At 48.8% G+C, this 57,671-nt stretch carries 44 protein-coding genes, 3 tRNA genes and 1 pseudogene (1 of these 48 running past the window's edge); 37 read left to right on the top strand and 11 right to left on the bottom strand.

What is annotated here, in order from left to right; all coding sequences use genetic code 11:
- The first annotated feature begins 215 nt into the window (after positions 1-215).
- Complete coding sequence (gene tnpA / locus BLQ12_RS20475) at positions 216-647, top strand: IS200/IS605 family transposase (protein WP_092213607.1); 432 nt, start codon at positions 216-218, stop codon at positions 645-647.
- 402 nt (positions 648-1,049) lie between these two features.
- Here tnpA and BLQ12_RS28405 read toward each other — a convergent pair whose 3' ends face one another.
- A complete protein-coding gene (locus BLQ12_RS28405; protein ID WP_092213609.1) occupies positions 1,050-1,574 on the bottom strand; it encodes a DDE-type integrase/transposase/recombinase in 525 nt (174 codons plus the stop codon).
- Positions 1,575-1,668: 94 nt separating this feature from the next.
- Here BLQ12_RS28405 and cysC point away from each other — a divergent pair, with 94 nt between their 5' ends.
- The 7 genes and pseudogenes from cysC to BLQ12_RS27125 all read left to right on the top strand — a co-directional run bounded on the left by cysC (position 1,669) and on the right by BLQ12_RS27125 (position 7,907).
- Entirely contained in the window at positions 1,669-2,289 is a 621-nt protein-coding gene (cysC, locus tag BLQ12_RS20485; RefSeq protein WP_092213611.1) for an adenylyl-sulfate kinase, read from the top strand.
- 256 nt (positions 2,290-2,545) lie between these two features.
- Positions 2,546-2,749: a hypothetical protein gene (locus BLQ12_RS28410; RefSeq protein ID WP_367888794.1), complete on the top strand. Its 204-nt coding sequence runs from the start codon at positions 2,546-2,548 to the stop codon at positions 2,747-2,749.
- Entirely contained in the window at positions 2,667-3,068 is a 402-nt protein-coding gene (locus tag BLQ12_RS20495; protein WP_217640371.1) for a hypothetical protein, read from the top strand. Before BLQ12_RS28410 ends, BLQ12_RS20495 begins: the two co-directional genes overlap by 83 nt.
- Positions 3,069-3,542: 474 nt before the next feature.
- A pseudogene (locus BLQ12_RS27115) lies at positions 3,543-3,830 on the top strand (helix-turn-helix domain-containing protein); the annotation flags it as partial.
- A 623-nt stretch (positions 3,831-4,453) separates the two neighbouring features.
- Complete coding sequence (locus BLQ12_RS27120) at positions 4,454-5,884, top strand: oligosaccharide flippase family protein (RefSeq protein ID WP_139164054.1); 1,431 nt, start codon at positions 4,454-4,456, stop codon at positions 5,882-5,884.
- Positions 5,885-5,892: 8 nt separating this feature from the next.
- Complete coding sequence (locus BLQ12_RS20515) at positions 5,893-6,588, top strand: sulfotransferase family 2 domain-containing protein (RefSeq protein WP_092213623.1); 696 nt, start codon at positions 5,893-5,895, stop codon at positions 6,586-6,588.
- Between the two features lie 128 nt (positions 6,589-6,716).
- Positions 6,717-7,907: an O-antigen ligase family protein gene (locus tag BLQ12_RS27125; RefSeq protein ID WP_139164055.1), complete on the top strand. Its 1,191-nt coding sequence runs from the start codon at positions 6,717-6,719 to the stop codon at positions 7,905-7,907.
- Positions 7,908-8,472: 565 nt separating this feature from the next.
- Here the strand turns inward: BLQ12_RS27125 and BLQ12_RS20525 are convergent.
- A complete protein-coding gene (locus BLQ12_RS20525; RefSeq protein WP_092213627.1) occupies positions 8,473-8,820 on the bottom strand; it encodes a hypothetical protein in 348 nt (115 codons plus the stop codon).
- 750 nt (positions 8,821-9,570) lie between these two features.
- Here BLQ12_RS20525 and BLQ12_RS20530 point away from each other — a divergent pair.
- The 22 genes from BLQ12_RS20530 (at position 9,571) to BLQ12_RS20640 (ending at position 38,137) form a co-directional block, all read left to right on the top strand.
- Entirely contained in the window at positions 9,571-10,644 is a 1,074-nt protein-coding gene (locus tag BLQ12_RS20530) for a hypothetical protein (RefSeq protein WP_092213629.1), read from the top strand.
- A gap of 3 nt (positions 10,645-10,647) precedes the next feature.
- Entirely contained in the window at positions 10,648-11,325 is a 678-nt protein-coding gene (locus BLQ12_RS20535; protein WP_092213631.1) for a GNAT family N-acetyltransferase, read from the top strand.
- Positions 11,322-12,440 (top strand): glycosyltransferase family 4 protein, encoded by a 1,119-nt coding sequence (locus BLQ12_RS20540; RefSeq protein ID WP_092213633.1) that lies wholly within the window; start codon positions 11,322-11,324, stop codon positions 12,438-12,440. The genes BLQ12_RS20535 and BLQ12_RS20540 overlap by 4 nt, the downstream gene beginning before the upstream one ends.
- 144 nt (positions 12,441-12,584) lie before the next feature.
- Positions 12,585-13,595, top strand: a complete 1,011-nt coding sequence (locus tag BLQ12_RS20545; protein ID WP_092213635.1) for a polysaccharide deacetylase family protein — start codon at positions 12,585-12,587, stop codon at positions 13,593-13,595.
- A gap of 67 nt (positions 13,596-13,662) precedes the next feature.
- Complete coding sequence (locus BLQ12_RS20550; protein WP_092213637.1) at positions 13,663-14,811, top strand: hypothetical protein; 1,149 nt, start codon at positions 13,663-13,665, stop codon at positions 14,809-14,811.
- A gap of 37 nt (positions 14,812-14,848) precedes the next feature.
- Positions 14,849-15,604, top strand: coding sequence for a WecB/TagA/CpsF family glycosyltransferase (locus BLQ12_RS20555; protein ID WP_092213639.1), 756 nt, complete (start codon positions 14,849-14,851; stop codon positions 15,602-15,604).
- Between the two features lie 170 nt (positions 15,605-15,774).
- Positions 15,775-16,884, top strand: a complete 1,110-nt coding sequence (gene wecB / locus BLQ12_RS20560; RefSeq protein WP_092213641.1) for a non-hydrolyzing UDP-N-acetylglucosamine 2-epimerase — start codon at positions 15,775-15,777, stop codon at positions 16,882-16,884.
- Complete coding sequence (locus BLQ12_RS20565; RefSeq protein WP_092213643.1) at positions 16,865-19,255, top strand: O-antigen ligase family protein; 2,391 nt, start codon at positions 16,865-16,867, stop codon at positions 19,253-19,255. The genes wecB and BLQ12_RS20565 overlap by 20 nt, the downstream gene beginning before the upstream one ends.
- Before the next feature lie 112 nt (positions 19,256-19,367).
- Positions 19,368-20,810: a sugar transferase gene (locus BLQ12_RS20570; RefSeq protein ID WP_092213645.1), complete on the top strand. Its 1,443-nt coding sequence runs from the start codon at positions 19,368-19,370 to the stop codon at positions 20,808-20,810.
- 527 nt (positions 20,811-21,337) lie between these two features.
- The gene (locus BLQ12_RS20575; protein WP_092213647.1) at positions 21,338-21,724 is read left to right on the top strand and encodes a hypothetical protein; all 387 of its coding nucleotides are present in this window, start codon (positions 21,338-21,340) and stop codon (positions 21,722-21,724) included.
- A gap of 434 nt (positions 21,725-22,158) precedes the next feature.
- Positions 22,159-23,112, top strand: coding sequence for a hypothetical protein (locus BLQ12_RS20580; RefSeq protein ID WP_092213649.1), 954 nt, complete (start codon positions 22,159-22,161; stop codon positions 23,110-23,112).
- Positions 23,113-23,300: 188 nt separating this feature from the next.
- A complete protein-coding gene (locus tag BLQ12_RS20585; protein WP_139164056.1) occupies positions 23,301-24,539 on the top strand; it encodes an outer membrane beta-barrel protein in 1,239 nt (412 codons plus the stop codon).
- A 138-nt stretch (positions 24,540-24,677) separates the two neighbouring features.
- Positions 24,678-25,214: a polysaccharide biosynthesis/export family protein gene (locus BLQ12_RS20590; RefSeq protein ID WP_092213653.1), complete on the top strand. Its 537-nt coding sequence runs from the start codon at positions 24,678-24,680 to the stop codon at positions 25,212-25,214.
- Position 25,215: 1 nt separating this feature from the next.
- Entirely contained in the window at positions 25,216-27,408 is a 2,193-nt protein-coding gene (locus BLQ12_RS20595) for a GumC family protein (RefSeq protein ID WP_092213655.1), read from the top strand.
- 449 nt (positions 27,409-27,857) lie between these two features.
- A tRNA-Leu gene (locus tag BLQ12_RS20600) sits at positions 27,858-27,942 on the top strand.
- A gap of 645 nt (positions 27,943-28,587) precedes the next feature.
- Complete coding sequence (locus BLQ12_RS20605; protein ID WP_092213657.1) at positions 28,588-28,824, top strand: hypothetical protein; 237 nt, start codon at positions 28,588-28,590, stop codon at positions 28,822-28,824.
- A 248-nt stretch (positions 28,825-29,072) separates the two neighbouring features.
- A complete protein-coding gene (locus BLQ12_RS20610) occupies positions 29,073-31,703 on the top strand; it encodes a molybdopterin-dependent oxidoreductase (RefSeq protein WP_367888795.1) in 2,631 nt (876 codons plus the stop codon).
- Positions 31,704-32,341: 638 nt separating this feature from the next.
- The gene (locus BLQ12_RS20620) at positions 32,342-32,833 is read left to right on the top strand and encodes an NADH-quinone oxidoreductase subunit NuoE family protein (protein ID WP_092213663.1); all 492 of its coding nucleotides are present in this window, start codon (positions 32,342-32,344) and stop codon (positions 32,831-32,833) included.
- A 1-nt stretch (position 32,834) separates the two neighbouring features.
- Positions 32,835-35,960, top strand: a complete 3,126-nt coding sequence (locus tag BLQ12_RS20625; protein ID WP_092213665.1) for an FAD-dependent oxidoreductase — start codon at positions 32,835-32,837, stop codon at positions 35,958-35,960.
- Position 35,961: 1 nt separating this feature from the next.
- The gene (locus tag BLQ12_RS20630) at positions 35,962-36,621 is read left to right on the top strand and encodes a methylenetetrahydrofolate reductase C-terminal domain-containing protein (protein ID WP_092213667.1); all 660 of its coding nucleotides are present in this window, start codon (positions 35,962-35,964) and stop codon (positions 36,619-36,621) included.
- Positions 36,622-36,739: 118 nt separating this feature from the next.
- Positions 36,740-37,627: a methylenetetrahydrofolate reductase gene (locus BLQ12_RS20635; RefSeq protein ID WP_092213669.1), complete on the top strand. Its 888-nt coding sequence runs from the start codon at positions 36,740-36,742 to the stop codon at positions 37,625-37,627.
- Between the two features lie 228 nt (positions 37,628-37,855).
- Positions 37,856-38,137, top strand: coding sequence for a PilZ domain-containing protein (locus BLQ12_RS20640; protein ID WP_092213671.1), 282 nt, complete (start codon positions 37,856-37,858; stop codon positions 38,135-38,137).
- 492 nt (positions 38,138-38,629) lie between these two features.
- On the opposite strand, the gene BLQ12_RS20645 is transcribed toward BLQ12_RS20640, so the two are convergent.
- The gene (locus BLQ12_RS20645) at positions 38,630-40,231 is read right to left on the bottom strand and encodes a sigma-54-dependent Fis family transcriptional regulator (protein ID WP_175469977.1); all 1,602 of its coding nucleotides are present in this window, start codon (positions 40,229-40,231) and stop codon (positions 38,630-38,632) included.
- Positions 40,232-40,895: 664 nt separating this feature from the next.
- Between BLQ12_RS20645 and BLQ12_RS20650 the strand changes: the two genes are divergently transcribed.
- The 3 genes from BLQ12_RS20650 to BLQ12_RS20660 all read left to right on the top strand — a co-directional run bounded on the left by BLQ12_RS20650 (position 40,896) and on the right by BLQ12_RS20660 (position 44,444).
- Positions 40,896-42,266 (top strand): aldehyde dehydrogenase, encoded by a 1,371-nt coding sequence (locus tag BLQ12_RS20650; RefSeq protein WP_092213675.1) that lies wholly within the window; start codon positions 40,896-40,898, stop codon positions 42,264-42,266.
- Between the two features lie 129 nt (positions 42,267-42,395).
- Complete coding sequence (locus BLQ12_RS20655) at positions 42,396-43,394, top strand: 4Fe-4S binding protein (protein ID WP_092213677.1); 999 nt, start codon at positions 42,396-42,398, stop codon at positions 43,392-43,394.
- A 489-nt stretch (positions 43,395-43,883) separates the two neighbouring features.
- On the top strand, positions 43,884-44,444 hold the full coding sequence (locus tag BLQ12_RS20660; RefSeq protein ID WP_175469978.1) for an outer membrane beta-barrel protein: 561 nt from the start codon (positions 43,884-43,886) through the stop codon (positions 44,442-44,444).
- Positions 44,445-44,581: 137 nt separating this feature from the next.
- Here the strand turns inward: BLQ12_RS20660 and BLQ12_RS20665 are convergent, their stop codons facing one another.
- The 4 genes from BLQ12_RS20665 to BLQ12_RS20680 all read right to left on the bottom strand — a co-directional run bounded on the left by BLQ12_RS20665 (position 44,582) and on the right by BLQ12_RS20680 (position 48,182).
- Positions 44,582-45,241 (bottom strand): LutC/YkgG family protein, encoded by a 660-nt coding sequence (locus tag BLQ12_RS20665; protein ID WP_092213681.1) that lies wholly within the window; start codon positions 45,239-45,241, stop codon positions 44,582-44,584.
- Positions 45,234-46,664 carry a LutB/LldF family L-lactate oxidation iron-sulfur protein gene (locus BLQ12_RS20670; RefSeq protein ID WP_092213683.1) on the bottom strand — a complete coding sequence of 477 codons (1,431 nt, stop codon included), beginning with the start codon at positions 46,662-46,664 and terminating at the stop codon, positions 45,234-45,236. The genes BLQ12_RS20665 and BLQ12_RS20670 overlap by 8 nt, the downstream gene beginning before the upstream one ends.
- Positions 46,657-47,409, bottom strand: coding sequence for a (Fe-S)-binding protein (locus BLQ12_RS20675; RefSeq protein ID WP_092213685.1), 753 nt, complete (start codon positions 47,407-47,409; stop codon positions 46,657-46,659). The genes BLQ12_RS20670 and BLQ12_RS20675 overlap by 8 nt, the downstream gene beginning before the upstream one ends.
- A gap of 572 nt (positions 47,410-47,981) precedes the next feature.
- The gene (locus tag BLQ12_RS20680; RefSeq protein WP_092213687.1) at positions 47,982-48,182 is read right to left on the bottom strand and encodes a cold-shock protein; all 201 of its coding nucleotides are present in this window, start codon (positions 48,180-48,182) and stop codon (positions 47,982-47,984) included.
- Positions 48,183-48,835: 653 nt separating this feature from the next.
- Here BLQ12_RS20680 and BLQ12_RS20685 point away from each other — a divergent pair.
- The 3 genes from BLQ12_RS20685 (at position 48,836) to BLQ12_RS20695 (ending at position 51,098) form a co-directional block, all read left to right on the top strand.
- Positions 48,836-49,258, top strand: a complete 423-nt coding sequence (locus tag BLQ12_RS20685; protein ID WP_092213689.1) for a DUF2721 domain-containing protein — start codon at positions 48,836-48,838, stop codon at positions 49,256-49,258.
- Between the two features lie 94 nt (positions 49,259-49,352).
- On the top strand, positions 49,353-49,544 hold the full coding sequence (locus BLQ12_RS20690; RefSeq protein ID WP_092213691.1) for a hypothetical protein: 192 nt from the start codon (positions 49,353-49,355) through the stop codon (positions 49,542-49,544).
- A 114-nt stretch (positions 49,545-49,658) separates the two neighbouring features.
- Positions 49,659-51,098: an MATE family efflux transporter gene (locus tag BLQ12_RS20695; RefSeq protein WP_092213693.1), complete on the top strand. Its 1,440-nt coding sequence runs from the start codon at positions 49,659-49,661 to the stop codon at positions 51,096-51,098.
- Positions 51,099-51,188: 90 nt separating this feature from the next.
- On the opposite strand, the gene BLQ12_RS20700 is transcribed toward BLQ12_RS20695, so the two are convergent.
- The 3 genes from BLQ12_RS20700 to BLQ12_RS20710 form a co-directional block, all read right to left on the bottom strand.
- A complete protein-coding gene (locus BLQ12_RS20700) occupies positions 51,189-54,683 on the bottom strand; it encodes a response regulator (protein WP_092213695.1) in 3,495 nt (1,164 codons plus the stop codon).
- 252 nt (positions 54,684-54,935) lie between these two features.
- Positions 54,936-55,022: transfer RNA gene (locus tag BLQ12_RS20705), tRNA-Leu, on the bottom strand.
- A gap of 229 nt (positions 55,023-55,251) precedes the next feature.
- Positions 55,252-55,338 (bottom strand) — tRNA-Leu (locus tag BLQ12_RS20710).
- A gap of 167 nt (positions 55,339-55,505) precedes the next feature.
- On the opposite strand from BLQ12_RS20710, the gene BLQ12_RS20715 reads away from it, so the two are divergent.
- Positions 55,506-56,444, top strand: a complete 939-nt coding sequence (locus tag BLQ12_RS20715; RefSeq protein WP_092213697.1) for a bifunctional riboflavin kinase/FAD synthetase — start codon at positions 55,506-55,508, stop codon at positions 56,442-56,444.
- 100 nt (positions 56,445-56,544) lie between these two features.
- On the opposite strand, the gene BLQ12_RS20720 is transcribed toward BLQ12_RS20715, so the two are convergent.
- Positions 56,545-57,671, bottom strand: the final stretch of a protein-coding gene (locus tag BLQ12_RS20720) for a UvrD-helicase domain-containing protein (protein WP_175469979.1). The gene runs 2,236 nt beyond the window's last position; only the last 1,127 of its 3,363 coding nucleotides appear in the window; its start codon lies beyond the right edge, outside the window; the stop codon is at positions 56,545-56,547.

Consider the following 57,671-nt stretch of genomic DNA (forward strand, 5'->3'; position numbering starts at 1 on the left):
TGATAGCCCAGCGATTTAATGACTTGTTCTGGACTCTCCCCGGCCTCGACACGTTGGATTGCTCGAATTCGAATGGCTTCTCTTGTTTTATGATCTAATTCAAATGGTAAACCCCCATCTCTGATGGGGGACTCGTAAAGTTTGACATTTCCGGGAGTTTAAACAAGAAAACCTTCCTAAAGAAAGCCGCTCAAAGCTACTAAAGGAAGGTTTTAATGAAAGATTATCGAAGTCTAAAGCATTCAAAATGGTATTGCAAGTACCATGTAGTATGGATCCCAAAGTATCGGAAAAAAGTGATTTATGGTCAACTCCGAAAGGAGCTGGGGTCGATTTTGCATGAACTGGCGAGGCAAAGAGAATGCGTGATTGAAGAAGGCCATTTGATGCCAGATCACGTGCATATGTTGATATCGATTCCACCGAAATATTCGGTATCCCAAGTGATAGGGTTCATAAAAGGGAAAAGTACGATCCAAGTGGCCCGTCAGTTTTTCGGAAAACAGCGGAATTTCGCTGGAGATAAGCTGTGGGCACGGGGCTATTTTGCCTCGACAGTTGGTTTAGATGAAAATGTTGTCCGAGCGTACATACGTCACCAGGAAACTGAAGACAGGCGTTATGAACAAATGGGACTGTTCAAGTAATATGGGCCTTTAGGCGCTGTTTAGAGACCGCTTTGAGCGGTTAGCAATTCAAGCCCCCAGTTTTACTGGGGGTTATGACTGCCAGGCATCTGTTTTCTTCATACCATTGCTATATCATATGTCGGGTAATTAATGAACTCATTAGTAATATGGATTTCATGGAAATCGTCTTCGTCCTCATCTCTGGCATACTCGCCAGCCCCGTATTCACGCTCATATGCCCATCGCTTCATTCTTCCAGCCGGGCATAAATACTGCATTCATCAAAGTAAACCAATCCGGATATTTTACAAGACAAGTGGACCGGTCGCTGTTCAATATAGTTGACACCTATACACATCAAGCCGCGACCAATCCGAGGCCTTCAGGAACAACTTTTTCAGGGTTAAGGTAGATGTATTTTTATATTCCATATCCTTGCAAGGCCCACTCCAGCGCTCGGGGTGTTTCTTCCTGCACGAGGTTGTACCAATACGTAAAAGAGAGCACCCACTTTCGAGACCTTATAAAGGTCAATAGATCCGCCAGTAGGGTCCTCTGACGATACGTAAATGTTCGAAAAAGCGACTCCATAAATGCGTTGCCATTACTCACTATAGGGTGGTTAAACGAGCTTGATTTAAGTTTCTCTCTCAATGTTGCGCCCTTCATGGGGCTACTGTTATCTGAGTGTAAAATTAGTGGCTTTCTGATGCACCCTACACGCAAAACTGTTCTATGAACAAGTTGAGCAGCATTTTCCGATGATTCGCAGCCATGGACCTCTATCTCAACAATTTTTCGGCTGAAAAGATCAAGGATCATATAAAAGTAATAATACTGACGTTTGATCGGGCCTGGTAAGTAGGTGATGTACCAGTGCCATACCTGATTTGGAGCCGTTGCACAGTGAGTGGTTGCTTCTCCCGGGGGGCAGGATTTTGGCAAAGGCTTTGAGGTATATGCGCGTTCGTGTAGGCAAGGCCAATAAACAAATTAAAACCAAGTTTGCAACAGATCAAAATCTTGAAAGGTTTAGGGTATGGAAGCTGCGCTAAATAAAAGCACGAATGTTACTTGGCATCACTCGAATGTTCGTAGGGCCGACAGAGAAAAATTACACGGTCATAAAGGTGCAGTTGTTTGGTTTACAGGGCTTTCTGCGTCTGGAAAATCAACGATTTCTCATTACGTAGAACAGATTTTACATGATCTTGGTTGTTCGACTTATGTATTTGACGGGGACAATGTGCGACATGGTCTTTGTGGTGACCTTGGTTTTGATGAAGTAAGCAGATCAGAAAATATTCGAAGAATTGGTGAAATGGTAAATCTATTCGTTGATGCTGGAGTCATCGCAATCACTGCATTTATATCACCGAACAAAAAGGACAGGGAAAAAGTCAGAAACATTGTCGGAAAGGAAAATTTTATAGAAGTGTTTGTGGATTGTCCTATTGAAGTCTGTATTGAAAGAGATCCTAAAGGGATTTATGCGAAAGCCCTTACTGGAGAGATAGATAATTTTACTGGTGTTTCAGCAGAATATGAACCACCAGAGATGCCAGGTATTGTCTTGAAAACAGCAAAAAGTGACTACTTTTTAGATGCAGAACGAGTTGTTGCCTTGATAAAGGAGAAACGGCTGATATTTAGTAGTTAAAGGGCTAATATATTGGGGTTATATGAATTCATATTGGTGTTGAAATTATAATGATCCAGTTGTCGCATCTGTTGATAATTTAGGCTATGTAGGCCTTCCCATCGATTTTGTGTTTAGGGAACACTACGAAATCACTGGTTTTGATATTAAGGAATCCTTGGTAGAAAACTGTCTATAGGGTGTGAATTACGCCGGAGAGGTAACTACCGATGATTTTAAAAATCCTGTGAAGTTTACGGCAACGAGCGATCCGACGATGATCGTCAAAGCAGATGTAATCATCGTGGCCGTGCCAACCCCCATTAATAAAACTCACCAACCTGATTTGACCCTGATCTCATCGTCAGAAACTATGAAAGAGGGGGCTGTTGTGATTTATGACTCCACGGGTTTTCCCAGGGTCACGGAAAATATCCGTATCCCTATTCTGGAAAAGGATTCCAGAAAAAAGTGGAGATAGATATTTTGTGTGGGATACTCCCCTTGACCGGATCAATTCGAGAGACAAAGAGAGAACCCTCACCACCATTGTCGAGGTGATATCGGGCGACAGCCCAGAGACTCTGAGAATAATGAAATCTCTTTACGGCTCCATTATCATCGCCGGGGGGCACCCCACAACAACCATTAATGAGGCCGAAGCTGCTAAAGTTATGAAGAATACTCTGAGGGCTTTTAACATTGCTCTAATTGTCAGCGGCGACCTGAAACTGGGGCTACACTGGCGGTTTAAAAATGACCTCATGAGGCATTATATTTTCTTCAATTCAACTATTTAAATCCATATTCTTCCTTCTTGATTTTCTAGGCTTTTAATGACAGGGATGGTGGCTTCTCAAATGCACAGAGACCAAAAATGGCCTATGATTCTTTTTCAAAAAAGGTACAACTTCAAACCGCCAGCCAGGGGGTATTGACGGAGCCGCTGACACTCTAATCAATGAACTTGCCATTATCTTTGATACCATTGGTCTCGATACATTAAATGTTGCGGGAAGCGGTGGGGTCGAAATGGAATTTTCTTCCATTTCAACCTCTGCTTGCTGACAGCCATTATATTAACCCGGCAATTAAAAATACAGGCAACTGGTTGTTTATACTATACTCTTGTTTATGGAAAAGATTGATACAAGAAAACTACCAGCTGATACATTGCACGAACTCCGAAAACAGTCAGCCCATCTGCGCAGTAAAGGCATGATATTTAGAGAAATCGCTGAAATTGTGGAGCTCACCAAGAAACTGTACGTCGATGGTGTAAAACCTTTGCGAAAGAAGGTTCAAAGGCCCTTATTCCTAAAACTCGGGGCCGTAAGGCAGGTGAACTACGAACGCTGACACCCGAGCAGGAAAAAACAATTCAAAAATGGATCAAAGAAAAAGATCCAAGTCAATTGAAATTGGATTTTTGCCTATGGAATCATCGGGCTATTGCCCTTTTGATCAAACAAAGGTTTGACATTGAAATGCCTATAAGAACGGTTGGTGAATACTTAAAAAGATGGGGGTTTACCCCGCAAAAGGGCTTTTTCACGATTTGAGTGGGTAGAATGTTCTTCCAAAACACTTGTGGAGTGAGAAACTCTTCGCCCATGCTACGACAGCCCCCCTTGCTGTCAAGGCCAAGCCGGGCTGCGCCCGGTGCTGCTCAGCCTTGACTGCTGCGGGTGTCTACCGTCTTTGGTGGCTAAGAGTTTATACCTCCGTACGCCTGCCATGGCAGGCCTTGTACAACTAAGCTGTACCGAAGCCAGCTGGGCTTTCCGAGAGTTACCCACTCGAAATGGAAAGGAGCCCGCAAAAGCCACTCGCTATGTTGATCATCAAGTTCTTTCAGGCAAAATCAAAGTTTGGCTGGTCACTGTCAAATCTGGTTGCCTTTTTGAGGTGGAGTCTGTTTACACACCGGGATTTGTGGGCCTAGATGGAACAACCATATTGAGCCTATGTCAGTACAGTTAATGCTCCCATTTACGTGAGTTGGACAGCAGGCAAAATAATGGGACCTGTTTTTCAAGAATTGAACAATATCTACTAATCACAGGGGCCTCTCGAAGAAAATTATTCTTTGAGAGGCTATTTTGGACAATAGTGATCTGAGCTTAAAATATGTTTAATGTAAACACATATGTAACGTCGTATAATCGGATAATTAAGTGGATTAATGAATTCAAGTAGAAAATCCTTAAAAGAAGATAATAGCTCTTTGTATGAAATTGACGGTAAGCGACATTTAACAAGTCTACCGCTTAAAGATTCAGTAAAAAGTTATTTGATAACAGGTACTGTATGGTCACTTATTGGTAAATTGGTAACAGTTTTTTCTAATATGATGATTGTTGCACTTCTTGCAAGAATTTTAAGTGTTAATGATATGGCAACGTATTTCTTAGGGCATAGTATTGCAGTTTTTATAGCTCTTTTTGGTCGATTTGGTATAGAAAATAGTTTATTACGATTTGTTTCTGAGTTTTTGACAGAGGGTGCAAACAATAAAGCCATTTCGGCAATATATAAAGGTGTTGTACTTGTTGGTATAATAAGTACATTATTTGCTGTCTTATATATAAGTCTTGTCGGGCCATGGGTCTCGTCATACTTTTTTGGTTCGTCCTCCTTAGAGAAACTTGCTGATTATATTGCATTTTGGTCAGTTGTTTTGTCATTTCAGTTTGTTCTTAACGCAGTCTTTAAGGCTTTTAAGGATATCATGAGATCTGTCTTTTTTGGTGGTGGTATTATGGCGATTAACTCATTTGTATTTTTGTTTTTCATAATTAATTTTTTGCACTTGAAGCTAACGCTATATCAGTCTTTAATTATAATTCTTATTAGCGGTAGTGTTAGTGTTATAATTGCTCTTTTTTCGTTACAAAAAAAAATTTCATATATACGTATTGGAGGCAGGCCTGATACAATCTCGTACAGTAAAATTATTAATCATAGCTGGCCATTATGGATTAATTCTCTTTCACTTTTCGTTTTAAGTCAATCTGGCATTTGGATTGTAGGTATTTGGTTTGAAGGTATGGAGGTAGCGGGTTTTGGCGCATCGAATCGGTTGATTCTCATGGTTAGTATGACTTTGGTTATTGTTAATTCTGTAGTTCCACCTCTTATCGCTCAATATAACATACTTAATAAAAAAAAAGAATTAGAGAAAATTTTGAGAATGACTGCGACTTTTGCATCATTACCTGTGATTTTTGTAATGATTATATTTTTAGTATTCCCTGGAGAAATTTTACAAATAATTTTCGGTGATGGATACCAAATTGCTGCACCTATTTTAGTTATTTTAACAATCGGTCAAATAGTTAACGTGCTAGTCGGTTCATGTGGGTATGTTCTTATCATGACGGGACATAAGACTGTTATGATGTGCGTTTCGGTAAGCGTTGCTATAATTTCAGTCAGTTGCGGAATCATAGTTACTGAAAAATTTGGTGCTGTAGGGGCCGCAAGTGCGGTTACACTTGCAATAACTATTCAACAAATTCTTATGCTTATTATAGTACGTATCCGTGTTGGGGTATGGACATGTGTTGATTTTAAAAGTGTGGTTGATGTTTTAAGGTTAAAACAAATTAGATAGGAAAAGAAATGATTAAAAATATGAAAGATATTCTTAGGAAACATTATTGGAGTTTGCCTGATTCATTTACCGGTTATATTCAAGAGAAAAGAGATAATAGACGTGCATCGCGGTATGTTTTTAGGCCGTATTTTGATAGTACAAAGAGTATTTATATTCATATCCCTAAAGTGGCAGGAAAAAGTATATCTAATGCACTTTATGGTGATGACCCGATGCATCATAAGTTACATGAGTTTAGAGAAATCGACGCAAATAAATATAACTTATATTTTAAGTTTGGATTTGTTCGCAACCCGTGGGGAAGACTCTATTCAGCATATAATTATTTAGTTAATAAAAATAACTATTATCCATATGGAAAATATTGGTGGCTAAATGAGTATGATAGTTTTGATAGATTTGTCATAAAAGGCTTAACAAAAGAACTTGTCGAAAATGATATGTTCTTTGCTTCACAAGTATCTTATCTAAAGAACCTATCTGGTGAAATTGATGTAGATTTTATCGGAAAGTTTGAGTCAATCAATGATGACTATATATATATTGCTAAAAAACTTGGAATAACGAAAGATTTGGAAAAAATTGGTGCTAGTGCAAAGAATATAGATTACTATAGTGAGTATTCAAACGACATGATCAAAAAAGTTAGAGAAATATACATTGATGATGTTAACGAATTTAATTATGACTTTTTGTCTTAGATTCCCTAAAAAGCAGTTGCGATTTGATCTGAGTCGAAAGGCGAATTTCGGCTGTAACTTTAGTTTAACTGCCGCTATAGATATCTGATCTTGTGAACTATATTTTGTAGTCGTTTATTGGTTGCGAAGTGAGTTTAACTATTTTGAAAATGAAAAATGATAAAAAAGTAAAACCGTTTGCATTTGCGTTATTATTTCTAACTATGTTACGGTGTGTTATACCTTCGATAAGTGATGTAGTCGTAATTCAACAATCTGAATTTTATGTTAATTCGTTGTTAATTGTAGTGGGCACATTGTCTTGTTTGTTCGTTGTAAATGAAAAAAACCAGAAATGGCTTTTTGTATATTTTTCACTTATTTTTGTTTGGATTGTATTGTCGAATATTCTGGCGGGACATGACTTTGCAAAATCTGTTATTCAATTTTCGAAATATATAGTTCCTATTCTTATAACGGTTAACCTGATAGAAATGTCTAAACGAATGCCTTTAGTACGAGATGGTGTGGTACTCATTTTTGTTATATGTACTTTAGTATTTATTCTGCCATTGGTATTTAGGGAAAGGTATTTCCACGGTGGCATTGAACGATTACCTCTTTATTATGGTACATTGCACGATAACGGTTTCATTGCAGCTACCGTTTCATTATTTAGTTTAATACTAATGTACACAATGAGACACAAGTTGTTAGGTTTCATAATTTTCATGTTTTCCATCTATTTAATGATGGGTTATTTAGTCCGAACGTCAATGGTAATGTTCACTATAGTTGTTCTCGGAGTTGTCTTCTTTAAAGTTCCAGATAGATTGAGGCAGTTAATATTTATAGAAACCATTGTTGTTTGTGGGGTTATTTTAATTCTTTTTTTGTTTTTTACTGACAACTCGGATGAATTCATCTCTTCTCTATCATCAGGCCGTACTCGGATGTGGCTTGATCAAATCAATAGGCTTATAAGTTCATCTTTTTTAGAGGTAATTTTTGGGTTTGGTAGTAATGGTGATATAATACATTCTTCTGTTTGGCTTCAGAAACCAAAAGATGCACACAGCACTTTGCTTGGTTTATTGGTTCAATATGGTATTGTGGGCTTTTGTTTGTTTGTTTCATTGTTTATTAAAATTTCAGACTATTTCTCGAAAGTTGTTGATCGCGTCGAAGGGCGATGTCTTTATGCTGGCTTTATAAGTACACTTGTTATTAGCAATGGCTTGTTGGAGAGGGTGGTGCCCTGCTTATTGTACTTTCTTCTTTTTTTGTTGGTACAACCTAAATTTCATGATTTGAAAAGGTTAAATATTCCTTTCAGGTAGTCAATTTTTTTCGTGATAATTATGGGGCTCCGTCATGTTTGCTGAAAAACAAAGAGGTACGTCAATCAAAAAATCATGATATATCTTAGGTTTCTTACGGCACTTAAGATAAGGATGATTTTTGGTGAACAGTACCTCTTGGCACTGGGCTCGAACCATTCCGCTTAAAGAATATAGGGAACACGGGCATACGGAAAATATTGTTTAAATGACATATTGTGCCATCAAAATTTCATTGAGCGACAACCCATGTTGCATTATGCCTAAAGCAACGGCGGGTACGATTCCAGTTGTCCCGTAGGGGCCTGACAAAATTGTGTATCAGCTGGTGAACATCCAGAGTCCTTTGCAATCCAGTTTTTGTCTTTGCGTATGTGTTTGTTTTTCGCCTGAATGCGCTGTTTCTTCTTCTCAGTGCAGCATTCTGAGCCTCAACATGATTCGCATGAATATCCGAATCTTTCAGGCATTGTGATGTATCAGGATGCTCCTGCTGTGTGGCCTGATATTTCGGACGCTTCGGTCCTTTTTTATGTTGCTGGCTACCCTTGTTCTTAATCCGTACTCAAACACCCTTCGGAAGGACTTTCCGGGGACGTCCAGGCCTGCCAGTATGCAAGGCCTCATTACAAATTTCGAAAAGCATATTTCCATAGCGTGTTTCACCGTCTGATAAAAATGTCAGATCATCCGTTTGGTCGATGTATTCACACACTGTATTCATGACATATTGGAACAATGCTGAATCCTTGTTGCCAGTCTTTTGTTCAACAAGAAATCGACTGGCACGTTCCATAATAATGACCGTCCATCCTTTGGAATCCATGGGGGCAGTGCGCTTGCCAACGATGGTGTACAACTCATCACCTTCAAAGGTAAGGGATATAAAATCATTGCAGAATGCATACAGCATAAGGGAAGCCTTCTACTCTGCAAATTTGCTTTCCCAATGAGCAATTGTTCCTTTGTGGGAATTTAATATACGCCCTGTAGCACGAAGGCCAAGTCCTTCGCTTCGAAGCCTCAATGCTGCTGCTACTGATTTAATTGTCAGCGGCTCCGTCAAATTGCCCCTGGGCTGGCGGTTTGAATTTGTACCTTTTTTGAAGAAGAATCATAGGCCATTTTTGGTCTCTGTGCATTTGAGAAGCCACCATTCCTGTCATTAAAATCCAAGAAAATCAAGAAGGAAAAATATGGCTTTAAATAGTTGAATTGAAGAAAATATAATGCCTCATGAGGTCATTTTTAAACTGCCAGTGTAGCCCCAGTTTCAGGTCGCCGCTGGCATTAATCCCTTCCATTGCGGTATTGTGGGTTTGGGAGAAAATCTTTTCACAGTCAGAGCATCGCATCAAATGGCGCTTTCCATTATGAATGGTCTGGTAGCGTTTAAAAAATGATACATTCGTGGATTGACAATGGGGACATTTTATTGAGTCTAAATCGTTCATGAAGGCTTTACTAATGGGGTCATATTACACCCGACATTTGGTGCGCCATAAGGCCCTGAATATAATGCCCGCTGAAGCAATTACTATGTCGACTGGGATTCGGCCTCATTAATAAATAATAGAATCAACTTTTTTGGAAGACGAATATTCAATGATTTGAGCCCAGTCCCCTTGTCGTAGGTATCATATTTACTCTGAAAAGAATCTATATGGAAAAAAATATCGTAATTTTAGGATTGGCACCGCAAGGACTTGCCTTATTGAGAGCATATTCAATCGCAAACTACAATGTTACTGCTATTGGTTGTAAAGAAGATGTGGGCATATATTCTAAATATGGTGATATTTATGTAATTGATAGTCTCGATAGCATTATAAATATTATATTAAATAAACTTTATGGCAATGAATTAATACATATTACAAGTGATGTTATTCTGAACTATTTAATAGATCATTATCCCGAATTGTTCGAAAAATACAATTTTTTTCCGAAACTTAAGGATGCAATCGTTTTCCGAGATAAGCTTAACACTGCGAAGTTTGCGCAGATTTTGAATGTCCCTTGTCCTGAAACGTTTAGGTTTGATGATTTAGCATATTGTAGTAAATTCAAATTCCCATTGATAGGGAAATGGAATAAAACTGTTGGTAAGACAATTTTTAAAACCGTTATAATAGATTCGTATGAGGTTTTAGAAAAAACTAAAGATTTACCAGGATTCAGTAATTTAATATTTCAGCAGTACATTTTTGGGGAATGTGAATCCGATATAAGTTATGGGGGATATTGGATAAATGGTGTTGAACAAGTCGGAATAGTTGTTCAGCAATCCAGGCAGTATGCAGGTTTAGCAAGTAAAGTTGAGGAAATAAGTAACGAACCTGCTAATGTAGTAAGAAGATATGCAAATAAGTTATTAAAGGCAATGGATTACAGTGGATTTGTTGAAGTTGAATGCAGGGTTGATGATAAAACAGGCGTTGTATATCTAATAGAAGTGAATCCTAGAGCTTGTGGATGGATTAAGGTCCTGATGAAAAATTTTTCTCATAAAGTTTTATGTACCAATACTGATAGCATAAAAGTAAACGAAAGAAGAAAATGGATTAATATTGTGCGCGATGTAAGAGCCCTTTTGTATGGACTTAAACGATCACCCCACCAGTTTAATGTTAGTGACATATTTATAGACTATACTGGGCATGGGGTTAAAGATATTTTCGAGATAACAGATATAAAACCTTTTTTTATGCAGTTAAAAAAAATAATGAATAGGTGATAGATGTATATATTCTTAAAGAAAATTAAATTTACTCTAAAAACGGAAAGGGTCAAAGTATTATTTGATCGTATATCGAGCCTTGTTTTATTTAAAATAGGTTTAAGATGCTCAGAGACACTATTTTTTTATTATGATCTTTTAGCTGAGTATAATTGTTTTAATGATCTTGGTTATTTATTACTTAAAGATATCAACTTTATGGTAATACCCGACCTCAAAATGTTATTAAATTTTAAAACAATACCAGAGCGAATGGATTTTGTTCCCATACAGCAATGGTTTGATCGAGGTGCTATGTGTTTAGCAATTGTTCTAAATAATAGGGTCATTGCATACACATGGGTTCATAGAGAAACGTATGATAACTTAGGACCAGCAGGTGTGCTCAGTTTGAGAGATGATGAAGTTTTCATCGGGCCATTTTACACGGATCCTGAATTTCGAAAAATGGGGTTATTTCAGCGTCTAATGTACGATAGTTTAGTGTGGCTTAAAGATAATGATGTCAACTTGGTTTATGGTTCTTGTAGTATATCAAATATCGCAACTATTAAAGTGTTAGTTAATAGTGGATTTTCTGCTCTTGGAATTGTCAATGTTACCAGAAATAAGTTTGAAGTTCTTAACTTTAGACATTCATTACTGTTAAATAGCAAAATTATGAAGGGTTCCCTATGAATATTATTTTTACTCGATCTTTTATGAATCTTCGTATGGGTGGTGTTACAATATATGTGAAACAACTGATAAAGCATTTGGATGATACAGAATTTTCTATCATCAATTTGGTTGGTTTAGAAAAAAAAAGATTTTTGAATGCAGTGGAACTCGTAAACTGGAGTAATGTTTCTATTAAACGCGATTTATTTTTATTTTTCATTACGTTTCCGTTCAAAATAATTAAACATAGAGCTGATGTTGTACATTTGAATCCTTCACTTGAAGTAAAAGGATTATTTAGAGATGGTTTTTTTTTATTGATTGGAAAACTATTTAACCTAAAATCTGTCGTATTTATTCATGGCTGGAATGAAAAGACTGCGTCAAAAATTAAATCTTGTCATTTATTTTCAACAATTTTTAAAATGATTTATAATCGCTCTGATATCATTGTTGTATTAGCGAATGAATTTAAGCATTCACTTCGCGAAATTGGACTTAAAACAAAAATTATCGTGGAAACAACTATGGTTGATGATGAAATGGTGCCTATAAAAAACGTATACAATAAATGCATCTCGTCAAATCATAGTAACAAGATTAATATACTTTTTTTAGCAAGGATTGAAAGATCAAAAGGTATTTATGAGGCAATTGATACCTTTGTCATTTTACGACAAAAATACTCTAACATTCGGTTGATTGTTGCTGGTGATGGTAATGATTTAAGTGAGGTTAAAAAGTATGTAGATTCAATTGGTTCACATGGAATTGACTTTATTGGGTATATTAGCGGGAAAACAAAAGAAGCTGTGCTCTTGAACTCTGATATTTATTTATTTCCTACTACTTATGGAGAGGGTATGCCGATATCCTTATTGGAAGCAATGGCATTGGGCAACGCCGTCATAACTCGGTATGTTGGTGGGATTCCTGATATTTTTATAAATGGAAAGAATGGATTTATTACTGATTCAAAATCACCCGATGTTTATGCCAGGCTTATTGAAAAAATGATCCTTGACCAGTCCCTATTAAGAAGGATTGGTATGAATAATTTCAACTATGCTCAGGAATATTTTTTTGCATCAAAAGTTACTAAAAGGATTGAGTCTATTTATTTGGATCTTTAAAACTCTTCTATTTCATTAGCTATAATAATTATAAGGCACCTCTTTTGCACTCTGTGCATCGATCTGCAAAGATCGGTGATGTTTTTCAATCGAGGTTCAGCCTAATTATTTTGTGAATAATACCATTATGGAGAGAATGTTATTTTGCTGAATATTATTCTTACAATTGATTATGAGATTTTTGGAGATGGCTCAGGTGATGTAAAAAAGCATGTAGTAAAACCTACAGAACATATTTTGAATATATGCAATAAATATTCCGTACCTTTAACAATCATGTTTGAGGTTAATGAGTATCAGAAATTTGTAGAGTATGACCTTGAGCTAAATAAAAAACTTGGATATTCTCCGGCCCAAGAGATGAAAAAGCAAGTGCTCGATGCATATTCCATTGGGCATGATGTTCAGCTCCACATACACCCACAATGGGTAGACGCTGTATATAAGGATGGTAAGTGGGCGATGATTGATTCAGAACTTTCTATTACTGAATTTTCAAGATCAAAGATACACAGTGTTATTCAGCAAGGTAAGACAACTCTTGAGAATTTAATTTATGAAGTTGATAAAGAATATACAGTTTCTGCTATGAGACTCACTAATCTTCCATGGGTCGAAGCACCTATGGAAGTACATTCTGCTATGATAAAGACAGGTATATTTGTACATTCACTGGCGGTTTCGGATTTTTCTTCGTCTCTGGGATATTGGCAACTTGCCCCGGATAATTTAATTTATGAGATTCCGATACACTCTGTTCCTGATTATGGCTATAAACGGTTATCTTGGCATAGAATCAAAACAGCATTATACAGAAAATTCAATAAGAGTAATTCTGTTTCTAAACATGATATTTCAATATCAAGAAACTATATTAAGATGTTTTTACAATTGAAGTATTTGTTATTTCAACCTTATTCATTCAAATGGGACTTTTGTAAACAATCTTGGAAAAAAATGTTAATATTTTTGGATGAAGCTGAAAAAAAATATAACTATGCGAAAAATGAAATTCCTCTTGTAATGATATCTCATTCTAAAGACTTTTTTAATGAGAGCAATTTTGAAAAATTTTTATCAAAAGTAAATACTGAATATTGCAGGAAAGGTAAGATTAAATTCACAACTTTCAATGATTTCAATAAACTAATATAGTAGTTTTTTTGCAAAACTATTTCATAAATCTTTGAATTTTATAACTCAATAATAGTGGTTGAGAATTATGATTAATATAAGCCACAAATTACTATTACATTACATCCACCAGCAAGATTACAATGGTTGGGATCTGTTCGATGGTCTTAATTCAACACTCCTCCAAAACACCCCACTCTATAAATTCGAGTTCATTCGCCTTGCAGTTATCCAATTTTTTAAACGCTCCCCACTAAATCTAAGAAAACTTGCATCAGTTCCAAAGGGCTATAATCCCAAAGGTCTTGGTCTTTTTGCATCAGGTCTTCTTTATTCAGGGAAATATGAAGAAGCTGAAAATCTCTTGGTTCAGCTCAAATCAATGCGATGCCCTGGGTATTCAGGCGTATGCTGGGGTTACAATTTTGATTGGCAGGCAAGGGCGTTTTATGTGCCAAAGGGTAAACCCAACATTGTGACAACGGTTTTTGTTGCCAATTCTTTTTTAGACTACTTTGAGAAACATGGAGTCGCTGAGGCTTTCAATGGGCTTGACACTGCAATAAGTGCCTGTGAGTTTATTTTGAATCATATGGTGCTATCAGAAGATGAGGATACTCTTTGTTTTGGGTATATCCCCGGAGAAGAGGCTCGGGTTCATAATGCAAATATGTTGGGGGCTGCCTTGCTGGCCCGTGTTTACTCTCATACAAAAAATAGAAAATATTATGATAAATCGAAAAAGTCGATGGCTTATTCGATTAAGGCCATGAAAAACGATTATTCATGGCCTTACGGTGAATTGAATCATCATCAGTTTGTTGATAATTTTCATACGGGGTTTAATCTGGTTGCTTTGAAAGGCTGGATGGATTCAACAGGCGACATGGCCTGGGAAAATGAATTGAGAGACGCGTTTCGTTACTTCCTTGAAACATTTTGGCTAAAAAAGGGTTGCCCCAAATATTATAATGATACCCTTTATCCTATTGACATTCATTGTTCAGCTCAAGGTATTGTTACGTGCCTTAAACTTGCCGATTATGATAGCAGAAGTATCCCAATGGCCCATACTATTGCTGAATGGGCCTTTAAAAATATGCAGGATAAAAGAGGTTTTTTTTATTACCAGAAAACAAGATGGTATACCAATAAGATCCCGTATATCAGATGGTCCCAAGCCTGGATGTTCTACGCGCTCTCCTTTTTGTTATCAAAGCAGAATCCAAAATTATAGTTATGCGTTTTCGTCAAATTCTTTGAAGAGGATACCGATGTCCAGAATTGATGTCATGGGCTGCCCTGTCGATTCATACAACATGAATCAAACAATAATTGAAGTTGAAAAATCAATTCATAACAAAGCTATGTGTCAGCACGTGGTTGTGAATGTTTCAAAGTTTGTAGAGATGCAATCGGACTCTAAGTTAAAAGATATTATCGCATCCTGCGACATTATCAATGCGGATGGCATGCCCATTGTCTGGGCCTCTTGGCTATTGGGAGTTCCGCTCCCTGAGCGTGTTGCCGGTGTGGATTTGTTTCAGAAACTTATCCGTGTGTGCAGTGATAAGGGATACAGGCCTTTTTTCTTCGGCGCTCAGGAGGGGGTTGTGAAAGGGGTGGTGGAATCCTTTCAAGAAAAATATTCAGATTTAAAGGTGGCGGGGTATCGAAATGGATACTATTCAGAAGATGAAGAAGAGGGCATTGCGAGCATGATCAAAGAGAGCCATGCAGACATGCTTTTTGTAGGATTTTCTTCACCAATGAAGGAAAAATTTCTGAACAGATGGATGCCTGTGATGAATGTTCCTTTCTGCATGGGCGTCGGTGGGAGTTTTGATATTGTTGCCGGAAAAACGAAGAGAGCACCGGTGTGGATGCAGAAAACCGGAATGGAGTGGAGTTACAGGATTATTCAGGAACCCAGGCGGATGTGGCGCAGATATGCTCGCACAAACCCCGCATTTCTTTGGCTTGTTATGAAAGAAATGGTAGGCCACGACAATAAAAATATGAAACAATAGATAACCCGAGTAGCACGAAAATTACAACAATCCCCTCTCTACAAATGAATGTATATAGCGTTCGAGGTGGCTCACTTCGTCGCTGGAGGCTTTCTTTGTGCTTTTTCCATTATCAACTCGGATTATATTTTTTTTCTCAGGTATTTGTTATTTAAGTGTTGGATAAAAATATGAAAATATTGCTCGTTGCCGGTGCCCGCCCCAATTTCATGAAAATTGCACCCATTATTCGTGAGATCAAAGCAAACCAAAATGGTTTGCAACTTGAATACAAGCTCGTTCATACGGGGCAGCATTATGATTTTAATATGTCGGAGAGTTTTTTTGCCGATCTTGGGATTCAGAAGCCTGATTTTTTTCTAAGTGCAGGTGAGGGCTCTCATTCAGAGCAGACGGCAAAGATCATGGTTGCCTTTGAAAGGGTCTGTCTTGATGAAAAACCTGATGTGGTGCTTGTGGTCGGGGACGTCAATTCAACCTTGGCGTGCAGTATTGTGGCCAAAAAGCTCTTGATCAAGGTTGCTCATGTGGAAGCTGGCCTTCGAAGTTTTGATCTGTGCATGCCTGAAGAGATCAACAGGATGGTGACGGATTCCATCACCGACTATTTTTTCACCACGGAACAGCATGGGAATGAAAACCTCTTGAAAGAGGGTAAGCCACAAGAGGCAATCCATTACGTGGGGCATGTAATGATCGATAACCTTCTTTATCAGAATGAGAAGGTCCTTCGGGCTGACAATGAGTCGTTTCAGAACGCTGGTTTGAAGGCGTCGCTGGCTGAGTATCTTTTTTTGACTCTTCACAGGCCCTCGAATGTGGATAATCCAGAAAAACTTTCTCATATTATAAGTGCATTGAATCAAGTTGCTGAAGAAATACACATCATTTTCCCGGTTCATCCTCGAACAAGAAAAATGTTGGACTCCTTTGATATTAAGTTTTCAGCAAATATCATCCAACTCAAACCCCTTGGCTATCAGGAAGCCCTTTATCTCTGGAAAGATGCTTTAGGCGTGTTTACAGACAGCGGTGGGCTCCAGGAGGAGACCACAGGTCTGGGGGTTCCCTGTTTTACCATCCGTGACAACACGGAGCGGCCCGTGACCGTGGAAGAAGGGACAAATACACTCATCGGTACCACGGGCACCAATATTCTCGCTGCCTATGACAGCCTGAAAAAGGGCAATATCAAGACCGGCTCAATGCCTGAGTTGTGGGACGGCAAAGCAGCGCAGCGCATTGTGGACATTTTGATTGATGACATCGCTTCTCTATAATCCCAATATTTTGGGGCTTTCATTTATGCTTTGCATTTCCTACCTGATTCTTCTTTTTCTCCTTATTTTTTCTCCCCTTGCCTTTGGTGCTCGGGAGCCCTGGGCCCTTGCGACTTTAGAACTGGGCTGTTTCTTGGGAGTGGTGCTTTATCTTCTCGCTAATAAAGGAAAAAAGACAGTGTACCGGGTTCCCGGGTTTTTGCCCCTAGGACTATTTGTTTCCTGGCACCTCGTTCAGGCCGTTCCTCTTCCCGTTGCACTTGTCAAATGGGTGTCACCGGCCACGTATACCATTTATCGGGAGAGCCTTGGACAACTATACGGGGTTAAGTGGATCCCCCTCTCAGTTGACCCCGGAAAATCCCTGGCCGAGTTTTTTCGTTTTTCTGCTTACCTTCTGTTCTATTGGTGGGTTGTGCACCTTCTTTCGTATCGTGCAAAACTCAAAAAAACTGTTTTAGTCGTTGCCGGGCTCGCGGGGTGCATGGCCGTCTATGCCATTGTGGAGACCCTTTTTACCAACGGGAAAATCTACGGTTTTTATGCTGGGCCTGCTAACAACACGCACATGGGGCCGTATGTGTACCATAACCACTATTCCGGATTTATGGGCATGATGGTGCCCGTGGTGCTGGGGCTTTACCTTTACTATAGACCCCAGGTGAGGTATGGCACGTGGAGGGAGAGGGTTGTGGCGTTCTGGAGCGGTGCGGCTGGGCACCTTCACCTGCTGCTGGGATTTGCGGCTGTTCTAATGGGGACATCGGTGTTTCTCAGCCTGTCTCGCGGTGGGATCATCTCCCTGTGCCTTTCAATGATCTGTTTGATCCGCTTTTTCTCTCTTCGCAAGGGTGCCTCTCCACGAAAGCGGTTTGTCTCCCTGTCTGTACTGCTGATTCTTTTGTCTGTCTCCTGGTTTGGCTGGGAGCCTATTGTTGAGCGGTTTGATAAGGCGTTTACCGAGGATGGGGAGTTGTCCAACTCTCGTTTTACCATTTGGGATGATGCCTATGAGATGGTGAACGATTATCTTCTTACTGGCTCTGGTCTGGGGACCTTTAGTGCCATCTACCCGAGTTACAGGAGCTTGCCTGGCCAGAAATCCGTGGGCCATGCTCACAGTGATTATATCGAGTTGCTGGCCTGCGGAGGGGTTGTCAGTTTTCTGTTGGTGGCGTGGTTTGTTGCCGCGCTGTTTCGCGCCACCTGGGTAAGGTATCGCAACCGTCGCGATCCCTATGCCCAGTGCCTGTATCTCGGCTCCATTTCCGGGATTCTGGCGATTTTTTTTCACAGCGTGGTGGATTTTAATTTTTACAGCAATGCCAATGGTTTGATTTTCTTTTTTATGTGCGGTCTTGCTGTTGCCGCTTCCCATACGCGTTTACGCGGAAGGAAGGAAACTTTTTTAAGGGAATCCACACCGGCCCATAAGCGGGCCATGTGGGCTGTCACCGTCCTTTTTTTGGGGAGTGCCATCGTGTATCAGGGCGGATCTCTCTGGGCGTCGGCACTGTTTGCCCGTGTAGACGGCACGGTTGTCTCAAATGACACCTCTTCCGAGGAGTCGTCGCATGTTGTTGAGAATTTGAAACGAGCAACGTTTTTTGCACCTTTGGAGCCAGTGTACCCCTTTGCTCTGGCGCGGGTTTTTGACTTTTACGGAAAGGCTGCGGCACCTGAAGGTCTGTTGGTAAAAGCCCTGAGGTTATGTCCGGTGGACAGCACCGTACTTCAATACACCGCACGATACATGTGCAAGAAAAATCAAGCGGATCTGGGGCGGCACTATTTTGAGAGGGCCATTGCCCATGACGTGGCAAATCCGGAAAGACTCAAGATGCTTGCCGGTTGGTTGCTGGGACGTGGAGAAACGGATGAAGCTACGGCTCATCTCAGGCAAGCAATGCTTCTGGATGCGTCACGGCAGAATATCAAAGGGTGTATATCCCTGCTTCTGTACCATGGCGTGCCCAAGGAGGCCGTTTACGCGATGCTTCCCGAGCGCATCTACCCCCGCTTTGTGTTTGCCGACACGATGAGAGCCTTTGGATATCGTGAGCTATCCCGGGAGGTGACTGTTCGGTCCCTTGATTATCTGGAAACTGAAGACTCTGTGAGGCCTTGGCATTTTACCAAGGTGTACTGGACCTATATGAAAGAAAAAGACTACCACATGGCGCTGTCTGTCCTCCAGAAAGCGTCTGATTACTTTCCGGATCATGCAAAAATACGACTCCTTACCGGGGATACCTATGTAAAGATGGGTATTCCGTATCGTGCCGTCGAGGAGTACGAACGGGTGTTGATTGTTGACCCGGATAACCGAAAAGCAACGGCAGGCTTAAAGCGCTTGTCATCCTACCTCTGACGCGGCGAAAGCTGTTGATGAACCCAAGCAATATTCCCCCCTTAGCGTTTATGGTATCGGCACGAAAAGTGCCTGTCTTGGTGCATTCGTATCAAAAACCCGAGGGATTCTCATGCTTAAAGAAAAGAACAGGGTTATTGTCCGGTTTCATCTCTTTATCGATGTGTTGATCACGATGGTGGCATTTGTAGGGGCTTATGGTATCAAGAAATACCTGCTGCCAGGCGGAGCAGGGGGGCTTTCTACAGCGCCTAATTACTACACTCTTCTTTTTATGGTTACGGTTATTTGGGGGCTGACATTCCAGGCCTTTAACCTCTATGAGCCCTACCGCAAACGAAGCCTTATGCAGGTGCTGGTCAACGCTACCCAGGCAGTGTGCTTCTGTCTCCTTGTGTTTGGGTCCCTGCTGTATGCCTTGAAAAATCATGATGTCAGCCGCGGCATGATCCTTATCTTCGGTGGCCTTAACATGGTGATGCTCTGTATCAGTAAGGCCATGATTTATCTGGTACTGGTCCGTATCCGAAAACGGGGGTACAACACGCGGAATATTCTTGTTGTGGGGAGCCTGGAACGAGCGAAAGACATCCTGAAGAAAATCGAAAAACAGAAGGGCACGGGGTACACCATCCAAGGGTGCCTGGATACTGACCCTGTCCGCATCGGGCAGGAAGTCATCCCCGGTGTGACGGTGATCGACAATGTGGAAAAGCTGTCCGATATCCTCAAAGAGACCGTTGTCGATGAGTTGATCTTTGCCATGCCCATGAAGTTGATTCCCGAGGCGGCCACGTATTTGACCCTTGCAGAAAAAATGGGTGTGAGTGTCCGCATCGTTCCGGACTGGCAGATCCACAACCTGGTATACAAACCGGGAAACGCGTCGGTCTCCTTTGAAACTTTTTTACAGATTCCCACCATGAAGATGCATATGATCTCTTCAGATGCTGTGGGGCTGATGCTGAAAAACGTCTATGACTATGTTTTTTCCTGCGTGATGCTGGTTCTATCATTGCCCTTCTTTCTTGTGGTCGCCGTGGCTATTAAGATCATTTCACCCGGGCCAGTTTTTTATAAACAAAAACGCATGGGAGTGAACGGGCGGCTTTTTGACATCTATAAATTTCGTACCATGCTTGTCGGGGCGGAAAAAATGCTGGATGCCCTCAAGGAGGCTAACGAAGCCGACGGACCGGTTTTTAAAATCAGAAAAGATCCTCGTGTGATTCCGTATGCCGGGACATTTTTGAGGAAAACAAGCTTGGACGAGCTCCCCCAGTTGATCAACGTGGTGCGCGGAGAGATGAGCCTCATCGGGCCAAGGCCTCCCATTCCCAGCGAGGTCAGCGAGTATGAGCTTTGGCAGCGCCGAAGGCTCTCCATGAAGCCCGGTATGACCTGTATCTGGCAGGTAACACCCAATCGCAACGATGTCAGCTTTGACGGGTGGATGAAGATGGATCTTGAATACATAGACAACTGGTCCCTGGGGCTGGATGCAAGGATTTTTCTGTCCACGATTCGTGCTGTTGTGACGGGGAGCGGACGCTAACCCGAATAGTCCATGAGAAAACGATTGAACCAAAGCAATAAAGCGTTATTGCGGCTAGTTACTGTGAAAAATTAAGGCATTTGTAAAATACAAAATGTAATTCACGGTTTTCTGCTCGATTTCTTCACCCTTCGAGCGAACCGAGTGCACCCATCTTCTGCGTTATCAGAGCCTTGAGGTAAACAACTACATCTGCAGCTCTGATGCCTTGAATATGGGCGCACTCGACTCGTGAAATATCCGGGCTAACCCGGATATTTTATGAGAAAACGACCAGGCTAAGACAATTAAGATGCCATTACAGATGGTTACTGGGGAAATATAGACATTTCAAAAATGCAAAATGTAATTCATCGTTTTCTACTCGATTTATTCATCCTTCGGCCCGTGAAATACCCGGGCTAAGCGTTAAAGTTTCTTTGGCATGGGGTGTTGCTTTGTATTCTTTGGAAGCACGATTTGCTGGTGTGATGTGTGGAGCCATGTCGGCTTGAATTTTCCCTCAATACACGAGGTATTCATCGGAGATGCAGTCCTCCTTAGATCTGGACACCATCTGGTCAGAGGCCGTGAAGGGTGCGAAAGACCTTGGCCTGGATGGTCTGCATGTGAAGGTTATGGGTGCGACTACAGAGGCTGTTTTTTTCGACCGGAGATGGTGTGCCGGCAATGTCATACCGTTTATGACAGGAGAAGAAGAGCCCGGGTATCTGGCTGGTTTCGCAGAGACCGTAGGAGACGGCATCAGGGTGGAATTACTTTTTGAGAAGGGAAGGCGTATTCCGGCAGAGTCTATGTTGCGGAAGCGCATTGTTTTTTTAAAAGGGCTCATCGTAACTCGTATGTCTCAATTCGGTTTTTCGAAAAATCAGAAAAATGCATGGGGATCGTCCTGGTTATACGATACTCTTTGAGTAAATAAAGTTTATCCCATGACGGAATTACTCTGTGATTAACAGGTAAAAGTACTTGTGGGTTTTTATTTGTTATGCTTAAGTGTTTACCTGTTATCCCCCCTGACGTTCACCATGCCCGGATCAGGCTTGGTGAGAAAAAATACCGAGAACCATACAACAGAGACCGCCAGGTAAAAGTGGCGGTTAACGCTGTGAAATGCCTTAGCAACGATGGGTTATGCTGTTCGGCGCTTCGGGCTTTGCGTTGTAATCTGTTCCGTCTTCTATATCTCCAACTTTCAGGTTTCAATCTTTCGTTAAGGTATGTCGTGTTTGCTGGTCGTGCGAAATATGTCGCCCATCAGAAGGCGATAAAGCAATATAACTCGGTTGAGAACTCTGGTTTTTTTGGAGACGACCGACTTGTTTAACTCATGCGTCAAGGGGGCACCATGAAAAAGTGGGTTGTTGTATTTATGTCGATATGTTTGGTTTTGGGTGCGGTTTCGCTAAGTTTCGGGGAGCCGGAAGAAGGACCTGTCTGGAAGACGGTACTGAACGATGCCATCAAGTTTGGTGGCGTCTCTGATTCTACCATGATGCAGGAAGCCCTGCAGTTTGCGATGACCAACAACATCTCTTTGTCGGAATTCCTTTCCGAGGTCAACACCATCAACCCGGGAGCCGTTGAAATTGCGCTGACATCCGGTTTCAAGGTGGTTGAAGACAAAAGCGCCGTTGTCACCGCTGCTTCCGAGACCAATGCAGATGTCGGCACTGTCGTGACGGCTGCCATCGCAGCCGATATCCCGGCAGCCGATATTGTTACGGAAACCGTCAAGGCGGATCCCTCGTCGGCAGGAAAAGCCGTGGCTGCAGCCATAGCAGCCGATGCTTCTGCAACTGAGGTGGTAGCCGCAGTCGTATCAGCTGATCCCGCCACCGCCGGTGACGTTGTCACCGCCGCAATGGGTGCCGATGTTTCTGCCAGTGAGGTGGTAGCAGCGGCCGTAAAAGCAGATCCCACGACGGCAGGTACCGTCGTCACCTCCGCCCTTAATGCCGGTGCGCAGGCGGATGGGGTTGTCTTTTCCGCAGTGGCTGCTGATCAGTCCACCTCCAGCGTGGTGGTTGCCGCAGCCATTGATTCCGGCGAAAACGTATTGGAGGTTGTGGGCAGCGCCATGGAGGCGGGGGCAACTTCCGAGCAGATCACGGCCGGCGCCACCGAGGCTGGCTTGACGGCGGACGCCGCACAGGTTGCCATGGATACGGCTACCGAAGCCCAGACGTTTACCACAGAATCTCAAGATGACAGGGCCGAAATCGATACGAATGTCACCCCTGTAACTGAGGCCCCTGTATCTATAGACAATCCTCCTTCCGAGGATGTCAGCCCCAACTAATCGAGGCATGGATGGCAGGGGAGGGGTTCTGGGTGCACTTCGGGGAGGAAAGGCTCCTGTTGGTGCGGTTCTTTTCGGGCAAGAAGGCTCAATACGAGGGACGCGAGTTTCCTGTTGTTTTGCTCATTCCGGTCGTGACTTGTTGAGGCCGATTCTCAGCCTCATATTATAAAAACATAGGTGAAAAAGTGAAACGAACGAAGTGGATAGGGTGTGGGTTTGGGATTGTGGTGTTTCTGTTGATGGCCACTTCAGGGTGGTGCGATCTTTTTTCCCAGGAGATGTTCGGGCTTGAGTCCGATGTGATTCATCCCTTTATCTCCTTTTCCGGGGAATACACGGATAACGTGTTTGCCACCAACGACGACGAAGAAGACGACTTGATCAGCTACATTACCCCGGGGTTGTGGCTGGCACTTCCCGGTGCCGATGCCGAGGTGATCAACATTGCATCTTCCAGCTCTGTACCGGGCGGTATGTCCCAGACCCGGTTCCAGAATGAGGAGATGGGCAGGTATCAGGGCTTTTTCAGATATGCTCCGACCTTCGAAAACTATCTGGATTTCGACGAGCGGGATTTTATCTCCCATAAACTCGATGCCTACGCGGCCTGGAACCTGGCCGGAGGCCTCTCCTTTGAATTGATGGATCAGTACCAGGACTCCCGGGACGCCGTAGAAGAAGAGACGGACAGCGCAGAGTTCAACAACAACCTGCTGGCACTGACCACCTCCTATGCCATCAGTGATAAGCTGAAAGCGCGGGTGGACTTGGGCTACTACGATGTGAACTATAACTCGGACGCCCCGGAAAAGGATCGTAAGGACTTGACAGCAAAGGGTTTTGTCCTCTTTGATATCCGGCCCAAGACGACGCTCTTCGGCGAGATCTCCCATACGGATATCGATTACGACACGAAAGATTTTGACAGTACGGAATTTAAGGTCTTTGCTGGGGTGAAATATGATGCCAGCGAGCGCATCAATGCCATGGGCAAAATCGGTTACATAAACAAGGACCTCGACGACCTTGATGAGACAGACGACACCATCGGCCTTGAGGCCTTTGTCAGTTACGACCTGAGTGACCGCATCGACCTCTGCGCCAACGCGAAAAGAGGCAATGAGGAAACCACCACCAGTCGCTTTGTTACAGAAAGTATGTTGAGTGCTTCGGGAACCTACAGCCTGACGTCGCGTATCAGCTCTGCGCTGCGTCTTTCTGTCTCCGAGGAAGAGTACAAGAAAATCGACAGGGACGACACCACCTACACGGTCTCTCCGTCGGTCAAATATCTGTTTAACAAGCGAATCTACGGAAGCCTTGCTTATATGTATACGGACCGAAGCGCTTCCGGGCGGGACAAGAGCGACCAGAGCGATTACACGGAGAACAGCGTGATGCTGACCGTAACGGCTTCAATGTAGGGCAATACGGGGCTAAGGGAAACAAAGGGTCCGGTGTGGGGCCGTTTACGGAGACATACCTCGAGACACCGGTTGGTTTGGTTTTCCCTTAGCCTTTGCCCTCACAATTCCACGACTATTTCGCTATCGAAGGGAATTATGAGAAATACAGCAGTACTCTTGATTGTTATCTTTTTTTTGGGTCCTCTTTGTCCGGCATCAGCACAAAACTTCCGGGTCGGCAAAGGGGATTTGTTGTCTATCAAGGTTTACGAGCACGAAGACCTGAGTATGAATGTGCGGGTCAGTGCCGACGGCACCATCAAGATGCCGTTTATCGGCAGTGTGAAGGTGAGCGGAATGACCGGGGGAGAGATTTCTGAGCATCTGGTTCGCCTGTATGTGGACGAAGAGTATCTCGTGAATCCTCAGATCAACGTTTTTATTGATGAGTACCGCAGCCGAAAAGCCAACATCCTGGGCCAGGTGAACGAACCCGGACGGTACGAGATCGATGAAGACACCTCCATAATGGTTCTTGTTACCATGGCGTCGGGGTTTACGCGCAGGGCGTATAAGAAAAGCGCCCAGGTTATTCGGCGAGTCAACGGAGAAAAAGAGATTATTGAAGACGTTGACATGGGCGACAAGGTGATCCCAGGGGATATCATTGTGATACAGGAGAGTTTTTTCTGATATGGAAGAAAGAGAGATCCACTTACGTGATTACTGGCGAGTGATTCAAAAACGGCGGTTGACGGTCCTGACGTTTTTTATTTTGACCCTTACCCTCACCGTCATCGGCGTGTTTACATCCAATCTGGAACCCACCTGGCAGGCCACGAGCCGGCTTCTGATTGAAAAAAACGACAGCTCCTCTTCCATCATTGAATCCCAGGGATATGTGCGATGGGATCCGCAATTCCTTGAAACCCAATTCCAGATTATTCGAAGCAAGCCCGTTGCCGTTAAGGTCGTGGAAAACCTTGACCTTGCCACACGGTATGGCTCCTGGTTTCTGGACCCCGATGAGGAGAAGGGCTCAATCTGGGAAGATTCCATCGCATGGGTAAGGGATATGCTGGACTCTTTTTCAGCAACGGAAGGGCAGGGTGACGGGCCGGTTGGGGTGGCAATCACCGACGTGGACATCATAGCCAATGCTCTCATTGAAGAACTGAAGATCAAGCCCACCAAAGACAGCAAGATTGTCAACATCAGCTATGAGTTCGACAACCCGGTTATTGCCTCCATGGTGGTCAATGCCTTTACCCGCGCTTACATGGACGAGCTTCTTGAAATGCGTATGAAAGCCACCGGCTACACAGTGGAGTGGATGAGCAAAAAGGCAGAAGAGCAGCGAAAGCAGCTTGAAACCGCGGAAAAATCCCTCAATGCCTATATGCGGCAGCAGGATATCGTGGCCATTGAGAACAACATCAATATCGGCCCCCAGCGCGTTAATGAACTCTCCGCCAAAATGACGGTGGAGGAGACCCGCAAGGAAGAACTCCGCGCCATCTCCGAGAGGCTTCGTACAGTCACCAACGAGCAGGCCCTTGCTGTCCCTGCCGTCTCTGATGATGAGGCCATCCAGGATATTCGCCGAGATTTGGTCAAGGCAGAGCAGACCATTTTGGAGTATTCCAAGAAATATGGTCGAAAGCACCCGGTGATGATCCGCAGCACCAACGAGCTGGACCTTCTTCAGGGCAAGCTCACCACGGAAACCCAGCGGGTGATTCAGTCCATCCAGAACAATTACGAAATGGCCCGGGAAAATGTGAAAAACCTCAAGTCACAGCTTCTGGCAGCCAAAAGCGAGGCCATTACCTTGAGCGAGAAGTACGTTCAGTACAAAATTCTCAAGCGTGATGTGGAGACCTATCGTCATCTCTACAATGCCCTTATTGCCAAGATCAAAGAGCAGACCCTTTCCGAAGAGGTCCAGACGGTCAGTGTCTGGACCGTTGAAGCTGCCGTTCCCCCGGTGGAGCCGGTGGATACCCATCGGGCGCGTAACCTTCTTCTCGGGGTGCTCCTTGGGCTTTTCGGCGGTGTGGGACTCGCCTTTTTTGTGGAGTATCTGGACAATACTGTAAAATCGGTGGAAGAAGCCGAGGAACGCTTCGGGTTGCCTGTACTCAGCGTAATTTCACAAATGGATGCCAAGGAGGGGCGCATCGAAGATGTCTTGAAAGTGGCCCCCCTGTCCAGTGTCTCAGAAAGTTACAAGTCCTTGCGGGTGGCCCTGATGCTCACAAGCAGGGACACCCCGCCCCGCCGGATTCTTTTTACCAGTATGGCACCGGCAGACGGTAAGAGTACCACCGCTGTGAATCTGGCCACCGCCCTTGCCAACAGCGGGAAGAAAGTACTGATCATCGACGGCGACCTGAGAAAACCCAATCTTGGAAATCTTCTGGGGCTTACCAGTGAGGTGGGGCTCAGCACATACCTGAGCGGAAACAGCGACGACTCCGTTGTCATAAACACGGATGTGGAAAACCTCCATGCGGCCCTTGCCGGTCCGGTGCCTCCCTTGCCCTCGGAGCTGCTCAGCTCCGAACGCCTGAAAACTTTCTTGGATGCCATGTCGGAGATCTACGATATGGTGGTCATTGACTCGCCTCCCGTCATGCCGGTATCCGACAGCCTGATCCTGAGCCAGCTCGTGGATACAACCGTGGTGGTGGTTCGCGCCGGCAAAACCTCGTATGACATGCTGGACCGGGGCCTCAAAGCCATGGAGCATGTGGGGGCTGACGTGAAAGGTCTGGTGATCAACGGCGCTGGGAAGAAAAACGGCGGCTATTACTATTATGGCTACGGGGCCTATTACGGCGGCTATGCGTATGGGGACAGCGAAAGGCAGAAGGCCTGTGGGTAAAACAGGCAATAGGCGATAGGTAATAAGGTAATAGAAAATCAGGTAAAATAGGGAGGGGCAGACCGGGACTGTGGGGTTCCTACATCCTCTTCGTCTTTCAATAAAAAAAGCGGAATGCATACATGATGCATTCCGCTTTATTTGTTAGGCCAAGCCGTTCGGAGGTGAGCTATGGCAGTAGACCCTCGCTGAACGGCTTGCAGGGGACCGTATGGCTGCCACCATCAGTCACACCTGACTATACACTACCTCAGAATGCGGGGTGGGTCAACGTGAAATTAAGGCGTGGCGCAGTTTTCAGGGATCGTTCAGTGACGGGACCGGAATCATGCAAAAGGTCAAAAAACGGGTTGACAGCATGACTCCGGAACTGTATAAAAATTTGGTTTTTCAGACCCTCATTGGCTGTTGCAAATACAAATGGGGTACTGTATAAACTGTAAAAATATGCCGAAGTGGTGGAATTGGTAGACACGCTAGATTTAGGATCTAGTGCCGCAAGGCGTAGGAGTTCAAGTCTCCTCTTCGGTACCATTCGCAAATACAAGGGGTTACGACTGATTGGTCGTAACCCCTTTTTTGTTTTCAAGCCTGCGTGCGACACTTTTGCGACATCCTCACAGTCGTTTCCCAGGTCTTCCTTCAACTGGCGCATAGCGTCGATAGCCTCCGTATCGGACACAACGTTATACCAGGCAAATACCTCTCTCGTTGAGTGCCTTGCTATTATTCACAATAACCGTATCATCAACTCCAACGCTTTGCATGTCGGTTGCCAACCCATACCTGAGATAGTGGAAGATGAGCCCGTTTTGTAAAGCTCTTCGGACTCCATAACCCGGACAGCATGGTCCCTGACATCTCACACACGTCTTGCAAAGTGTGTGTTGTTAAATCTCGGATACGATTGAATCGCTTCTGTGGCATTTGTGTTTTAATATATCGTTATTAAGTGTGTTGTTCCTAATATCAGGCTAACTCTTGATAAGATGAATATATTATCATAATAAAACAGTATAATACATATGGAATCTTTTCTGCCAGGTGGTATAATAGACGAAAAAATAGCATTCATGCATTTGAAATACGGTTTTTAGTCGTACCAGCTATTCGACCGTCCGGCCACCATCCCGCCTAATCGCCGGACAGGTTATGCCTCGCAAGGGGGAGGAGGCGCTTATGGCAACACGTAAAGACATGAGAAACATGTCGTGGGACGATTTTTATTTTCCTGTTACCCACTCGCCAGATCACGTCACAACGCATCTTAAACCAATGATGCACACCTTCAGCGAAGACGGGCTTAATTTTGAATCCAGGGACCCTGTAGGTCCCCGCACCGATATCATCGAAAACACGGCAATCCACGTGCCTGTGAGCACATGTGCGGTGAAAACGGTGCCCAAAAATCGGTGATGACGGAGTCCATAACGATTGGCTTTGGATTGATCTTCACTGCTTTATCTTTTCCTTGTGAAACACACTCGTCTGGCCCCACTCTCATGACATATCAACTCCGATGACCTGGAACGGCCCCATGTTGGTCCCGCCGTCTCTGAGATCAGTCCCCGAAAATTTTTAACTGCGGTGAAGGTCCGCATCGTCGACGGTAAGAGGACCGCCGCGAAAACGGAAACAATGGGGAGACGCTCTTGGAAACAACAGTGATCTCAATAAACGGGATGAAAATCAGCTGTTCTGCCGGTACATCTGTGCTTGAAGCTGCGGAATCGGCAGGGGTCTATATTCCCAGGCTTTGTTATCATCCGGAATTAAAACCCCACGGTGCATGCCGCATGTGTATCGTAGAGGATGAGAACAGCGGACGACTGCTGGCCTCGTGCGTCACCCCGGTTACCCACGGGATGAGCATCCTGACGAACACAGCGGGTGTGCTGAGGCACAGACGAAATATCGTACGGCTGATGATATCCGAGCACCCGGAATCCTGTGTGGTCTGCAGTAAGGGGAACAGATGCCAGCTGCGACGGGTTGCGGCTGAACTTGGGGTTGGGGAGCCGGACCTGTATCCCATGCCCAACCACAGTGCCCTTGACCAGTCGAACCCTTTTATCATTCGAGATCTCTCCAAATGCATCCTGTGCGGACGATGTATCAGGGGCTGCAAGGAACTCGTAGCCCAGGGCACCATCGATTACAGCATGCGGGGAGCCGGCTCTCGTCCCGCCACCCTTTATGATCACCCCCTGAAAGAGTCCTCATGCACATTCTGCGGCACGTGCGTTTCTCTGTGCCCTACAGGGGCCCTTTCTCAGAAAAGGGGCGTGTTTTCAGGAACCCCGGAACGTGTGCATGATTCGATCTGTGGTTTTTGCGGTGTCGGCTGCTCCCTTTCCATGGGGATATTCGGCAGCACGGTCGTGGACGTGAGCCCTTCCCGTACCGAAGGTAGCGTCAATGGCGTTACTCTGTGTGTCAGAGGCCACTTTGCCCATGATTACCTGAATTCAAAGCAGCGCCTGCTTCGTCCGAGGGTGCGAAAGGATGGGGAACAGGTTTCCGCTTCATGGGATGAGGCGGCGTCGGTGTTTACTCAAAGGCTCCTTGAAATTAAGGAAAAGCATGGTCCGTCAGCCATCGGTTTTTTGGGCTCCTCAAAATGCACGAATGAAGAAAATTACGTTTTCCAGAAAATGGCACGGGGGATACTCGGAACAAACAACATCGACAATGGGGGCTTTCTTTGTGGCCTGAAGCGGGTGATTGATTTTCACAGAAAAACCCGGGGGCGTTTCAGGAACCTCAGGTTATCCGATATTGAAAAGGCTGAAATAATTGTTATTGCAGGGGCTGACCATGGGGAGACGGTTCCGGTGATGAGCTATTATGTCAAAAGGGCAGCAAGAAACGGGGTTCCGGTGATCGTGATTGACAGCCTGGATTCCGATCTTGCCCGGACTGCGACGGTCTGGCTCAGGCCGGGGCCGGACAGAGCAAACACGGCCAAGGTGATTCATGCTCTTTCTGCTCTGATACATCGACACAACAGCATCAATCAAGGGTACATCGCCAAGGTTACGGAGAATTTCGACCGGTTTGAAAGGGAGGTTCGCGGGCTTGATATCGAAACACTCTGCGACACGTCAGGCATTGATGCTGGCACGCTTACGGAGGCTGCCGAGCTCATGTCAGGACGCAGGGGGGTGTTCCTTGCCGGTTGCGACGTTCTGGAGGCAAACGACGGGGGAATGGGTTTGAATACCATGATCAACCTTTTTCTCATTTCAGGAAATGTGGGGCATCCGGGAACGGGGATATATCTTTCCGCAAGGGAGAACAACATGCTGGGGGCATGGGACATGGGGACGGTTTCGGATCAACTCCCCGGGCATATGGACATGTCAGACCTCTCGGCAAGAAACCTGTTGAGCAAAGCGTGGGGTACCGATTTACCCCCTGACCCGGGGCTAAGCATGGCCGGCATGATTGAGGCTGCCGAAAAAGGAGACTTAAAGGCGCTCTATATCATGGGGGAGAACCCGCTTCGGGCGATGCCCCAGCAGGAGAGAGTCCAAGCGGCCCTTAAAAAACTCGAGCTTCTGGTGGTGCAGGATATCCTTGAAACCGAAACCGTTGAAATTGCGGATGTTGTTCTTCCCGGAGCTGCCCAGGCTGAAAAATCAGGATCGTTTACGAACATGGAAGGGCGAGTGCAGACATTCACACCTGCGGTTGCGCCCCCGGGAGATGCCAAGGCGGATCTTGATATCCTGGGGTTGCTTGCAAAAGGGCTCGGAGCCTCCGGATATGACAAGGCATTAGAAAAAATTCGGGCTGAGATTCGACGCGTTGTCCCCCTTTATGAAAGCTTGGGCGATCAGGAGCACCGATCATGGATAAAAGGTATCAATCATACGGGATCTGAAGGGGAGGGGGCTAAGGTTTCCTTTATCCCCATCGCCCTTTCGGAAGCGACGGAAGACCCGGTTTACCCCTTTATGATGACGGCAGGGTTTAAACGATTTCACGCAGGGAGCGGAACACGGACGTCACACTCGGAAAGGATCAGGGCGTCTGGGATCGATGGCGATATGGAGATCTCCGAGGCGGACGCCATTATGCTCGGTCTCCACGAAGGGGACCGCGTTCGGATCGTCTCCGAACACGGGGTCATAGAGAGGCATGTCGCCATAAATACGGAAATGGGACAGGGGGCCGTCTTTGTTCCCAAGGGCTTTTCCGGCAACGATGTCATGAATCTGTTTTCCCTTTCACATGCGGGCAAAGAGGGCATTCAGGGATGGCTGACGTGCCGGGTTAATATTGAGCAGTGAATGGCAAAAGGCAAAAGGTGAATAGTAAATAGTGAATAGTGAGTGGTGAATAGTGAGTGGTGAATAGTGAGTGGTGAATAGTGAGTGGTGAATAGTGAGTGGTGAGTGGTGAGTGGTGAGTGGTGAGTGGACTGATATTTTATATTCTCACGGTGTACTCTTCGTGGTCTTCACGGTAACCGTTGTTACCGGAAGAGGATAACGAGGAACCAGTGCTTCGGACTGTATGAGCGTAGGAGGTTCATCGGACTGAGTTATCGTTTGGCTGTGACCTTAAAAGACCGAGAAAGACGGACCGAAACAAAGCGCCGTCTTACGGTTCGGTTTTCTATCCCGTCGTTACCTATGCCGCACCGGAGTGCTGCGCTCCAGGTAACAAGGAGGTTCGAGGGATGGTGGAAAAACGCTGATGACCGAAACGATGATTAAAGTCGTAGGGTGCACTCTGTGCACCGGAATGAAGCCCTTGCATATCGCGGAGGTCAGGGCAACCGGCGAAAACTTTCGTTTAGCGAATATGGTGCACAGAGTGCACCATACGGGCTGGCGGCTTTTGGGGACGGTGGCATGGGTGCCCATCCTACAGGGATTGGGCCACTTCCAAGCTTATTTTGCGTAAGCAACCCACGGAGGTGCTGATGAAACCGCAAGAGATCGACTGGGAACAGCTATCGGCGATTATAAGGAAACACCGGGGGGAGAAGTGGGGGCTTATTCCGCTTCTGCAGGAGGTGCAGGACGCGCTGGGCTACATTCCTCCGGAGGCCATTGCTCCCATCGCATCGGCCTTGAAACTCTATCCCAGCGAGGTGCAGGGTGTGATCGAGTTTTACGCCGGTCTGAGCCTGAAACCGAAGGGGAAACATGTCTTCAAGGTTTGCTGCGGCACCGCATGCCACGTCAAGGGGGGCAGGAGCATCTTGTCCATCATGAAAAAAGAGCTTGGCATCAACGAGGGGGAAACCTCTGCCGATTACAGGTATTCCCTTGAAACCGTCGCCTGTCTCGGTGCCTGTTTTCTCGCCCCGACGATGATGGCGGACAAAGAATACATCGGCCGGCTTTCCCCCAGAAAGATCGAATCTGTTCTGTCGCATTTTACCGAAAACAAGGACGAGGAGCCGGAGTAACATGAAGAAACTCCTTTCCATAGGGCAGCTCGAATGGCTCAGGAATACCCTCCTGGCAGGCAGGGACGACGAGAAGACCACCGTTTTGGTCTGCATGACAGGCTGCAGGGCATACGGGGCGAAAGAGGTGCTCGCCTCCATCGGTGAAGAGGTGGAAAAACAGGGACTTTCGGGCCGTGTGGAGATCCGCGCCACAGGGTGCCACGGCTTTTGCGCCAAGGCGCCTGTGGTTGCCATCGAGCCCATGGGAATTCAGTACCAGGAGGTCGCTCCCGAGGACGCCTTTGATATCGTGACGGAAACGATGAAGGAAAACAGACTGGTGGACAGGCTCGCCTACAGGGACATCACCACGAACCAGCCGATATTCTACAAGGACCGGATTCCTTTTTACAAAAAGCAGGTGCGACGCGTCCTGGCAAACTGCGGGAAGATCGATCCGACAAAGGTGGAGCACTATATCGCCTCTGGCGGGTATCGTGCCCTGGCCAGGGTGCTCGGCACCATGGCCCCCGAAGGGGTCATCGACGAGGTGACCGCAGCCAGGCTCAGGGGGCGGGGCGGGGCCGGTTATTCCACGGGTCTTAAGTGGTCGTATACAAGAAAAGCCAAGGGCTCGCCCAAGTACATCATCTGCAATGCGGATGAGGGGGACCCCGGTGCGTTCATGGACAGGGCCATGCTTGAGGGCGATCCCCATTCCGTCATCGAAGGCCTCATGATCGGTGCGTATGCCATGGGGGCCGAGCACGGATACATCTACGTAAGGGAGGAATATCCCATTGCCGTTGAGCACCTGTCCGTTGCGATTCGGCAGCTGGAGGCCTTGGGGCTTCTCGGGGAAAACATTCTCGGAACAGGTTTTGATTTTCACCTGTCCCTGAAAAAGGGGGCCGGTGCCTTTGTATGCGGTGAGGAGACCGCCCTCATCGCCTCCATTGAAGGGAAGCGGGGCATGCCGAACCCCAGGCCTCCCTTTCCGGCCCAGGAGGGGCTGGACCGGAAACCGTCCAACATCAACAACGTGGAAACCCTTGCCAATATTCCCCTGATCATCAACAACGGGGCGGCCTGGTACACTGAGGTGGGGACGGAAAAAAGCGGGGGCACCAAAATCTTCTCCCTTGCCGGGAAGGTCAACAACACCGGGCTGGTGGAGGTCCCCTTTGGCACCAGCATCCATGACATCATCTTTGATATCGGCGGGGGAATCCCAAAGGGAAGGAAATTTAAAGCGGTTCAGATGGGCGGCCCGGCAGGGGGGTGCATCCCCGCGCAGCTCATCAACACGCCCGTCGATTACGAGACGATTTCGCGGCTGGGCGCAATCATGGGGTCCGGCGGCATGGTGGTGATGGACGAGAACAACTGCATGGTGGAAATCGCCCGGTTCTTCCTTGGATTCACCCAGTCCGAGTCGTGCGGGAAGTGTGCCCCCTGCCGCCTGGGAACCACGCAGCTGCTCAACATACTGACGCGGATAACGCAGAAAAAGGGGCGGCTCCGGGACCTTGACACCATCCGGGAGATCGGTGCCACCGTGACGGAAACCTCCCTTTGCGGGCTGGGACAGGCCTGTGCGAAACCGGCCCTATCCACCCTGAAGTACTTTGAGGCGGAGTACAGGGACCATATTTTAGAGCACCGGTGCGCCGGCGCCACATGCGATGAGATCGTGATCTCCCCGTGCCAGCACGCCTGCCCGGCCGGTATCGATGTGCCGAACTACGTGGCCGCCATCGCCAAAGGGGAGTACCAAAAGGCCGTTGATATCATTCGGGAGCGGAATCCGTTTCCGGCGGTCTGCGGCAGGGTGTGCATTCATCCCTGTGAGTACAAGTGCAGGCGGGGAGAACTCGACGACCCGGTGGCGATCCGCTCCCTCAAACGGTTTGCCTCGGACTGGTATTTTAAGAACATCGGGCTTCCGGCAAGCCCCTTTCCTTTGACACGAAAGGAGAGGGTTGCCGTTGTGGGAGCAGGGCCGTCCGGTCTTTCCTGCGCCTATTTTCTGCGAAAGGCCGGATACGGAGTTACGGCCTTTGAAGCTCAGCCAAAGGGCGGAGGGATGCTCAGCATCGCCCTTCCGGAATTCAGGCTTCCGCCTGGGGTCATCGACGCGGAGGTCCGGTATATCGAATCCTGCGGTGTGGAGATTCGGTACAACACGCCGGTGGACTCGCGGCACACGGTGGATGATTTGATGACGGAGGGGTATGACGCCGTTTTTATCGCGGCGGGTGCCCAGACGAGCAAGAGAATCGGAATCCCCGGTGAAGAGGAGGGGCTTGCCGGGCTGCACTATGGCCTTGGCTACCTGTGCGATGTGAGGAAGGGAAAGCTGAGCTCGTTTCAAGGAAAGACCGTTGTCATCGGTGGGGGAAATGTGGCCGTGGATGTTGCCAGGACATCCCTTAGAACCGGGGCCACCGATGTCCATCTCTTCTGCATGGAAGACAGGGACATGATGCCCGCCTGGGAAAAGGAGGTGGCCGAGGCCCTGGAAGAAGGCGTCGTGATCAATCCGGCATGGGAACCCAAACGGATCATACATGACAGCCAAAAGGTGACAGGGATTGAGTTTGTCCGGTGCGTTTCGGTTTTTGACGAAGAGGGGAGGTTCAACCCGAAGAGCGACGAATCCGTTCGGCAGGTCATCGATGCGGACCATGTCATCATTTCCATCGGCCAGGCCCCGGATACCTCTCTGCTTTCCGAAGACAGCCGGCTTGAGAGGGAACTCTGGGGAGCCCTTGCCATTGATGAAAACAGCCTTTCCACCAATATCCCCGGGGTGTTTGCAGGGGGGGATTTCACCTCCGGCCCCACCTTTGTGATACGGGCCATTGCATCGGGGCGGAGGGCCGCCATCGCCATCGGCAGATACCTGAAAGGGCTTAAAGGGCGCATTGAGATCGCAGACGAAAAGACCGACATGGCGGTGGATGCGGGGCTGGCCCTTGAAAGCGAAAAAGAGGGCGACAACCCGAGGGTGTGCGCAAGGCATGAGGACCCGTGCGATCGCATCAGGGATTTCCGTGAAGTTGAGATGGGGTTTACGGAAGAGGAGGCAATTCGCGAGGCCGTGAGATGCCTCCGGTGCGACCTTGAAAAGGAGAACAAATGATATGATCCGGGCCATTACACGACAAAAAACGGAAGAAGAGATTGACCGGCTTCTGGACGGGTGTGCCAGGGTCTTCATTATCGGCTGCGGTACCTGCACGACCCTCACCCGCACCGGCGGCGAGCCCGAAGTCCTTGCCATGAAGGAGCGGCTGTCCGGCGCAGGAAAACTCGTCACCGGGCATACGGTTGTGCCGGTGGCCTGTGATCACCTGACAGGAGAGATCCTTTCCGACCTCGGCAGCAGCATCTCCCAGGCCGATGCCCTGGTTGTCATGTCCTGTGCCTTCGGGGTCCAGACCATCGCAAGGCAGCTCAAGATGATGGTGGTCCCGGCACTGGACACCCTCTTTGTGGGCAAAGAGACGGCTCCCGGCGAGTACAACGAGATCTGTACACAGTGCGGGACCTGCATCATCGGCGAGACCGGAGGGATCTGCCCGGTGACGGCCTGCCACAAAGGGCTGGTCAACGGGCCGTGCGGCGGAACCGATAACGGAAAGTGCGAAATCGACAAGGAAAAGGATTGCGCCTGGACGCTGATCTACAATCGGCTGAAGGAGCTTGGGAAACTCGATCTCATGAGAAAATACCAGAAACCCAGGAATTGTCTCGGGGAGCCGTCCCCCGGCAAATCCAGGCTGCCTTTTGATGAAGGCTGACCAATTTTGACCGTCTGCCACGGGCGAAGCCCGTAAGCGAATGTGGAATGGGCGAGGAACGAGCCCATGAAACATTCGCGAACCCGAAACATTTCAACGGGAAAAGGAAAGACGCGTTATGGCTTCCTTATTTAAACAGGCACTCGATTCGGGAAAATTTGTCGTTACCTGCGAGGTGGCACCGCCCAAGGGGACAAATCTGGCGACGATGGCTCACCATGTCGACCTTCTGAAAGATAAGGTGGATGCCATGAACCTTACCGATCATCAGAGCTCGGTGATGCGTTTCCCGTCCCTCGGGGCCGCCCTCCTTGTGAAAGAGATGGGCGGGGAGCCGATTCTGCAGATGACATGCAGGGATCGCAACCGGCTTGCGCTCCAGGCCGATCTTCTGTTCGCACACAGCCGGGGAATCAACAACGTGCTCTGCCTGACCGGAGATTCCGTGATGCTGGGCGATCACAAGGAGGCAAAGGGGGTTTTTGACCTTGATTCGAGCCAGCTTGTCATGGCGGTGAGGACATTGGAGAACGGGAAAGACTTAGGGGGAAGCGACTTGGAAGGCGGGATTTCGTTTTGTGCCGGTGCCATCGTGACCCCGGAAGCCAATCCCCTTGAGCCGCAGCTGATAAAATTTGAGAAGAAAATTGAGGCGGGTGCGGAATTTATCCAGACCCAGGCGGTGTTTGACATGGCTAAGTTCAAATCGTTTATGGACTATGCGCGCCAGTTTCCAGTGAAGGTGCTGGCAGGGGTCATACTCCTTACATCAGCACCCATGGCCCGTTTTATGAACGCCAATATCGCAGGGGTGTACGTCCCATCGGATTTGATTGACGAAATGACCTCCGCTCCCAAGGGCGGAGCGTTGAAAAAGGGGATAGAGATAGCCGGTCGCATGATCAGGCAGATCCGTGAAGAGGAGATCTGTGACGGTGTCCATATCATGGCGATCGGCAAGGAAGAACTTGTACCGGAGATTATGGCGGCGGCAGAGGTCCCATGATCACCGGCACGATAGGGCCTTAACGGATGATGCTTCTTTTATGCCCGGGAGTGTCAGGCAAACCCGTAAGGAATAAATAAGGAGGGGTTGGTTAGATCGTGAGTACCTGAGCAGGGTTATGTGTTGAGAGCTTGTTGAATCTCCGGTGTCTGGTCTGTTTGCCCATTATGTAACCGAACCCTGAAAGGGCATGGACGTTTTACCTCCGTTTGGGGAAAGGGGGAGATCATGAATGAAACAAAAGACAAAAGACACGAAGAGCGCAATGAGTTCGATACCCAGGTTGTGTTCACAGATGGTGCTTCCGACCACTACCACGATGCAATGATGTGCAATTTCAGTGAAGACGGCATGTGCTTCGAGTCTGACACACCCATGGAGCCCGGCACAGAGCTTTGCATCAAAACGGTGAACTTTCCTTCCACCAACAAATGCAAGGTGGCATGGTGCCATAAAATCGGATCAGGGGATGATGAGAAGTACGATATTGGTCTCAAATGTGAAATCTGAATGCGAGGGTGTCGTTTCACATTCTGAAAATCAAGGGTTACGGCGAGGGAGGACTTTGCTGTGACCCTTTTTTTAAAGATTGTTAAGGGCTTAGCCCGAATATTTCATGAGAAAACGATTGAACCAAGGCAATAAAGCGTTATTGCAGGTAGTTACTGTGAAAAAATTAAGGCATTTGTAAAATACAAAATGTAATTCACGGTTTTCTGCTCGATTTTCTCACCCTTCGGGCGAGCCGAGTGCACCCATCTTCTGCGTTATCAGAGCTTTGAGGTAAACAACTACATCTGCAGCTCTGATGCCTTGAATATGGGTGCACTCGACTCGTGAAATATCCGGGTTAGGTGAAAAATAAATATACACGCCACACATGAATGCCGCTGTGATTTAACCCGAGGAACGAGGGTTAAAGCGCAGCGGTAACCAGCTTTCAAGGTGGCTCACCTTGCCGCCGGAGGCATCGCTTTTGTCTGTTTTATTTTTGTACCGTCCCTAGCGCATTTGGGGAGGGGCTTTGTGTGTCCGACAGCTGGCAATGCCTAATTTCTTCATTTTGCTCGCAAGGGTCGTTCTCGGGAGGCCGAGTCGGGCCGCAGCTCCGCCTTCTCCCCCCACCTGGTGGTTGCAGATTTTTAAAGCGGCCTCTATGTATTCTTTATTCAGTTGATTCAGCGTCATGATTTGATCGGGTGCGGTTATGCTCTCGAAACCCGCGACAGCCAGTCGAGATGGGGCGGAAAGAGTTCCTGGGCAGGGAGCTGTATGGGCTTCAGGGTTTAATATACTTTGAAAGGAGACGGCACCGCTGCCGAGAATCATCCATCGCTCTATCACATTTTCCAGTTCACGGATATTGCCGGGCCAGTCATATGCAGAAAGGGCAAGCAGATCAAAATTGTTGGGCACCGGTCTGCCCGGAAGGTTCATTTCCCGGGATTTTTTTTTGATCAGGTACGAAACAAGGTCAGGTATATCCTGTTTCCGTTTCCTTAGTGGTGGAATATGGAGAGGAAACACATTCAGGCGGTACCACAGGTCCTGACGGAATGAGCCCACCTTCACCATTTCCTCTAAATTGCGGTGGGTTGCGCAGACAATCCGTATATCAAGAGGAATCACTTTAGGGCCCCCGACCCTTACGATTTCACGGTGTTGCAAAAGGCGCAGGAGCTTTACCTGGGCGCTCAAAGAGAGCTCCCCGATCTCATCAAGAAAAACCGTGCCCTTATCCGCGATTTCAAAGGTCCCGATTTTCCTGGCCTGGGCGCCGGTAAAAGCTCCCTTTTCATGGCCGAACAACTCGCTTTCAATGAGGGATTCGGGGATGGTGCCGCAGTCAATTTTGATAAATGGGTTTTCCCTTCTGTTGGACAGGTTGTGGATCGCATTGGCAATGACGTCCTTGCCCACACCGGTCTCCCCGGTAATCACGATGGAGCTGTCCAGGGACGCCACTTTTTGGACATTGCCCATGACCTCCCTTAAACCGCCTTTGTCACCAATGACTTTATGTTGACAGTCTCCCCGCAGTTTGTTGGCAAGTTCGCGTTTCTGGGTGAGATACTGGTCGTTGATCTCAACGAGTCTGTGATGTCTCATCCAGTTGGACATGGCCAGGGCCAGTGGGGACTTGAGCAGATCGAAGAGGGCTTTATCGGCTTTGTCGTATGGGATGTCATCACTTCGGGTGGCCACCAGCCCGCCGATACGGTCTTTGTTATGGACCAGGGGCACGCCTATGTACCGTTCGCTTTTTCCCGTATGCAATGCATAGGCGGTTGCCAGTGGGTCCAAAGCCGGGTCATTGATGACAATCACGGACTCGGCATCGTTGAAGACGGTATCGATATAACCGACAGCATTGTCGATGACCAGCTGCTCCGGAAGGTGTGCTTTTTTATTCGGTGAAACAGCGTGCCCAAGGCGCTGGAACCTGTTTTTAGGGACATCATAATAGATGAGGGCCAGTTCATCCAAATGGATATGATCTTTTAAAAAAACGAAAAGGTCTGTGATAACGATATTCATATCAAGATTTTTGCTGATAATGTTTACCGCTTGTTTGTAGACTTCAAAGTGTTTCGCATGATTCATGGAGGTTCTATTGCCTTCACTGGTTTGGGAACCCCTGATTTGCAGGGCACTCGACTCGTGAAATATCCGGGTTAAGGCCGTGGTTTGTGGAAGGCGAGCACGTTGTGGAAACATGCCCCACCTGTACCTGTCCTTGTTTTTTTCCGTGTCATGGCACCCCTTCATGCATGCGTTTGAATGCGCAAAAACCATTGATACCCTGCGCCTTCATGTGGGCACCATGCTACTTTTTACTGGCTTGGCCTCTACATATCAATACGTCAGATTATCTTCTTTGATGCCTTGCTGTCAAACGATTGGATTCGGTCACCGGGTGGGTTGTTTCAGCCCGTACATCCCATGTTTAAGAGCCATGGGGCATGGTATGGCATCGGTTGCTTTACTCGTGCAAGGCCTCCGCAATAAGCGTTCAAGATTGTTCATCGTGGCTTTCGGGTTGGGGCGGCTGTTGGTTGTTGAGACGATATATCGTCAGTGAGGGCGGCGTGATTGGCGATGGATCGTCAGCACCTGTTGTCTTAAAGTATTTTGAATCCTTGTGTGAAAGGCTGAATTTGGTATTATTGTGGCTTGTTAAGTGTAATTCCTGTTTCTGGTACAAACCTTGCCTTTCCTTTTGGCTTACGCTGATTTGCGTGAATCATCTATTGAACAGGGAGCACCAATGGAAACCAAAGAGATTGTTTTACGTCAAAGAGACTTTTTTAACGGGAACACGACAAAGGATCCGAGATTCCGAATCGAGCAGTTGAGGAAATTAAAGGCGCTGCTGAAAGCCAACGAGCCCATGCTCTACACGGCCATCTTTGACGATTTCGGTAAATCGGAGTTTGAAACCTACCTTGCGGAAATTTCTCAGATCTACCATGAAATTGACCTTTTTATCAAAAAAATCCCCGCATGGAGCAAACCCAAAAGGGTCTTGGGCAGTCTGGCGAGTTTTCCATCCAAAAGTTACATCATGCCCGAACCCCTTGGGACCACCCTTGTGATCGGCGCATGGAACTACCCCTACAACCTGTCCCTTATCCCGGCCATAAGTTCCCTTGCAGCGGGGAACACGGTGGTTTTGAAACCCAGTGAGCTTTCTGGCCGTACCTCCCGGGCCATGGCGACACTCATCAACGAGGCGTTCCCCATGGACTATTTCCATGTTGTGGAAGGTGGGATCGAAGAGACCTCTGAATTGCTTGAGAACCGGTTTGACAAGATATTTTTTACGGGCAGTACCCCGGTGGGAAAAATTGTTTACCAGAAGGCGGCAAAGAACTTGACGCCGGTAACCCTCGAACTCGGTGGAAAGAGCCCGACGTTTGTCCTTTCAGGCTGCGATATCTCCATGGCTGCCAGGCGAATCGTATGGGCCAAGTTCATGAATGCGGGGCAGACCTGCGTTGCACCGGACTATGTGCTGGTGGAAACCTCCATTGAGGCCCCGTTTCTTGAGGCGATGAAAAAGGAGATCCTGACATATCATGGCACGGGGGATACCCTCAGGGAGAACTACGTCCAGATGATAAACGAAAGGAACTTCGATCGGGTGGCGGCCCTTATTGAACCGGAAAAAGTGTATCACGGTGGCCAGGTAGACCGCGCCACCAGGCTGATCAGCCCCACCGTCATGAACGGGGTGACCTTCGAAGACCGCATCATGGAAGATGAGATTTTCGGCCCGGTTTTGCCTGTCATCTCCTTTTCCGACCTCGACGATGCCATTCAACGGGTGAAAGATGGATCCAAGCCTTTGGCGTGCTATGTTTACTCCCGATCAAAAAACAGAACAGGAAAGATCCTTAAGGAGCTTTCCTTCGGTGGTGGCGCCGTCAACGATTCACTCATGCACATGGCCAACAGCAACCTTCCCTTTGGGGGCGTGGGGTTCAGCGGCACGGGGAGTTATCACGGGAAAGCCGGGTTTAGAGAGTTTACCCACTACAAAAGTATCATGGAAAAAAACATGAACCTTGAGCCGCCGTTAAAGTATGCGCCCTACACCCCGGCCAAACAGAAACTCCTGAGGCGTATTTTCGGGTAGGAAAAAGTGATGTCAGGGGGCGGGACAATCCTGCCCCGATGCCCATGTCGTCTGTTCATTCGTTTGTAACACGGGGTTTGGTATTCACCCCTCAACTCTCCGTTCAATTCGTGACCAAGGAGTCTTCACATGGCAGACCACACATCCTACCGGCAATTTGCCGCTAACATGCTGCATCCTGATTCAGTCTATATACCGAAAATTCTGAAAAGCATGATTGACGACGGTCAGGCGGATCTTCTGGTGGCACTTCCGGGGACTGTTTCTGACCTGGCATCAAGAACTCAACGACCTGAACGTGAAATTGAAAAAGACCTGGAGGACATGTTCAGAAAAGGACTTGCCTTTAAAAAGGAAAAGCCGGGTCAGCCGGTCTCCTGGCGGGCCCCCCTGCATATTGCCCAGTTTCATGATGCCAGCATCGTGTGGCCGGAAGCGACGAGTGAGTTCCTTAGGTGTTGGGAAAGCTACATGGAAAAGGAATGGCCCGCCCTTGCTCCCCTGCTTGCAGGCTTTCTTCCCAAGCCCTATACCCGGGTCATTCCCGTTGAGCACTCCCTTGAGCCGGTAAAAGCCAGGGTGCTGACGTCGGAAAGTTTGAGGGAGATTATTGATGGCGCTGAAAAGATAGCCGTTACAAAATGCACCTGCCGGCTGAGCATGCATAAGTGTGATGCGCCCATAGAGGTCTGCCTCCAGGTTGGCCGAGGAGCAGAGTACACCATAGAAAGGGGCTCTGGGCATGAAATCAGTAAACGTGAGGCGCATAAAATCATCAACACGTGTGCCGAAGCCGGTTTGGTTCATGTGACAATGAATACGTCGGATGTGACCCATTTCATTTGCAATTGCTGTGGTTGCTGCTGCCAGTCTTTTTCCATGATGATATCAGACGGTGTAAACCTGTGCGACCCAAGCAGGTATAAGGCGCACGTTGATGCGGATGCCTGCACTGGCTGCGGAACATGCATGGAGAGATGTCATTTTAATGCGATCACCATACCAGAGGGATGTGCTGCAACCGTTGATTTAGACATATGCATGGGGTGCGGCCAGTGTGCTGTTGGCTGTCCTGAGGAGGCCATGAGCATGACGGAGGTCAAGACGCCGGATTTTATCCCCGGGTAAGGCACTGCGGCTTGCGCCTTCACAGGATCGCGGGTAAAAAATTGTTGAGCGGGTATAAGTGCTTTGAATGACATGGTGTTAGTGGTAGTATGTTCGGTGAGTCAATTCTCCGTCCTTATAAACGCGTTGGAAACGTAATCGCTATACGGGTTATCCCGCCTTATTTCATACCATTATATTACGCGCATGATGAAAGGGAACAGTTGGCGTGTCATGTTGTGAATCGAAACGCAGTACGTGAGTGCCGATGTTTCTCGGAACGTCACTTCTTGAATAGAGATAAAGGGCCTGGACCGAATCCACGGTGACGGACATCCATCGTCCGTCGCAGATAGTCATCCTCGCTGTCAAATCAGTGCCCGGCCTTTATCCTGCTGTCCTCCGAGAGTGCTGTGATTTATTTTCAGGCCCCTGAGTCATCGGTGCGAGCCCAGTGCCAGGATGTTTTTATCAGACCCAAAACAGCATGTTTACAAGGAGAAGGAAACGATGAAACAGCGAATCTGTGTGGCCGTGTTCATGGTGTGTCTTGCCCTCATTGCCTTGCCCCAGTCTGTTTTCGCGGGAGACGACGGTTTTTTCATCGGTGCAAGTCTCGCCTATGCCGAAGTCGGTGCTGACTTCGATTTTGATGACAACAGCAAAGGGGACTTTGAAGAGAGTGATCTGGGGTACAAGATCTTTGGCGGGTTGAAATGGGGGCTCCTCGGAATTGAAGGGGGCTATGTCAACTTTGGCAACCCCGATGGCGATACCGACGGCCGGAATGGTGATGTTGAACTGGATGGTTTTGACCTTTTCGGGGTTTTGACCTTTGGGCTGGGGCCCGTTGATGTGTTTGGCAAACTGGGCGGTTTTGTCTGGGATGCGGATTTTTCAGGGGGCGATCTCCTGCACGGCGGCGACGATGGATTTGATGTGGCCGGTGGGATCGGGGCGGCCATCAACCTTGGCAGCTTCGGCATCCGGGCAGAAGTGGAATATTTTGATGTCAGCGGCAGAATGGATGGCGCAACCATGATATCCACCGGGCTTGTGTATACCTTTTAAGCCGCATGCAAGTGATTTTTTTGAGCCGTCATTAAAAAAGGGCCGCAGCATCATGATGCTGCGGCCCTTTTCTGTTCGGCGGACAGGGCGATGGGTAAAATCACGGGTGCCGCACTGAGGCGCGGTGGCCCATGCCGTTATTCAATAACAAAGACAATCAGGTCCGTTGGCCCGTGAACCCCGAACTGCAGGATGAGTTCGATGTCTGCGGTTTTGGACGGGCCTGAGATGAGCAGGCTGTTGGTGGGGGCTTTTTGTGCCCACTTGAGTTTTTTGATGGCCTCTGGAAAGGACGTGTAGATCTCTTTGGCCTTGACCAGGGCGATATGGACCGGCGGTACCAGGGAGAGGAGACGGGGTTCCTGGGGTGAAGGCCAGAGGATCAGGGCGGCGGCTTCGGCGATGCCTCCCATGGTTGTGGTGATGCCGGCGTTGATACCGAAGAGTTCGTCGCGAAATTCCTCCACGTCACGGGTCCAGGGGATGAGGTCCGTGGGGTGGGCTTTTTCCTTCCAGCTTTTTTCCAGGATATCCCCGCACCACGTTCCTTTGCCGTAGGCCAGGGTCGCCATTTCCCGGGTGCGAAGGATTTTTCGCAGTGCCGGGGCCCACTCATCATCCTTGACGCGGTAGACCTCAGACCGCATCGCTTCCATCAACTCCACAAAGCGGGTGATGCGTTTGGCAGGGGAGAGGGCGGGGGGGCTCCACGGCTTTGCTTCGGGGGTGTAGGCGGCAGTTTCGGTGTTTTTGTAGAGACGTGAGAGAATCCGGGCTCTGGCGGACGATCTACTCATGGCGTATTCCCTCCTGTCGGGTGAGCTCTTTGAGGCTCTCTTTGGCAAACACGGGTTTTGTCCGGATGCGGGTCCAGGCTTTGAGGGGGCCGACCCTGGGGAGGATGCGGCCCGTGATTGCAAGGGTTTTCAGCATTGCCCAATTGAGCAGGGGCACGGTTTGTGAGTAGCGCCATGCCTTCCATGTCAACCCCTCCAGCAGATTGCGCCTGGCCCCGTGTCCCGGGATGACCCCGGTGCCTTTCTTCAGGTAACTTTCGTTTCGCATGCGCCGCAGCAGTTCGGGGATGGGGATTTTTACAGGGCAGACCTCGCTGCAGGCGTTGCAGAGGGATGAGGCGAATGCAAGCTCGCCTTTGGTTTTCAGTCCGTCAATCTGGGGCATGAGGATGGAGCCGATGGGGCCGGGATATGTGGCCTCGTAAGCGTGGCCTCCGATGCGCGTGTAAACGGGGCAGTGGTTGAGGCAGGTGCCGCACCGGATGCATTGCAGGGTTTGCCGGAGCTGGGGGTCGGCGAGCATCCGCGAGCGGCCGTTGTCCAAGATGACCAGGTGCACTTCGGTGGGGCCGTCTTTTTCTCCTTTTTTCCGCGGCCCCTTGATCATGTTGAAATAGGTGGTGATGCGCTGCCCTGTAGCGGAACCGCAGAGAAGGCGGTACAGGGGTGGAACATCTTCAAGCTTTTCAACCACCTTTTCAAGGCCCATGAGGGCCACATGCACAGGGGGAACCGTTGTGCACATGCGTCCGTTTCCCTCGTTTTCCACCAGGCAGAGGGTGCCGGTTTCTGCCACGGCAAAGTTGACCCCGGAAAGCCCGATGTCCGCCGTGCGGTAGTGTTCCCTCAGAATCCTTCTGGCTGTGGCCAGAAGAATGTCCGTGTCTTCGGTGTAGGTGGTGCCCGGGATGTTGTCGGCAAATATTTTTCCGATCTGTTTTCTGTTTTTGTGGATGGCCGGGACAATGATGTGGGAGGGCGGTTCGTTGTTGAGCTGGATGATAAATTCACCCAGGTCGGTTTCAAGGGCCTCTTTGCCGTGGGCCTTCATAAACGCGTTGAAGTGCATCTCCTCCGAGACCATGGATTTGCCCTTCACCACCTTCCGTGCGCCGTGCTTTTCCATGATGGACAAGACAATGCGGTTGGCCTCATCCGTGGTTTCCGCCCAATGCACGACGATGCCGTTTTCGGAGCAGTGACGCTCAAGCATCTCCAACAGTTCGGGGAGCCGGGTGAGGGCCCCGGCCTTGATGAGGCTGCCGGTGTCCCGAAGGGCTTCGGTGGCCTCGGGGTCGTCAAAGACAGCCATGCGCTTTTCCCTCAGGCTTTGGGTTGCAAACCGCAGGTTGTCCCGCAGCTGGGTGTCGGCAAGGGCCCGTGCGGCCTTGCGGGGAAAGTTGGGTGCGCTGGGTTTATCCATGGATTCGCTCCAATATGAATTCGGCAATATGGTGCCCGGAAACGGGGCGCTTCACTTTTCCCATGTGGCCGCTGATGTTCATCATGCAGCCGCAGTCTCCGGTGAGATAGGCGGATGCGCCGGTTTCCTGGATGTCGCGGACCTTGTCTTTGACCATGGCCGCCGAGATCTCCGGGCGCTTTACGGAAAAGGTGCCGCCGAATCCGCAGCATTCATGTTCGTTGGCAAGTTCCACCAGGGTGACGTTGGTCAGTTGCCGGATGAGGGCTTTGCTGTCTTCGGTGCAGGCCATCTCACGCCTTGCATGACAGGAGCTGTGCCAGGTGAGGGTGACAGGGGGGCCTTTATCGGTGTAGGCGGCCTTGAGGCTGTGGCGCAGGAACGAGGTGAGTTCAAAAATGCGCTCGGAAAAGCGCTTGACCTCGAAGTACTCGGGTTCGTTCTCAAAAAGAAGTGGGTAGTGGATGTGCATCATGCCTGCGCAGGATCCGGATGGCACGACAATGGGCGCGTTGCTGGCTGAGAAGGCCTTGACCTGGGCAAGGGCAACGGCTCGTGCCTCATCCGGAAACCCGGAGTTGTAGGCGGGCTGGCCGCAGCACGATTGTTTTTTGGGGTAGATTACCTCCACCCCTTCCCGTTGGAGAAGGCGAATGCCCGCCAGGCCGGCTTCAGGGTAAATCATGTCCGACAGGCAGGTTCCGAAATAGTACACCGTGGACGGGTTTTGTGGGTATTCGGTCATGGTGTTGTCCTGTGTCCGGGATAGGATTGGAGACATGGGATGGATCCTGCAGCGCTAAGGTGCGGGGCCGTGGGAGAAATGAACGGATTGTAAAGGGCTTGGTTGCGGCAGGATCAGTGAAAATTCAATGGCTTATTATGCCGGATTGAGGGAGGGGTGTCAATGCGGTGTGATGGGTGACCGATGGCTGCAGTGGGGGGGGGGCTCCTGATGCGTTGCCCACGTGGGATTAAACCGATACCTCCCGAAGTGCCGGGGCCTGCAGGGTGCATTCCATGCACCAGAACCAAAGCGTAACGTGGGTCCAGAGCCGTTGGAACCATCTTGGTCCGCGCCTCGGGCCTGTCGCTCGAAGGGAGGAGAAGCGGAGACATAGAAAAGAAAAATGTGCCTTATGCCATGCAGAACCTTATTCAGGTGCGAACGTTGTGCTGACATATATGATTAGGGGGACTGCTTGGGTTTTCAGTACCAAGAAAAAAAAGATTTGATAGGGAAGGTGGGGGTGGTGCTGGGGGGACGTGAGATACAAAAAGGGCGCCTCAACTTAAAAGCCGAGGCGCCCTAGAAATCTATACTACAGTTACGTTGACTGCAGCGGGACCTTTCTGGCCCTGCTCGATGTCAAAAGTAACGCGTGCACCTTCTTCAAGGGACTTGAAACCGGTGGCGTTAATGCCTGAGTGATGTACGAATACATCGGGTCCGTTTTCCTGCTCGATAAAACCAAAACCTTTAGAGTCATTAAACCACTTCACGATTCCATTAGCCATAGTGACTTTTTCCTTACTTACTTAGATAATTTAAATTTTGTTCGATAGTTCAGGTGCTGCCACTTCTTTAAATGGATATCCCCTAAATAACGAAGCACTTAGTCTCACCTGAGACACTGAGGCGCATTCTCAACGATCTCGCGGGAAAGGTCAAGCCTTTTTTTTGATTTTTTTTAAAGTATTGAACCCATTAGAAGGGTGGCAAGGGAAATGAACCGAGCGTTTCAGATTTTTTTTCAGGGTTTGCCGGCATGCTTTTGGGCCGTAACTGGCTTGATATAAAGTTGAAGCCTCCTTGAGGCTGGCCGTCGAGGCAAGGGGAGCGCAAGCCCATCTGGGGGGGAAGGAACGAAGGCATGCACAAAGGGCCAGAGGCGTTATGTCCCCCGGCCTATGAGAAATATGCGGGTTGGGTTGCAGTGCGCGGGGGGAGGGGATAAAACCGTCATTGGCCTGAAAGAGAGTGGATTATCCTTGATTTGAAGGGCACCAGGGGATATGCAGTGGCGAACCAACCGGGCGTGCAGGAATGGTTTTCCATGGGGCAGATTTCAGATGATCGCTCCCATGGGATGAGGTCTTTCGCGTTTTATTCCCATGGATACCATGGGGACCGCTCGGTGCATGACTTTAAATCCCTTCGGAGATTCCAAATGAATCTAACCACTCCCGCCCTGTTGTTCCCCGCCATCTCCCTGCTTTTTCTTGCCTATACCAACAGGTTCCTTGTCCTGGCGCAGTTGATCCGGCAACTCCACGACCGGGAGGGGGATCAGGTACGGGATATGGTGTACCGTCAGATCAACAACCTGAAAAAACGAATCGCGTTGATCAGGTGGATGCAGGGGCTCGGCGTGTTTGCTTTTATCCTCTGCGCCCTGGCCATGTTTTTCCTGTTTATAAAGATGGATCTGGTTGCCGAGGTGAGTTTTGGCTTCAGCCTGCTTCTTCTTGTCCTCTCCCTTGTGGTGTCGTTGTATGAGATAGCCATCAGCACCCGGGCCATACAGATAGAGCTGGAGGACCTTGCAACGCATCATCGCAAAGACGGAGAGGCGGGAAAAGGGTCCGATTAAGGGCATCCCGGGCCCCTGCGGGTACTTGGCTGTTTACATCCATGGAACCGTTTTGATATCATTGGATATCCATGTCAACCACAAAGGAGGGGCTATGTTTTGTAATGCATCAAAGCTGGACAACCAAAAGCTTGACGCCATCAAGGCGCTTGAGCAGGAACTCGGTAAAACCCTTGTGGCCTATTCCTGCTCGAACCCGGAGCCGAGCATCCTGAGCGATGCCGAGCTTATGAAGATCAAATCCCTTGAGGAGAAACTGGCTGTTACGCTGGTTGCGTTCAAGTAATCCGCCGGCCTTTCCGGCCGGTACCTGAGTCAAAACACCTTCTGCCGCGGAAGGTGTTTTTTTTTGTGCCCTTGTGTTTTATTGTCTGTAACTTTTTTTTAGCATCTGTGATTTATGACCATCCCTTCGCACACATCGATTTCTCATCGGGCGCCAAGAAGCCGAAAGGCTGAGGCCGTATCCATCGCAAGGCTTGCCCTTCCTATCGTACTCTCCCAGCTTTCCGTTGCGGCAGCCGGGTTCATAGATACCATGATGGCAGGGCACTACAGCAGCAACGCCCTGGCCGGGGCTGCGGTGGGGAGCAGCCTGTGTTTTCCCTTTATTATTGCCATGAGCGGGTTGATGATGGCAGTGACCCCCATCACGGCGCAGTTGACGGGAGGGGGGCGAAAAGGTGAGTCGGGCAGTGTGGTTCGCCAGGCGTTGTGGCTGGCCCTGCTTTTTTCCGCCCTTCTGTTTGTGGGCATCCGGCATATGGATCCAGTACTGGCCTGGATGGGGCTCACCGATGAGGTGGTCCCCATCGTCAAAGGGTATCTTGAAGGAATCTCCTTCGGCTTTCCGGCCATCGCCTGCTACTTTGTGCTGAAATCGTATGCGGAGGGCATCGGGCGGACCAAGCCCCAGATGGTGATTTCCCTGCTGACGGTGCCATTTAATTATGTGGCCAACGACATCCTGATTTATGGAAAATTCGGGATGCCCGCCCTGGGCGGGGCGGGGTGCGGATGGGCCAGCGGGCTCACCTTCTGGCTGTTTTTTCTGCTGATGCTCCTTTATACCACCCTCAGTTCCACCTGCAGGGAAGGAGCGCCCTTTGCAGAGTTCAGTCTCCCGTCTGTGCCGGGGATGGGTGAACTCCTGAGGTTGGGGCTTCCCATTGGGGGGACCATCTTTATGGAGTGCAGCATATTTGCCTGCATTACTCTTTTTCTGGGCGTCCTGGGTCCCGTTGTCGTGGGAGGCCACCAGATCACCCTGAATTATTCCGGCCTGGTGTTTTCCATTCCGCTGAGCATCGGCATGGCCCTTACCATCCGGGCCGGTCATGCCATCGGCGCAGGTGACCCCGAAGGGGCGCGCTTTGCCTGCTTTACCGGTTGCCTTATGGCCATGGTTGCGTCACTTGTAACCGTGAGCATGACCCTCTTTTTTGCCGATGGCATCGTGGCGATCTATACCCGGGATCCCGATGTCATGGCCGTGGCTGTGGATCTTCTCTTCTTTGCCGCATTGTACCAGGTCTCCGATTCCATCATGATCACCTCCCAGGGAGCCCTGAGGGGCTATAAAGATGCCAAGGTTACCTTTTTTCTGACCTTTACGGCCTATTGGGTCATCACTCTGCCCCTTGGCTACACCCTGTCCATGACCGATGTGCTGGTGCCGGCCATGGGGGCTCGCGGGTTCTGGATCAGCCTCATGGCGGGATTGACCGTATCCGGTCTCTTTCTGGGGCTCAGGCTTATTTTGGTAAGCGGCAGGGCGGTGGCCGATGGCAAGGAGCGAGAGGCATCGGAGGACTCCGATGAAAGACGGTGGGCGGCATGAGGGGGAAAGCATAGCGGCAATACGCTTTCAAGACGGCACACCTCGCCGCCTGGGGCATGCTTTTATGTTCCATGTGGTTGGCATCGGTCTTTAGACGTCCCCCGGAAGCCACTTGCTGAGGACTTCGGAGAGATCACGGGGAGAGAAGGGCTTTGAGATAAAGTCGTTCATGCCCGCGTTCAGGCATTTTTCGCGATCGCCCGCCATGGTATTGGCCGTCAGGGCGATAATGGGGATGGCGCGGTTCAGTGCGGTTGAGTTGGAACTGCGAATTTTTTTTGTGGCATCGAACCCGTCCATTTCAGGCATCTGGCAGTCCATGAGCACCAGGTCATAGGGGATGGAGGCAAGGGCCTCGACCGCTTCTTTTCCGTTGGCCACGGCATCGGCGCGAAGGCCCAGTTTTTTCAAGATGCCAATGCCCACCCTCTGGTTGATGGCGTTGTCTTCGGCTAAGAGAATACGCCCGTTTTCGGTTTTCATCTCCTGGATTGCGGGACGGGTCATGACAGGCCTCCATGTGTTGTCTTTGTTTCCCGCCAGCACAGTGACCAGGCTGTCGAACAGGTCGGACTGGCGAACGGGTTTGGTCAGGTAAGCTGAGAATCCGATGGCCGACAGCCGTTGTCTGTCGCCCCGTTCACCCAGGGAGGTCATCATCATCAGGCGTGTCCCGGAAAACACGGGATCCGATCGGATGGCCTTGCCGAGCATCTCCCCGTCCATTTCAGGCATCTGCATGTCAAGAATGGCCAGTTGATAAGGTGTGCCCTTGTCAACGGCCTCTTTCAGCCGCTTCAAGGCTGTTTCGCCGTCCGGAACCTCATCCGGAGACATCCCCCACGTGGTCAGTTGAATGCGAAGAATATCCCGGTTGGTTTTGTTGTCGTCCACCACAAGGATTCGTGTGCCTTGAATGTCTGTGGAGGGCAGTTGCGGTCGTTTCTGGTGCGGTTGCTTGGTAAACTGGATCGTAAACCAGAATTCCGTTCCTTTCTCCGGCTCGGAGTGAATCCCGATTTCTCCGCCCATGGCTTCTGTCAGCTGTTTCGATATGGCAAGGCCGAGGCCCGTTCCCCCGTATTTACGCGTGGTGGACGCATCCACTTGGGTGAACTGCTCAAAAAGGGATTGCTGTTTCTCTTCAGGGATGCCGATTCCGGTATCCCGCACCGTAAAACGAATCATGGCGGTGGTGTCGGTTTGTGAGTCCAGGACCGCGCGCACTTCCACTTCCCCTTCGTGTGTGAACTTGATGGCATTGCCCGTGAGGTTGATAAGTACCTGGCGCACGCGGCCCGGGTCCCCTTTTAGAAAGGAGGGGGTTTCGGGTGTGCTCGCACAGATAAATTCCAGCCCCTTTTCATGGGCTTTAAGGGCCATCAATTCCCCGAAATCGCCCATGAGGGAGTTCAGGTCAAAGTCCAGGAGTTCCATTTCCAGTTTGCCCGCTTCGATTTTGGAGAAATCGAGGATGTCATTGATCAGGCACAGGAGGGATTCTCCGCTGGTACGGACGGTTTCGGCGTAGCGACGCTGCTCCCCGGTGAGGCGGGTATCCAGCAGGAGGCCCGTCATGCCGATGACGCCGTTCATGGGGGTTCTGATTTCATGGCTCATGTTGGCCAGGAATTCCGATTTGTATTTTGAGGTGACCTCCAGGTCTTTTGCCTTTTGCTCAAGCTCTTTTTGAACGGCTTCAAGCTCTTTGTTTTTTTTGTTTACCCTGTCTTTTTGTTCTTTGAGTTTTGCCGACTGGTTGCTGAGCATCTCGTTGGATTGGCGGAGCTCTTCCTGGCGGAGTCCGAGCTCCTTTGTCTGGGCCTGGGTCTGGTCCAGGAGGTTTTGAACCGTGATGTGGGACTGGAGGGTGTGAACGGAGACGGCGATGTGGTCGGAGACAAGGTCGATGAACTCAAGGACGTTGTTGGAAAAATGGCCCAGGGTTCCCAGGACTGTGACGCCGATGACGTTCTCGTCGTGGACAAAGGGGGTGACCAGCATGGCGTGGGGGGATATGTCGCCCAGACCGGTCTGGATTCTCATGCCGTCGTCGGGTATGCGGTTGAGCACGATTCGTTTTTTATCCAGTGCGGCCTGTCCCACCAGTCCCTGCCCGGGCTGGAACTCCTGTACGGGGGAGTTTGCCGGGGCGTATGCATAGCTGCCGGAGAGTCTCAGGTCGTTGTTGGCATCGGCAATGTAGAGGGCGCCGATGTCCATTTCCAGGTATGTGGCCAGGAAGGTGATGATTCCGCGGCAGAGTTCGGGAAGCGTCTGGAGCCCTCGCATTTCGGTGGTGAGGGACATCTGGCCTTTTTGGAACCACTCCGTCTGGCGATTTGTCTCCCTGTTTTTTCTAAGGGAATCCACCATGGTGTTGAACGAGTCCGCCAGTTCTCCGATTTCGTTTTTTACCGGGATATGAATGGTTTGAGTGTAATCTCCGTCCTCTATCTGTTTGGCCGCCGTTGAGAGCTGAACCACCGGGCCTGCGATGCGCCTGACGTTGATAACGGCGAAAAGAACCACGAAAACCGCGGTGATGCCCATCAAAAACAGCATAAGGCGGCGCAGCTCATAAACGCCAGAAAAAGCCTCTTTTTCATCGATTTCAGCGATGACCCCGAAATCGACGCCCTGAATCTGGAAGCTGCGGTGGATGCCCAGAACCTGTTTGCCGGTATGGCTTTTATAGATCATTGCATCATGTTTTATGGTGCTGTTGGAGGCGCTGTCATTGTGGTTTTCGATAAGTGAGGCGGTCTGGGCTGTCAGGATTTTTTCTTTGATCAGGCTTTTGCCTTTGTCTAATACGGAATTGGATCGTAACGTTAAATCAGAGCCCACAAGAAAGGCTTCAGACTGCTTGCCAAGGCCTGTTTCCTTTTGCATGATGGCATTGATGGGGTCGATAAAAAATTGAAACGTGATGCATCCGATGCGTTCTGCCCTGCTGTTCCTGACAGGGGCGGTGAAAAAACCGGTGACACGGTTTCCGGATGGCTCGTAACGTTCATAGTCCGAAAAAACGATGGCTCCGGTTTCCATGCTTGTTCGAAACGACATGGCGAGCTTGGTGGATTTATACGGACCGGTAAGAAGGTTGGTGCCGAGGTCCGATTCACCGGTGACGGTATAGAGGATATCTCCGGTCGTGCTGATGAGAAAGACATCGTGATAGTTGAAGGTATTTTTTACGTGGCGCAGGTTTTCGGCAAGGGGACCGCTGATGGCGGACCACGACGTCGAGGTAACGAAGCCCTCCAGTGGTTTTTCGGACGTGTGGAACGCCTCGAGCATCGCCTCAAGCAATTGGATATTGGCAAGGGTCTCGGATTCAAACAAAAGTTCGGCAAGCATGTGATTGAAATACGTGCTGATTTCCTGTGTTTTCATTTCAGCTGCGATTTCAAGGGCATTCTGGGTGGAGGCCTTCAGGCTTCGGTGGGCTTTTTCGTAGCCGATAAAGCTCACAAGTGTCAGGGGAATCAGGGCAAACAGCAGGAAGCCGCTGACAAGGGTTCTTCCCAGTCCGGAAAACAGGTTGAATTGCTGGCCGATCTTTGGTGAAGGTGCTGTCATTTGTGTTGTCTTGTCCTTGGCGTAAAGGCGCGTTCATTGCATGGGAGCGGGGTTGGCGGTCTAAGGTGCGCAGGTCTCAAGGGATTAAAAATGACGAACCAGATAGGATTTACCAAATATACATGACTTTATCTCGGACGGCAAACTGCAAATATCGCGCAATCGCATCCGATTTTTTATGCAAGGCAAAGGTGCGGAAGGTGCAAACAAAAAAGCCCCTGCATGGTGATGCAGAGGCTCTTGAAGTCTGTCTGGTGCCGAAGGGGAGACTCGAACTCCCACGAGATTGCTCTCACTAGTCCCTGAAACTAGCGCGTCTACCAATTCCACCACTTCGGCAATTTGTGAGAGCGTTATAGCAGTGCTTTGTCCGCCAATCAAGCCTTTTCGTGCGGTCGGGCAGACTTTTTTTGCTGCCGTGAGCCCAGGGATTCGGATGGCTTTTGAGATTGGCGCGTTACCCGGAGGGGGGTGTGGCGGGCCCTTTTGAAGGATGTCTCCGGCGGGGCCTGCGGGCCGAAAACAAAAAAGCCCCTGCTTTATCAAGCAGAGGCTTTTGTCTTCAAACTGGTGCCGAAGGGGAGACTCGAACTCCCACGGGCTTGCGCCCACTGGTCCCTGAAACCAGCGCGTCTACCAATTCCACCACTTCGGCAATTTGTGAGAGCGTTATAGCAGCGCCTTTCGGCATGATCAAGCCTTTTTTGCAAAAAAGGCCCATGAAAAAGGAGTTGGGAAAAACATTGATTTTAACATCAAAAGATTTTATAAATTCCTTTTTATACGCAGTCAAGTTGAAAAATGGAGATATGCTGAAATATCATGGAATTATACGAAGGATTCGAGGGAATCGAGCATCCCTTTCAGAATAGTGTGATCACCATCGGTAACTTTGACGGGGTTCACAAGGGGCACCAGACGCTTCTTGCATCGGCCGTTACCAAAGCCGCCCAGATAGGTGGCCGGAGTGTGGCCGTCACCTTTGAACCCCATCCGAAGCGGGTTCTCTGCAACGGCGATCACCCGCCGCTTATCACAATCCATGAACAGAAGGCGGAGCTGATTGAGGCCTGCGGCGTGGATGCGCTGGTGACGGTGCCTTTCACCAAAGAATTTTCCACCATTGATGCTCGGCGTTTCGTGACGGATCTTCTGATCGGCAAGCTTGGGATGAAAGCCATTATTGTCGGAAACGACTATTATTTCGGACGCAAACGGGAAGGGGATATTGCCCTGATGAAACGGTTTGGCGAAGAGATGGATTTCGATGTCATCACCCCGGAGTGGGTGAACCTGGGCGAGAAGCGTATCAGCAGCACCCGAATCCGGGAGATCATCAGCCGGGGTGAGGTGCACCGGGCTCCGGAACTTCTGGGCCGGTTTTATCAGGTCCGGGGAAAAGTGGTTTCCGGCCGGGACCGGGGGGGGAAGCTCCTGGGCTTTCCCACGGCCAATATCAACTTGAACGATGAGCTTTGCCCGGCCACGGGCGTATACGCGGTTACCGTCTTCTGCAGCCTGGGACGCTTTCAGGGCGTGGCCAACATCGGTTACAGCCCCACCTTTGACGACCACATCTTTACGGTGGAGGTCCATATCCTCGATTTTTCCGGTGATATCTACGGGGAGACCATCAGGGTCAACATGATCCAGAAACTGCGGGACGAGCAGAAATTCTCCGGTATTGACGAACTCTCTCAGCAGATTGAAACCGATATCGATAATGCGAGATCGATTTTCAAGGACCTTGCCGAAGTGTAGGCTCATCTGAAAAATGTGTTATCCCTGCGTATTCAAAGCCGGGCCTCCCTTTGCAAAGGGGGGCCCGGCTTTTTTATTTTCTGCTAAGGGCAGGGCGGTATCAAAACAGGGACATCTGCACCGGGCCCTGGGCTTTTGCGGGCGCGATGCTGCGTTTTTTGCTCTGCTTCAGGTGTTCTTCGATGTCGGAGAGGTAGGGTGAGGGAGCGCATTCCACGGGTTCTCCAAAGCGGAGGCGTTTGGCCGCGTGGGTGAGAAAGAGGCGCTCCTTGGCCCGCGTCATGGCCACATAAAAGAGGCGGCGCTCCTCATCAAGGTCGGCAGGGTCTCCGTAGGCGGGCTCAAAGGGCAGGTTCCCCGCCTCGCAGCCTGCAATGAAGACCACCGGGAATTCAAGGCCCTTGGACGCGTGAAGGGTGAGGATGCTCACTTTTTCGGCTTTCATGGCCAGGGTGTCCTGTTCCGTTGCCAGGGCGGCCTGGGCGAGGAATTTGGCTGTGGTGCCCCGGGTTCCGAAGGCCTCGGCCTGGCCCAAAAAGGATTGCATGGCATCGGCGAGGGTCTCGTCTTCCTGCATGCTCCGGGTGACATCGGACAATTTTTCCAGCAGGCAGTGGATCTGCGTCGCAGGCGCGTCGGTTCCGCATGCCATCCGAAGTTTCAGGATGGCTCCGAGAACGGCCAGCATCGTCTCCCGATCACTGCACCAGGTATCGCTGAGCAGATAGGGGTTGGCGATGAGATCGGCGATTCCCAGCTGCTGCCCGTCGTTGGAGACGGGGGGGTAAAGGGGAAAAGTCACGGTTTTGCCTGAGAGTAGGGGAAGACCGGCCTCAAGGTCCATGAGGCTGCCGCAGCCTGTGGCAAGTTTTAAGGTGGCAACGAACCGGTGCATAACAGGATGGTCGAAGGGCCCGCTTTTGGCCGTGACGGCACAGGGGATTCCGGCCGCCGAGAGCCGTGAGGCGATCTCCACACCGTGGGCATGGGTGCGTGTGAGCACGGCCATATCGCCGAAACTAAGGTCCACGGCATTGTCGACGGCTCCGCCGAAATCCATGGAGTGGAACCCGATGCCCCCGATGAGTTGTTCCACCTGTTTTCCGATGGCCACGGCTTCCTCCTCGCCGCTCCGGCAGGGCAGGATGGTGATATGTTTTGCCCCGTCGATATCGGAGACGACCTTCTCCTTGTCGCCCAGAACACTCCCTGATGCCGCCAGAATGG

The organism is Desulfoluna spongiiphila, from assembly GCF_900101345.1.
GTDB classification, from domain to species: Bacteria; Desulfobacterota; Desulfobacteria; order Desulfobacterales; family Desulfolunaceae; genus Desulfoluna; species Desulfoluna spongiiphila.

Excerpts from the sequence above, each read along its gene's own strand:
- tnpA (WP_092213607.1), top strand. The coding sequence starts at position 216 with ATGAAAGATTATCGAAGTCTAAAGCATTCAAAATGGTATTGCAAGTAC.
- cysC (WP_092213611.1), top strand. The coding sequence starts at position 1,669 with ATGGAAGCTGCGCTAAATAAAAGCACGAATGTTACTTGGCATCACTCG.
- BLQ12_RS28410 (WP_367888794.1), top strand. The coding sequence starts at position 2,546 with ATGATCGTCAAAGCAGATGTAATCATCGTGGCCGTGCCAACCCCCATT.
- BLQ12_RS20495 (WP_217640371.1), top strand. The coding sequence starts at position 2,667 with ATGACTCCACGGGTTTTCCCAGGGTCACGGAAAATATCCGTATCCCTA.
- BLQ12_RS27120 (WP_139164054.1), top strand. The coding sequence starts at position 4,454 with ATGAATTCAAGTAGAAAATCCTTAAAAGAAGATAATAGCTCTTTGTAT.
- BLQ12_RS20515 (WP_092213623.1), top strand. The coding sequence starts at position 5,893 with ATGATTAAAAATATGAAAGATATTCTTAGGAAACATTATTGGAGTTTG.
- BLQ12_RS20525 (WP_092213627.1), bottom strand. The coding sequence starts at position 8,820 with ATGCTGTATGCATTCTGCAATGATTTTATATCCCTTACCTTTGAAGGT.
- BLQ12_RS20530 (WP_092213629.1), top strand. The coding sequence starts at position 9,571 with ATGGAAAAAAATATCGTAATTTTAGGATTGGCACCGCAAGGACTTGCC.
- BLQ12_RS20535 (WP_092213631.1), top strand. The coding sequence starts at position 10,648 with ATGTATATATTCTTAAAGAAAATTAAATTTACTCTAAAAACGGAAAGG.
- BLQ12_RS20540 (WP_092213633.1), top strand. The coding sequence starts at position 11,322 with ATGAATATTATTTTTACTCGATCTTTTATGAATCTTCGTATGGGTGGT.
- BLQ12_RS20550 (WP_092213637.1), top strand. The coding sequence starts at position 13,663 with ATGATTAATATAAGCCACAAATTACTATTACATTACATCCACCAGCAA.
- BLQ12_RS20555 (WP_092213639.1), top strand. The coding sequence starts at position 14,849 with ATGTCCAGAATTGATGTCATGGGCTGCCCTGTCGATTCATACAACATG.
- wecB (WP_092213641.1), top strand. The coding sequence starts at position 15,775 with ATGAAAATATTGCTCGTTGCCGGTGCCCGCCCCAATTTCATGAAAATT.
- BLQ12_RS20565 (WP_092213643.1), top strand. The coding sequence starts at position 16,865 with ATGACATCGCTTCTCTATAATCCCAATATTTTGGGGCTTTCATTTATG.
- BLQ12_RS20570 (WP_092213645.1), top strand. The coding sequence starts at position 19,368 with ATGCTTAAAGAAAAGAACAGGGTTATTGTCCGGTTTCATCTCTTTATC.
- BLQ12_RS20575 (WP_092213647.1), top strand. The coding sequence starts at position 21,338 with ATGCAGTCCTCCTTAGATCTGGACACCATCTGGTCAGAGGCCGTGAAG.
- BLQ12_RS20580 (WP_092213649.1), top strand. The coding sequence starts at position 22,159 with ATGAAAAAGTGGGTTGTTGTATTTATGTCGATATGTTTGGTTTTGGGT.
- BLQ12_RS20590 (WP_092213653.1), top strand. The coding sequence starts at position 24,678 with ATGAGAAATACAGCAGTACTCTTGATTGTTATCTTTTTTTTGGGTCCT.
- BLQ12_RS20595 (WP_092213655.1), top strand. The coding sequence starts at position 25,216 with ATGGAAGAAAGAGAGATCCACTTACGTGATTACTGGCGAGTGATTCAA.
- BLQ12_RS20605 (WP_092213657.1), top strand. The coding sequence starts at position 28,588 with ATGGCAACACGTAAAGACATGAGAAACATGTCGTGGGACGATTTTTAT.
- BLQ12_RS20620 (WP_092213663.1), top strand. The coding sequence starts at position 32,342 with ATGAAACCGCAAGAGATCGACTGGGAACAGCTATCGGCGATTATAAGG.
- BLQ12_RS20625 (WP_092213665.1), top strand. The coding sequence starts at position 32,835 with ATGAAGAAACTCCTTTCCATAGGGCAGCTCGAATGGCTCAGGAATACC.
- BLQ12_RS20630 (WP_092213667.1), top strand. The coding sequence starts at position 35,962 with ATGATCCGGGCCATTACACGACAAAAAACGGAAGAAGAGATTGACCGG.
- BLQ12_RS20635 (WP_092213669.1), top strand. The coding sequence starts at position 36,740 with ATGGCTTCCTTATTTAAACAGGCACTCGATTCGGGAAAATTTGTCGTT.
- BLQ12_RS20640 (WP_092213671.1), top strand. The coding sequence starts at position 37,856 with ATGAATGAAACAAAAGACAAAAGACACGAAGAGCGCAATGAGTTCGAT.
- BLQ12_RS20645 (WP_175469977.1), bottom strand. The coding sequence starts at position 40,231 with ATGAATCATGCGAAACACTTTGAAGTCTACAAACAAGCGGTAAACATT.
- BLQ12_RS20650 (WP_092213675.1), top strand. The coding sequence starts at position 40,896 with ATGGAAACCAAAGAGATTGTTTTACGTCAAAGAGACTTTTTTAACGGG.
- BLQ12_RS20655 (WP_092213677.1), top strand. The coding sequence starts at position 42,396 with ATGGCAGACCACACATCCTACCGGCAATTTGCCGCTAACATGCTGCAT.
- BLQ12_RS20660 (WP_175469978.1), top strand. The coding sequence starts at position 43,884 with ATGAAACAGCGAATCTGTGTGGCCGTGTTCATGGTGTGTCTTGCCCTC.
- BLQ12_RS20665 (WP_092213681.1), bottom strand. The coding sequence starts at position 45,241 with ATGAGTAGATCGTCCGCCAGAGCCCGGATTCTCTCACGTCTCTACAAA.
- BLQ12_RS20670 (WP_092213683.1), bottom strand. The coding sequence starts at position 46,664 with ATGGATAAACCCAGCGCACCCAACTTTCCCCGCAAGGCCGCACGGGCC.
- BLQ12_RS20675 (WP_092213685.1), bottom strand. The coding sequence starts at position 47,409 with ATGACCGAATACCCACAAAACCCGTCCACGGTGTACTATTTCGGAACC.
- BLQ12_RS20680 (WP_092213687.1), bottom strand. The coding sequence starts at position 48,182 with ATGGCTAATGGAATCGTGAAGTGGTTTAATGACTCTAAAGGTTTTGGT.
- BLQ12_RS20685 (WP_092213689.1), top strand. The coding sequence starts at position 48,836 with ATGAATCTAACCACTCCCGCCCTGTTGTTCCCCGCCATCTCCCTGCTT.
- BLQ12_RS20690 (WP_092213691.1), top strand. The coding sequence starts at position 49,353 with ATGTTTTGTAATGCATCAAAGCTGGACAACCAAAAGCTTGACGCCATC.
- BLQ12_RS20695 (WP_092213693.1), top strand. The coding sequence starts at position 49,659 with ATGACCATCCCTTCGCACACATCGATTTCTCATCGGGCGCCAAGAAGC.
- BLQ12_RS20700 (WP_092213695.1), bottom strand. The coding sequence starts at position 54,683 with ATGACAGCACCTTCACCAAAGATCGGCCAGCAATTCAACCTGTTTTCC.
- BLQ12_RS20715 (WP_092213697.1), top strand. The coding sequence starts at position 55,506 with ATGGAATTATACGAAGGATTCGAGGGAATCGAGCATCCCTTTCAGAAT.